The following is a 43,693-nucleotide window of genomic DNA, read 5'->3' as shown; positions in this document are numbered from 1 at the left end:
ATTGGGCATGGGGCATGGGGCATGGGGCATGGGGCATGGGGCATGGGGCATGGGGCAGGGAGCAGGGGGCAGGGAGCAGGGGGCAGGGGAGAGAAATTGTTGTCATGATTTATTTTTTGAAGTTCCCTAAGTATTTCCTTCTTATCTATTCCTGTCCTCTAATTTCTAGTCCCTAGCCCCTAGCTCCTAGCCTCTATTTGCAAGTGATTTAAGTTAATTTAGACACCTGATTAAATCAATAGCGATCGCAGAAATTTTAGGTCTACTGACAGTAAGTAATCCTGCTGAATTAAATTGCAACTTGAGGAATAATAATCGGCAATAAAACTGACTACTAAAGTTACATAATTTCATCAAGGTATAGAATAGGTAGCTAATTAATAAAATGATTTCCCAGTGTAAGTAAATCACTGTAAATAAAGCCAATTATTGTATGACACATAAACAGGACTTAAAGCCCTTACCAATAACAAATATAGGGGCGGGGTTATTTAAATCATCATTGTTCAGTGAGGATATTTGTGAACCCGCCCCTACAGACAAATGACTAATTACCAATGCCCAATGCCCAATGTCCAATGCCCAAGATAGTTGCAATTATTGGGCGCAAAGTATAAAAATTATTGATGTATGAAATACTTACTAGCCACAGCCAGAATAGTTTTTTTGCTGGCTGAATTGCGATTTAAGTTAGATAAATTACATGCACTTTATTTTTGCATAACTGATGACTTTGGTCATATATCAGTGGGGCATTACTAGTTACTTTAGTCATGCACCAATTTTGCAGATTTTGTAAGATAATTACTAGCATGAATTTATACAACAAAATTGTGGTTAAGTCATGTTTACCAATAATAAAAAAGAGTAGCTATGACAATTGATGCCTCAAACCCTGTAAATTCACCACCTTTGGTTACTGATGTTAAAAGAAGCAAAGGCAAGATTAAATGGCTACCTTGGCTAGTTACTCTGATGTTGTTGGGGGGAATTGGCTATGTAATTTATTACCAAGTAGCTGTGGCTCCAGCGCAGCAAGCGAGACGGCGAGTTTTGACCCAGCCTGTAGAAAGACAAACTTTAGCGATCGCAGTTTCTGCCAATGGTACGGTAAAACCTGAGCGGTCAATTAACCTCAGCCCCAAAAATTCCGGGATTCTCAAAAGACTCTTAGCCAAAGAAGGCGATATCGTCAAACAAGGGCAAATTGTCGCTTATATGGATGATTCCAATCTACGGGGACAACTTACCTCAGCCCAAGGACAATTAGCACAGGCTGAGGCAAATCTGCAAAAAGCCCAAGCTGGTAATCGTCCCCAAGATATTGCTCAAGCACAGGCGCAATTAGACGAAGCCCAAGCGAACCTGGAAAAAGTACAAGCGGGTAATCGTCCGCAAGAGATTGCCCAAGCACAAGCACGCTTAGAAAGTGCCCAAGCCACTCTTGCGAAAGCAGACGACGATTATCGCCGCAATTTGCAGCTTTACAATTCTGGTGGTATTTCTCTACAGACAGTTAATCAAAAACGTGCAGACCGGGACAGCGCCCAAGCGGCGGTAAATGAAGCCCAGCAAGGAGTAAATTTACAAAAATCCGGTTCGCGTCCAGAAGACATTGAGCAAGCTAGAGCGACAGTTAACCAAAGAAAACAAGCTTTAGCACTCCTCCAAGCCGGAACGCGCCAAGAAGATATCAGCGTCGCCCGCGCCCAGGTAACATCTGCGCGTGGTTCTTTGCAAAATATCCAAGCTCAAATTAACGACACCATTATTCGCGCCCCCTTTGACGGTGTAGTCACCAAGAAATACGCCGATCCGGGAGCCTTTGTAACGCCGACAACGGCAAGTAGTGATGTATCTTCTGCTACTTCTTCTTCTATTTTAGCTTTAGCTTCTACCAATGAAGTAGTCGCCAATTTAGCGGAAACTAATATTTCTAAAATCCGCATTGGTCAAAAAGTGACAGTTAGGGCAGATGCTTATCCTGGCAAAATTTTTGAAGGTAGAGTCAGACAAATTGCGGCTCAATCTGTCGTTTCCCAAAACGTAACTAGTTTTGAAGTTAGAGTTACCCTGACAGATCCGCAAAGATTACTGCGTTCGGGGATGAACGTAACTACAGATTTCCAAGTCGGTCAGTTAGAAAATGCACTGGTAGTTCCCACAGCCGCAGTGGTTCGTCGGGAAAATGCCACAGGTGTATATGTACCCGGAAAAGATAACCAACCTGTCTTTACTCCCATTGAAACTGGTGTCACCGTCAACAAATTTACGGAAGTTAAATCGGGATTGACAGGAACAGAAAAAGTATTGCTCAGTTTCCCTCCAGGTTCTAGACCCCAATCAACACCGCGAGGCGGAGTCCTCCCCGGCGTCGGCGGTGGTGGTGCTGGCGGTGGTGGCGGTCGTCGTTCTCAAGGTGGTTCGCTTTAATTGTCATTGCTCAGAGACTCACAGACGCGATGAATCGCGTCTGTACAAAATTGTCATTTTTCCCCCTGCCCCCTGCTCCCTGCCCCCTAGCCTTTAGTCCCTATGTTCAAATTCCTGGGTTTTTACAAAAAAAATAATACCCGTACTGTGCCGTTGTGGGAAATTTTATCAATGGCAGCAGAGACGTTATGGAGTAATAAATTACGCACAGGATTGACGATGCTGGGCGTAATTATTGGTATTTCTTCGGTGATTGCGATTACTTCTGTAGGTCAAGGGGTACAAAAGGGAGTTGAGCAGCAGATACAAGGGTTGGGTACGAATGTGCTGCAAATTTTAGCGGGTGCGGCGAGAAGCGGGAATATCAGCCAAGGGTTGGGTTCAAGTAGCACTTTAACCTGGGAAGATGCAAAAGCGATCGCAACTCAAGCACCATCAGCGCAAATTGTTTCTGCCTATTTGCAGCGAAACGCCCAAGTTGTTTATGAAGGACAAAACACATCAACCACAATTTACGGTACAGATTTAAACTACCCAGAAGCGAGAAATACTTACCCGCAACAAGGGAGATATTTTACTCAAGATGAACTAGATACCTCTGCACAGGTGGCTGTACTAGGGCCGACAGTGCTGCGGACTCTCTTTGGACAAGGTGCTAACCCTATAGATGAAACTATCCGCATTCGGGGAGAAGCTTATAGAGTCATTGGCGTGATGGAACCTAAAGGTTCTCAGGGGCCTTTCGATCGCGATGACCAAATTTTCATTCCCCTAACGAGTATGTCAGCGAGGCTAGTTGGTAATAATGCCCTAACAGGTATTTCCGTAAATGGGATTTTAGTCAAAGCTGCCAATCAAGAACAATTAGAAGCAGCGCAGTTTCAGGTGACAAATCTTTTACGCCTGCGTCACAATATCTATCCACCGCAAGTAGATGATTTTCGCGTTACCAATCAAGCTGATATCGTGAGTACTTTAACCAATGTAGTGGGTTTATTTACAATCATGGTAGTAGCGATCGCGGGAATTTCTCTGGTAGTTGGCGGTATTGGCATTGCCAATATTATGCTAGTTTCTGTAGTCGAGCGTACCAGAGAAATTGGTATCCGCAAAGCCGTAGGCGCGACGAATTCAGCCATATTAAATCAATTTTTAGCCGAAGCGATCGTGATTTCCATTGTCGGTGGAATCATTGGCATGGTGAGTGGTGTTGCGATCGCATTTGGTGCAGCCAGTATTTTTAAATTTCCCTTTGTAATTTCTTTAATCTCAGTAATTGTTGGTTTTGGACTTTCGTTAACCGTTGGCTTAATAGCTGGCGTCATTCCCGCGAGAAATGCCGCCAAATTAGATCCAATTACCGCCTTAAGGAGCGACTAATTAATTCAAAATTCAAAATTCAAAGTTCAAAATTCAAAGTTCAAAATTCAAAATTCAAAATTCAAAATCTAAAATTTAAAATCTAAAATCTAAAATTGATATGCCCACAATGATTTGGATGGAATCTATTACTAAAACATACCATTTAGGAGAAATTGATGTTCCCATACTTAAGGGAATTCAACTTTCAATAGAGGAAGGTGAATATGTGGCAATTATGGGTGCATCAGGTTCGGGTAAATCTACCTTGATGAATATTTTAGGTTGTTTGGATCGTCCAACGGCAGGACATTATATTTTTGAAGGCAGAAATTTAACTACTTTTAATGATGATGAATTAGCCTATATTCGCAATCAAAGAATTGGGTTTGTGTTTCAACAATTTAATCTTTTGGCAAGAGCAACGGCGTTAGATAATGTCATGCTACCGATGGTTTACGCCAATATTCCCAAGGCTAAACGCCAGCAAAGAGCATTAGAAGCATTAGAGAGAGTGGGACTTAAAGAACGTGTAGCTAACCGTCCTAGTCAACTTTCTGGGGGACAACAACAACGAGTTGCGATCGCGCGTGCTTTAGTCAACCGTCCTGCATTAGTTTTAGCTGACGAACCTACAGGTGCGTTAGACACAGAAACTTCTTACGAAGTCATGAATTTATTAACAGAATTAAATGAGCAAGGAATTACCATTGTCATCGTTACCCATGAGCCAGATATTGCTGCACAAACTCACAGAACTATCCGCGTACAAGATGGGTTAATTGTTGGTTGATTGTAAATTTGATTTATTTAACCGTCAAGATACCAATAATTCATAGACTGTGCGTAAGTTTTAATTACGAATTACGAATTACGAATTACGAATTATTTTTGTATTAACAATGAACTCGATATTATTCCGCGTGCATTTTACCTGGGTGGCTGTTTTAGTTTCTCTTTTAATTGCAACATTTACTAAAAGCGCAGATGCACAAACGCTGCAATCTCCAAATCAGACGAATAATTCAGCATCAGTTCTCTATAATCTCACACCAAATCCTAATCCTTTACAATTTCCGACTAAACCGGAAGAAGTTAGGATTCAGGGAACTGTACCTATTAGTTTAAATCAAGCTTTAGAATTAGCAAAACGCAATAATCGAGATTTACAAGCAGCACAATTTCAATTAGAACGCAGTCAAAGTGCGCTCAGGGAAGCTCAGGCGGCTTTACTTCCTAATGCTAGTATTAATGGAAATTTAACTAATAATGGTGATGGTTTTTTTGGTGGTTCATCGCCATCAACGACATCCTTTAGCGGTCAAGCACAAATCAATTATGACCTATATACATCTGGAAATCGCCAAGCTAGTATTCGATTTGCTGAGGAACAGGTACGGATTGATGAATTAAATTTTGAAAATCAATCTGCGGTAATTGGTTTAAATGTTTCTACCCAATATTACAATTTACAACAAGCAGATGAACAAGTGAGAATTAATCGCTCTGCGGTAGAAAATGCTCAGGCGAGTTTACGCGATACTCAAGCTCGACTAGAAGCGGGAGTAGGTACGCAATTTGATGTATTGCAAGCGCAAGTTAATTTAGCTGATGCTCAACAACAACTGACTAATGCAATATCTCAACAAAGAATAGCTCGGCGTCAGTTTGCTACTCTTTTAAGTTTGCCACAATCAATAGATATTACTGCCGTCGATCCGGTGAGAATAGCGGGTTTATGGCAGTTAACACTCGAACAAACCATTATCCAAGCTTATCAAAATCGCCCAGAATTACCGCAATTTTTAGCACAACGCAATCAAGCTGAACAACAACGCCGACAAGCACTGTCGCAATTAGGTCCGCAACTGGGTTTAAATGGGATTTACAGTTTGCAGGATAGGTATAACGATTCAATTAGCGTTGCTGATGGCTATTCTGTAGGATTACAAGCTAATTTAACTTTATTCGATGGTGGTGCAGCTAGAGCTAGAGCAGCGCAGTCACGTGCTAATATTGCGATCGCAGAAACTCAATTTGCTAACCAGCGCGATCTCATCCGCTTTGATGTGGAACAATATTATTTTCAGTTGCAGTCTAATTTAGATAACGTGCAAACTTCAACTTTAGCTTTAACCCAAGCTAGAGAAGCTTTGCAAATAGCTAGATTGCGTTTACAAGCTGGTGTGGGTACGCAAACTGAAGTGATTTCTGCGGAAAATGACTTAACTAGGGCTGAAGGTAATCGAGTGACAGCGATTTTAGATTATAATCGCGCTTTGGCTAATTTACAGCGTTCCGTCACTTCGAGAACTGCGCGTTAGTGCTTTAGCACAGGAATTATCAAAATCAAATCTTTTTGGAGTCTGAAATTTAGTCTGATTTTTTCAAATATGAAATGCTAACTATAGCTCAATTTATAGTCAGCATTTTAGTGCTATTTTTGTATTTACTGGTGTGCTATATAAATTAGTTTCCTTGATAGATACCATTCATCTAACTATATTATTCAACCTCAAGAATGGTTATTTTAAGATGCTGAATGGGTAAGATATTCACAATTATCTCTATGAGGATAGGCATCAGGTAATACCATTTTGAAAGAAGAATGCGACAGATGGGTAGGGGCACGGCATCCACAATCTTTCGGTATATCAAATTATCTTACTGGTGCCTTGCCCCTACAAAGAATTTATTTGTCGCCAACATTATGTGAATTAGTACAAGACCAAGTTAAATAATGTTGGCGAAACATCAATATATTCTAGGAGGGCATGGCATTGCCATGCCCCTACAGTCTGTCGCATTGTTTTTTATAATTGGTATAAGGCTTAAAATCTCTTCGTTTATATCGGCTAAATTTATGCTCTAGATGGGAATAAGGACTGAGTCTTTACTGCTGATTGTAACTCACCCATTCAGGTGAAGTTAAGCCAAACAGGTAATAGCTAAAATTAAAGGAAATTAAGCTATAACTGAGCAAGAGAATATTGAGTCCGTTAATAAATAACTAGGCTTTATTCTAAACTTGATTCTCTGAAAAACTGCCCTCATAGCCCATTAACTAACAGCTATTTCCGCAAAACAATCCTTATCGGCTGGTATCATGAATACGTATGTAGAAATCCCCGTGATTGGCAAAAAAATTAAGTATCCGATGCGCTGGCTGATAGGACTAGTAACAGCAGGTGCATTGGTTGTAGGTAGTACTACTACCTATAATTTAGTGAATCAGGGAAATAACAAACAAGATATTTCGGAATTAACGGTTCCTGTAGAAACCCAAACTGTTACTTTGCGGATTGCTGCTAGTGGGAAGGTAGTACCAGTTCAGAGTGTAAATATCAGTCCCAAAAATCCGGGGGTGTTGGGTGAATTATATGTTGAACAAGGCGATCGCGTTAAACAAGGACAAGTAATTGCCCGGATGGATGTGGGGGAAATTCAAGCGCAAATTCTCCAATATCAAGCCAATATTGCCCAAGCCCAAGCCCAACTCGATGAAGCCCGCGCCGGGAGTCGTCCCCAAGAAATCGCCCAAGCCAAAGCGCGTTTAGCCCAAGTAGAAGCGCAGTTAGCCTCAGCCCGTGCAGGTAATCGCACCCAAGAAATCGGCCAGGCGCAAGCGCAGGTAGAATCAGCTCAAGCCCAAGTTAACTTAACCCAAGCCAGAGTCGAGAGATATCGGGAATTAACCAGACAAGGCGCAACTTCTCAAGATCAGCTCGATCAATATATCAGTGAAAATAGCCGCGCCAAAGCTAGTTTACAAGAAACGCAAAAACGCCTCTCTCTGCTGCAAAGTGGAACTCGCAGCGAAGAAATCGACGTTAGAGAAGCCGCCGTTACTGAAGCCCGCGCCGCTTTAGTGCTGTTACAAAATGGTAGCCGTCCTGAGGAAATTGCCCAACGCCAAGCAGCTGTAAAAGCAGCCCAAGCACAGTTAAAAGCAGCCCAGGTAAGACTTGCAGACACAGTAATTCGCGCACCTTTTGACGGTATTGTTACCCAGAAGTACGCTAACGTTGGCTCATTTGTTACACCAACTACTTCCGCATCGAGTAGCGCCTCAGCAACATCTAGTTCCATTGTCGCTGTAGCGCGGGGTTTAGAAGTCTTAGCCCAAGTTCCCGAAGCAGACATTGGCAGAATTAAGCCAGGACAACAGGTAGAAATCGTTGCTGATGCTTACCCCGACCAAATATTTAAAGGTAACGTGCGCCTAATAGCACCAGAAGCAGTAGTAGAACAGGGCGTAACTTCCTTCCAAGTGCGGGTGGCATTAGATACAGGTTTAGATAAGCTGCGCTCAGGCTTGAATGTAGATTTAACCTTTATTGGCGATCGCGTCAACAATGCCTTAGTATTACCTACCGTCGCCATCGTCACCGAAAAAGGTCAAACAGGCGTACTCGTCCCCGACGAAAACAATAAACCCCAATTTCGCCAAGTCACTGTCGGTGCCCAAATCAAAGACCAAATCCAGGTTTTAGAAGGCGTCAAAAGTGGCGATCGCATTTTTGTAAATCCACCCAAGGATTACAAGATAGAGAGGGACTAGGGGAAAAGGCAGGGGGGCAGGGAGCAGGGGGCAGGGGAACAACAATTAATTTTCAATGCCCAATGCCCAATGCCCAATGCCCAATAATAATTGTACAGACGCGATTCATCGCGTCTCTTGATAAATGAACTTCTTAGAAAGCATCCAAATGGCGGGGAAAACCCTGCTGTCGAATAAGTTGCGCAGTGCGCTTACCATGCTGGGGATTGTCATTGGTAACGCTTCGGTGATTGCGATGATTGGGATTGGCGAAGGCGGACAAAGGTATGTTTCCCAGCAGCTTGAGTCTTTGGGGCCGAATACATTATTTGTGATTCCCGGTAACCAAGAAACCGAACGTATCACCAGAGATTTACCAAAAACTCTGGTTTTGGAAGATGCAGAAGCGATCGCATCTCAAGTACCCACTGTAGCTAATGTGACGGCAGAATTAAATAGCCGTCAAGTTGTGACTTACCGCAATCGCAATACCGATGTCAATATCATTGGTACAACTCCCAGTTTTTTGGTAGTTAGGGATTTTGAAACGGCGAAAGGGCGATTTATCACCGATATTGATATGAAACGCAGCAACCAAGTTGCTGTATTAGGTGCAGATTTAGCCGAAAGATTATTTGGTAGTAGTAATCCTGTTGGACAGCAGTTAAGAATTAAAAATACTAGCTTTCAAGTGATTGGCGTTCTCGCTGCTAAAGGTTCTAACTTAGGCGTGAATTATGACGACGCAGTATTAGTACCAATTATTACTACAGCTAATCGCCTAATTGGGCGGACTTCTCCCTATGGTTTAGAGTTAAGCTATATTGTTGCTTCTGCCAAAAACGCCGATAGTGTTGATGCAGCAGAATTTCAGATTACAAATTTACTCCGCCAACGACACAAAATTAACGGCGAAGATGACTTTACCATTCGTTCCCAAAAAGATGCTTTGCAAACAGTCGGGCAGATTACAGGTGCATTAACAATCATGCTAGCTGCGATCGCGGGTATCTCCTTATTCGTCGGCGGTATTGGCATTATGAATATTATGCTAGTATCCGTCACCGAACGCACCCAGGAAATCGGATTGCGCAAAGCCATCGGTGCAACCGAGCAAGATATTTTGTTACAGTTCATCATTGAAGCCGTAATTGTTTCCGCCATTGGTGGTGTTGTCGGTACTGCGGTTGGTGTTGGTGGAATTTTCTTAGTCGCCGCCTTAACACCTTTAGAAGCTGGCATTTCTTTTGTAGCAATTACAATGGCTGTTGGTATCTCCGGCGGAATCGGTTTATTCTTTGGCGTCGTACCTGCAAGACGCGCCGCCAAACTCGATCCAATTGTCGCCTTAAGAAGCGCGTGATAATTGGTCAATGGTCATTTGTCAGAGACGCGATGAATCGCGTCTGTACAATTGTCATTGGTCAATGCTCATTTGTCATTGGTCATTCGTAAAATCATACCGTAGGGGCATCGGCAATGCCGTGCCCTCCCCCAACCGATTCAACATCTCAACGATCAACTATTCGTCATTCGTAAAATCATACCGTAGGGGCATCGGCAATGCCGTGCCCTCCTCCAACCCATTTAACATCTCAACGATAAACTATTCCTCATCCATAAAATAATACCGTAGGGGCATCGGCAATGCCGTGCCCTCCTCCAACCCATTTAACATCTCAACGAATAACAATATTATTTTTCCCGGTGCAGATTAAATTTGCATCATGCCAATTTTTTGAGAGAAAATTACCAAAAAAATTCTCGGCATTGGTAAAAAATTCTCTGAGGGCGTAAGATTTTTATGCCCCGATGAAAGATATTTGTGCTAGCTTGAGTTTGCAAGCTGCTGAAAAGAAGATATTTAGGAAAATATTCGCCTTTTTTTCACCATCATTCACCCTTGGATCTCGGATGTTGCACTTCTGAACCGAAAATTCCGAGTTCAGAACACAAAGTTCCGAGTTCAGAACACAAAGTTCCGAGTTCCGAACATGAAGTTCCGAGTTCCGAACATGAAGTTCCGAGTTCCGAACACGAAGTTCCGAGTTCCGAACACGAAGTTCCGAGTTTTGACAGTGAAAGCTGGAGTTCTGAAGCTCCATGATGGAGATAATAACTACAAACTATCTTCAAAACACAGCATTGCTACGCCTTTACAAATTTTCATTGTCCCAAACATATTTGCGGCAGACTTCGCAAGCGGCTTTTGCTTCCTCGGTTGGCGGGTTGGTGAAGATGGGATGGTAACGCAACCTGTCGCAACAGACTTGTAACCATGCACGCCAACCACCCCGCCACAACCGCACTGTACCGTCTTCACCGCCAGAGACAATCGTCTGCCCATCAGCGCTAATGGCGACAGTATTGACCGCACCTTCATGACCACGCAACGGTTCACCTAAAGGAAAACCTTGGCAATTCCACAACCGCACTGTACCGTCATCACCGCCAGAGACAATCGTCTGCCCATCGGCGCTGATGGCGACAGAATTGACAGCACCTTTATGACCATGAAAAGGTTCACCCAAAGGATGACCTTGAAGATTCCACAACCACACTGTGACATCATCTCCACCATTAACAATTTTCTGCCCATCTGGGCTAATGGCGAGAGACACAACACCACCTTCATAGCCACGAAAGGGTTCAGCTAAGGGATAACCTTGAAAGTTCCACAATCGCACCGTACCATCACGACCACCACTGACAATCATTTGCCCATCAGCACTAATGGCGACAGAATAGACCCAATCCTTATGACCGCAGAAAGGCTTACCCAAGGGATGACCTTGAAGGTTCCACAAACGCACTGTACTGTCATTACTACCACTGACAATTGTCTGTCCATCCGCACTAATAGCGACAGATGTGACATGACCCCCATAGCGCACACTATGCTCATGGCCACAGAAGGGTGCAGCTAAGGGAAGACCTTGGAGGTTCCACAACCGCACCGTACCATCTTCACCACCACTGACAATCGTCTGACCATCAGCGCTGATGGCTACAGACATCACAACAACGCCCTTATGCCCCCTGAAGGGTTCAACCAGGGGATGACCTTGAATGTCCCACAACCTGACTGTGCCGTCACTACCGCCACTGACAATCGTCTGACCATCGCTGCTGATGGCTACAGACATGACAGAACCCTGATGCCTCTGGAAAAATTCAGCTAAGGGATGACCTTGAATGTCCCACAACCTGACTGTGCCGTCACTACCGCCACTGACAATCGTCTGACCATCGCCGCTGATGGCGACAGACCTGACAACATCCTCATCCCCAAGCAAGGGAATGGAGACTCTGGCTTTATTTGTCACTCGACTCAAGCTGTATTGAATCGGTGCAAGAATCTGCTGAGGTAGTTTATCGTGATTCTCACCCATAGCTTGAATCGCCAAAACTAGACTTTCTAGGGGTTGAACGGGCAATAAATTCTCTACCCTCACCGCCTTTTCTCGCAATTGAGACTCAGTAAGTGCCCTTTCTAGTTCAGCAATGCGGTCTTTTTCGTAAGCATCACTACGTTTGTAAAAATCTTTATCTTTCTGGGGTGATTGTAAATAAAGCTGCAACTGTTGCCAGCTATCCCTCACTTCCGCCAGCAATCCGCCTTGCATTAAATATGTATCATTCTCTCCTTTATTTTTCCACTCCCGTCGAGTATCTGCTAATCTATCTCTTAACCGCCGCAAGTCTCGGTCTTGTTGTCGCCACTGGGCAAACTGCTGCCAACCTTCTATTAAAGCTTCATGGGCTAAATCAATCCAAGCTTCTCCTGTTTCATCTTTCCCTGTAACTAACAAGCGTCCTTTAACTAATCCCGCTTCCCCATCTAGTAATTCCCTGAGTTGTTGCTGTTGATTGGGGTCATTACCTGCAATATTTAAGATTGTGGCTTTTGGTTGGCGCTGTCGGGTGTCTTTTTCTCCTTCTCCTGTCCGCAGTAAGCGCAAAAAAATCAGCCTAATCCATTCCTTCTCTTGCTGATTGCGTTCTTGAGTTGGCGATTCTTCCTCAAAATCTTGGTAGTGATAAACATTTTCTGCATGAAGATTTAACGCCCCAGTTAATTCTCCCAACTTTTCATATTCTTCTAGGGTGAGTTGATGTTTATTGCGATCGCGTTTATCCCAGAGTTTAGTTAAAGCAAACTCCAATAAGGGCAAAAATCCAGGTTCTTGTTTCACATCTTGGAGAATTTTTAATAGTAGCGCTTCTTCAACACTATGACCCTGAAGTTTGGCAGGTTCAGTGATGCTCGCCTTTAAATCAACTCCAGTTAAATCTCCTATATAAACAGCCTGTACTTGAATTATCTGGGTTAAGGATTCATATTGCAAACAGGGTTCGAGAAAATCTGCTCGCATGGTAATTACCACTGCTAACCGCCCATCGCTAATGTCTACTACCTGTGTCAGCAGTTGAATAAATCTTTGCTTTTCTTGTGGACTAGCACCACCAGTAAATACTTCTTCAAATTGATCGACTACAAGCAATAATTTTGCTGAACCTGGGATATTTTCGAGAATTGCAGATAAATTATTTTGCTTATCTTCAATCAATTCTTTAAGCTGCTTCTCATTTTTAGCACCAGGAAAGAATCTTTGAAAAGCGCTTCTCAACTTAATTAAAGGTTCAAATCCTGGTTTTATTGGTTCTAATACTTGCCATTCAGTTTCATTTAATTGGGGAATCAAACCCGCCAACACTACAGAAGATTTACCGCTACCCGATGCGCCAATGATGGGAATAAAGTTAGCTTGCGTGAGTTTCTGTTGAATTAAGTTAACTACTTTCTGCCTACCAAAAAAGAATTTGGCATGTTCTTTCTCAAAAGCTTGTAATCCCCGATAGGGACATTCATCACTTACCACCCCAGACTTGACGGGATTCTTTGGCCGATAAAACACCAGAGGAATGGATCTCCCACCACCCATGTAAATTGCTTCTTGTCCGCTTCCCTTGAGTTCCCGTGATACGAAGCTCATCAAGTCGTTGGCGTTGACTTCCCCTGTAGTATCATCAGCTTTATCTTGAGACAATCCTTTGAGGACTGCTTTGGTGAAAATCCCACCTTCTGCATCCTCCCTAGCTCTTTCAAATGCGCGGGAGGCGGTAATTAAGCAGTAGTCTTGTTTGCTATTGAAGATTGGGAAACTGGATCTGATGAAACTTCTTTCTAGCAAGGAGCCAGCATAACAGCAATCTAACAGTACCACCAGACTGCTGAGTTGAGATTTGGCGATTAAGGTATTAAAGTCATCAAAGGCGATCGCATTTTGCCCATCTTTATGACAATCTGAAGTAGCCAAAAACCCCTTCGTTATACCTGTGTTGCTGGTTGCTTCAAATCCATGTCCTGCAAAATAAATCAGCGCTTCGCTACCTTTGGCTTTCTCCAGTAAAAACAGCCTCACCGCTTGACCGAGTTCTTTACCCAGTAATTTTTTATCAGCAGTGACTTGCCAGAGATTTTCACTCTCGATTAATTTACCAGGTAACGGCTGAATATCAAACCGACCGTATTGTCTGAGGAGTTGTGCGATTTTTTCCGCATCATCAACGGCTTTTGGCAGGTTGTTGAAGTTGTCATACTTAGCAATGCCAATTACCAGGGCATATCGAGCCATATCTCTGTAGCAGTCATTTTTACGTAATATTACTAGAATAACAACTAAAAAACTAACTGAGGCAAGCAAATGTCAGAAGTACAAAGGCTGATTGTCAAAGATGAGGATTTAGAGTACGAAATCTACTTGGAATCAAAGGAAGCTGCGGAAGTTCCAGAAGATGATGAACCCGGATATCGCGATGCTTTACCTACAGTCAATATTCATGAGTTTCAGAACAAGATTCGTAATTATGCCAAGTTAGCTGTCGGGGCTTTTAAGAATATACCTGATGCAGAAGAGGTAACTGTTAAATTTGGCATCAAGTTGGGTGGGAAAACGGGGATTCCGTTTTTAACTGAAGGTTCGGCAGAAAGTAATTTTGAAATCGAGGTTAAGTATAATTTGGCGAATAAAAAGCCATAATTCGCCGCATTTTATATATTTATTCTCAGGGCATGGCATTGCCGTGCCCCTACGATGATATGCATCTCAATGTGGATTGATATTTATGGGATATTGCAGGATTTTTAATTAAAAAGGGATATTAAAAAGATAATCTTGAATATCAGAATTATGTCGCGGGTTTTCTGGATCATCTGCCCAACGCCGGGGATTATTGACAATATATTCTCGAATGTTATTTATAGATTTTTCTTCTCTACCAATGAGTTCGTAAAAATTGCGTTGCCAGATTGATTGGCTGTGAGTCTGCCAAATTATATTAATACGTTTGCTAACAACGCTTTTATAGCTACCAATAACCGTAGAAATAGAACCAGGTAAAGGTTTACCGAATTTTCCTATGTTGTATTCGATGTTTTGATTGAAGGGATAGCAATGCAAACCACCAACAGAGTTATCGATAATAATTAAGATGCCATGTACATGATTAGGCATGATTATAAATGTATCTAATGCAATGTGAGGAAAATGATCGGGTATTGTTTGCCAACAGTTAAAGGCAATATATCCTAAAGTATTTAATTGCATTTCACCCTGAACCACATTACCAAATAAACATTGCCGTCCTTTAGTGCAAATAGTGATGAAATATGCACCAGTTTGAGTGTAATTGTACCCTTTCAAGCGAATAGAACGACGATGGTGTTTTTGCGGATCGTAGGGCATTAATTTTTGAATTTGAATATTTGCAATTTTTGCCCATTGTAATCGACATTTTTGCCATCCATCAACATATACACCGTAGGGGCATGGCAATGCCATGCCCCCCAACCAATTTGGCAACTCAACGAATCACAATATTCTTGGGCACCGGATATTTTAAATATCAAATATGCTGATTGATTTGGGGATGATTATATCTAGATTGTTGGCTGTGATGCATATTTACTGGGGGGCGAGGCATTGCCTAGCCCCTACGAGTTTATGGATGGTGGCGATGGATTATGGGTATTGTATTTATTGCATATTTTGTCCTAATTTTGATTTAAACCCGTAGGGGCATGGCAATGCCATGCCCCCCAACCGATATGGCAACTCAACGAATCACAATATTGTTGGGCAGCGGATATTTTAAATATCAAATATGCTGATTTATCTGGGGATGATTATATCTAAATTGTTGGCTGTGATGCATATTTCCTGGGGGGCGAGGCGTTGCCTAGCCCCTACGTAATATATTTGTGGGGGTTTGATGTTTTGTGTTGATCGCGAGATGATTGGAAGGGCAATATTCGCTCTTTTTGCACCATCATTCGTCATCGGAACTCGACTGTTGCACTTCAAAGCACGAAGTTCCGAGTAAAAAGCCGGAGCGATCGCTCTTTTTACACTATCATTTATCATCGGAACTCGAAACGCCGAGTAATTTACTCGAAGTTCCGAGTTCTCAAGTGCAACTTTCGAGTGATTTTCTACGCGGTTGCTGTTTCTAGCTTGGCTTTGCGAGATTTCCGGCTGAATCTTTGCCCCATTTCCTCAACTACTGTCTCTAAACCACCGCCTTGTCCGCTAGCTTTGGCGTAGTTGTACACTTGTAAGGCGGCTGCATAGGCTTCGCTACCCACTGCTAGAGATGTATCATCGACTAATTCATGTAATTGGGAAAGTGACAGCAATACAGGATATAACGCCTCAAATAATTGTATGTCTTTGCGCATTTCTTCCAGGTCAAACGATCGCGGTAAGAACTCTGGATTCTGGCTAGCTACCTCTAATGCTTTACTAACAAAAGCGCGGCTTTTATCTCCCATCTTCGGTAATGCTTTACGCTCTTCGTTTGTTAAATCAATTAAAAATGGTAGCTTTTCTTTAATAGTGGCGATCGCTTGTAACACTTCATCTCTCTGTTTTTGTGCCAGTGTGGCGCTAATTGGGGCTGTGGACATGAAAATTATCCTCCTAAATTTTACTTAAATTTAGAGTGCCCACATATACCATGTAAATTACAATGAGATGATGGAAAAAGGCAGAATATTTTGTAGCTTTTGTCAGCAAGCTAAAGATAATAGTTTAAAACCAAAGACGATTAAACCTAATAAAACCTTTAACTGCCAACAATCGCATTAATATTTTAACCAATCATCCAGATAATACATCCCTTCTGCCCTCTGCCCTCTGCCTTCTGCCTTCCTTCATCACTTGAGAAAAATCACACATCGCGCTAGGCTTCATTAGCGTAACCGCACGCTGTATAATCAGGCGATGACAAATCCGCTCTCTTCCGTAATTCCCTCTTACACTTGGAATCGTCCCCTTGGTCTTGGTTGGGACAAGCCCTACACTGTCCGTTATGCTAGCAATATTGATGATGGCCCTTGGCATGGTATGCCTTTAGGTGGCTTTGGTGCTGGTTGTATCGGGCGTTCTTCTCGCGGAGACTTTAATTTATGGCATATTGACGGGGGAGAGCATACTTTTAAGAATATCGCCGCCTGTCAATTCAGCGTGTTTGAGTCTTCTGGCTCATCTTCTCAAGCTTACGCTTTATCTACCGCAGCACCGGAGGATGGTAGTCTCAGTGCTTGGCGATGGTATCCAGCTTCCGAAGCAGGGGAGCAGGGGAGCAGGGAGAAAGGGGGAAATGTTCACACGGGTACTTATCATGCTTTGTATCCCCGGAGTTGGTTTGTCTATGAAAATGTCTTACAAGCGCAGTTAACTTGCGAGCAGTTTTCCCCGATTTGGGCAAATAACTACAAAGAAACTAGTTATCCGGTAGCGGTGTTTCTCTGGAATGCCCATAATCGCACAAATGCACCGATTACTTTGAGTATTATGCTCACCTGGCAAAATATGGTGGGCTGGTTTACGAATGCGTTGAAGTCGCCCAAGGTGAAGATACGCGATGATGGAAGTCCAGTATATGAATATCAGCTGCGTTTGGGGGAGAGTCAAGGTAATTACAACCAATTAGTCGAAAATCAGGAATACATTGGTTGTTTTTTATCCCAAGTTACAGAGAATCAACCTGTGCAAGAGGGTGATGGTAGCTGGTGTATCGCTACCTTGAAGCATCCCCAGGTAGAAGTGTTTTATCATACGCGCTGGAATCCGGCGGGTAGGGGTGAGGAGTTGTGGCAAAGCTTTGCTCGTGATGGTTCTTTGCCCAATTATGTTGATGAAACCTCTGCAACAGATAATACACAAGTAGGAGCAGCGATCGCAATTCGTTTTACTCTGCAACCAGGGGAATCTTTAGAAATTCCCTTTGCCTTAGCTTGGGATTGCCCGGTAACAGAATTTGCAGCCGGAATTAACTATTACCGCAGATATACAGATTTCTTTAATCGTAGTGGTAAAAATGCTTGGGCGATCGCATCTACTGCTTTAACAGAATATCAAAATTGGCGATCGCAAATTCAAACTTGGCAGCAACCCATCCTGGAACGGGAAGATTTACCAGCTTGGTTGAAAATGGCTTTATTTAACGAGCTATATGACCTTACCAGTGGTGGTACACTTTGGAGTGCAGCCTCAGAACTCGATCCCATCGGTCAATTTGCCGTACTAGAATGCTTAGATTATCGCTGGTATGAAAGTTTAGATGTGCGCTTGTATGGTTCTTTCGCTTTGCTGATGTTATTCCCCGAACTGGAAAAGTCAGTTATTCGCGCTTTTGCAAGAGCGATTCCCCAAAGCGACGACAATCAACGCATCATTGGTTATTACTATACAATTGGCGCAGACACCACAACCGCACCGCGCAAAATTGCAGGCGCAACACCCCACGATTTAGGCGCACCGAATGAGCATGTCTGGGAGCAAACCAACTACACCTGCTACCAAGACTGCAATTTATGGAAAGATTTAGGCAGCGATTTTGTTTTGCAAGTATACCGAGATTTTCTGCTCACCGGCGCTGATGATGTGCAGTTCCTTGCAGATTGTTGGGATGCAATTGTGCAAACTCTCGACTACCTCAAGACTTTTGATAAAGATGGTGATGGGATTCCCGAAAATTCTGGCGCACCGGATCAAACCTTTGATGATTGGCGGTTACAAGGTGTCAGCGCATATTGCGGCGGTTTGTGGATAGCAGCCTTAGAAGCTGCGATCGCTATTAGTGATATTTTATTAATGAACCGCAGAGGCGCAGAGAACACAGAGGAGTTAGGAAGGCAAAAATCCACATATCAAACTTGGTTGCAACAATCTCGCCTCATCTACGAAGCAAAACTCTGGAATGGTAAATATTACCGCCTAGATAGCGAGAGTGGTTCTGATGTCGTCATGGCGGATCAACTATGCGGACAATTTTACGCCAGGTTACTGGGATTACCGGATATTGTAGAGAGCGATCGCGCTTTATCTGCCCTGCAAACAGTATATGATGCTTGCTTCCTCAAATTCCAAAATGGTCAATTCGGTGCAGCAAACGGCGTTCTTCCCGACGGTTCGCCAGAGAACCCCAAAGCCACACACCCCCTAGAAGTTTGGACAGGTATTAACTTTGGAATAGCAGCTTTTCTCGTCCAGATGGGAATGAAGGATGAAGCATTGCGCTTAACACAAGCCGTAGTCAAGCAAATTTACGACAACGGTTTACAGTTCCGCACACCCGAAGCCATCACCGCATCCGGTACCTTCCGCGCCAGCACTTATCTCAGAGCAATGGCTATCTGGGCAATTTATTTAGTTTATTAGGGTATTGGGCATTGGGCATTGGGCATTGGGCATTGGGCATTGAAAATTAATTTTTGCTTCTTTTTCCCCCTCTAGCCCCTAGCCCCTAGCCCCCCTTCTTCTCTACTTAAGTATTTTGAAATTTGCAACTAAAGATACATAAAAAAAAATATATAAGTTTTATGATTTGCGTTTTGCAGCCTACTTTACTTGTAGCTGAATCACTGTGTATTTATATCTGTAATGTGATTTTCCGGGTGTTTCAAAATTCAACAGAAAATATAAGTAATACCAGGCAAGATGTCAACTATTAAAGCTGGAAAAGCTATGCTGTCATCATCTTCCGGTATCGCTAGCTCTAATCCTTCAGGTTACTAAACTGCACAAATTTTATGTTCACTACTAACATTTTTTACTTTGATAAAGAAAATAGCTTGAGTGGTTATGGGTCAAAATCAATACTATAAGCGCAAAATATCGGAATAAAAAATTTCTAGTTATGAAATAAGATAAATTTTTAACAATTTATGTTAAACGGCTTTAAATGCAGGAAAACGTCATAAAATCAATATGAAATTCTTAAAGAGTCAGTAAAATTTTGATGAAGTTAAAAATTTCTACTGATGAATTTAATTAACCTTGAAAGAGAATGTATCAGTAATTCATGAAAAACTTACGCAAAAGATACATGGTACCTACTAGTAATTTTTTTTTCTAAACTTTTACTTACAAACAGCCACTGGAAAATGATAACTAAGCAATTGGTGATAAACGACACAAATAATTGCGTTTTGCTGAGGCTGTTGGAGTGAGCAACAATCAACAGTGAAAGAATGGGCGATTTTTTGTACTGATATTAGTTGCTGTATTAAACATACAATGCTTACCCATAACCCTAACCTTTAGGTATGCACTGTTCTGCATTATTCAAAATTCAGGGGAATGGAGAATATCTCAGCTATAGGTGCTGTTATCAGGTTAGCAGATGCGATCGCTCTAGCTGATTGATTCACCTTACATCCAGCTAAATTTCTGACTTCCAGGATTTTGGCTGCTTTCTCCCGATGTGTCATTGTGGAAAAAGCTCCGATTGTCAAAGCTGATAGCAACATCAGCACTTAATTAAAATTTCTACAACCTCAAATTTGCTATGTATCTCAATTAACAAAAAAGTTTGTAACCAAAATAACAGTAACTTAGCTTTTTGCAATTAACACTGAGAATACTAGAGATTAAAGCTGGGATTTTTGCCAATTAAGAATTTTATTTTGGTGCTAAATCAGCTACTTTTGCTATTTACAACTTTTGTAGAGGTGGCTGATTTGCCAGAGCATTGTTGGCTCCGGTGATGATGGTTTATCTATCATATCATAAACCCAGTATTTTGAAAAATTTTTTATCTTTAATTTAATAATGCTAATCGCATCATATTAGCGATCGCTGGATAATATCGCCTTAGCATTTAAAAGCTGTAAGTCTTGCTATATAAAAGCTTACAGCAATTAAATTGGTATATATTAGCCAGATTTCCTAAGAATTATTTTTAATAAGCTTGAGAGGCTTAAGATTTTTTTAATAATATCTATACTGCTGATTTTTTCTGCTGTTAAACAACAAAGTCAATGGTAAAATCTTTCAGTAGTATGAAGTAAATAAACGTTTTCATGCCGAGCAAATGAGGGGTAACACCCATCACTCTCTAGAAAATAAGTAACAAAATGTCTAGTTGCACAATACACAAGTAGAAATCACTATGAAATCACTAAATTTAACTGATAAATGTACTATTTTGGTAGATGACATTAACAGCAAAAATGTAGTATAAATAAAAATGTTGTTCTTTAACGTCAAGGTTACAGAATTTTTCTTGACTAACCTAATCCTTCAGGAGTTTTACTAATTATCTCCTAATTTCATAGTCACTAAATATACAATCTTTTTATCAGGGAACAGTAATTAGATTAGGAGTAAGAAAATTTCTAGAGGACGAAACTGCATCTACCAAGAGCTATCAGGACACTTTTTTCTACCAGTCATCTAAAATCGCCATTGGTAAATTTTTACCTGAGATTAACTGCAAAGCAAAAGCAGCTTGTTCCATCAGTGCTAGTACCACTTAGTCACAACTGTGGAACTTGGGAGACTATCTGAAGAGTTACGCTAAAGCATCACATTCAACTTGATTCACAATCTTCAAGTTTTTGAAAAGGTCAGCTCATGGAAAGAATCATCAGGTTAAATGCAGTCGAAACCTCCAACCAAGGAGAAAATTTGGGGATGAAGCGTTATGATTTCCATCCGCAGAAATATCTTACTCCGCAAAAAGTATCAACATTATCAATTGATTGCAGTGCTGTTGCTATAGCAACTCCCACTGTAACTGTATTAGAAAAATACTGGTATCAAGCAAGCAACTTTATTGAAGATAAATTTTAAAAGTTGCGCAAAACTTTTGTTTTTGTTTGCACCAGTCAAGATTTACTCATAGTGCATTACCAAAATATTGCTGCAAATAATTCAGCAAATGCAAGCAGTATCAAGCTGTTTGCTAATTTCAATTTAAATTACCCCAATTGCAGAACATTAATCGGATAAATTTATCCCCGACAAATAACACTATGAACCAAGAGATTCCTAGCATTAGCAAATTAAAAGACTCGATTCCTCCCGAACAATTTGACCAAGTAGTAGAAGCAATTTTAGCTGGAAAGTATTCCTGGGCTTGTGTTTTAATGCTACGGTTTGCGGGCTACAATCCTTTACATTACATTCCTTACCGTACCTACAATCGGTTACTTAAAGAAAACTCGCTGCTGAATCGCTCAAAGCAGCAGCAAAACCCCAACATAAATTTAAATCAACAATCTCCAGAGAAACGCTCTGAGAAGAATGTTTCTCCTGGCTGTTTAGCCAAAATTAAGGACTTAGCTTATCTAGAAGTTGTGAGCAAACAAAAAACAGAAATGCGTACTCCCAAAGAAAAGTGGTTAGCAAAGTAGATTCAATAACAGCAATCAAATCAAAATTCCAGCGAGAAATTTCTCTACTAGCACTTTGCGAAATGTGTAATTCTTAATTACCTTTTCGCTAGGGATGAGAATATTTCCATTGGATAGTTTATTGACGCCGTGCTGTAATAGATTCTGCTTTCAATCTCTGCAAGTTTTATTTACCCATTTCTGAATTCAATATCTGGAGATTTGCAGTTAATTAAATAGCTGCCTATTTGCCATGCAGATTGAGAATTTATAGCACGGCAGGTTTATAATTATGTTTGGCCTTATATCTAAGGCTTGTAGAAATCTAGCGGACAGATTTGCTTTGTGATACCAAAATTTACAATGTTGAACTTTAGCTTCCCCCTAAAGTAGGGGGACTGCTTTTTGCTCTCTAGAAATATTGATATTGAATTGAGGTGATATTGTGTTCCTGATTATAGCGTATTTAGCCTAATAGTTAAACTGTATATATTATTTTAATCATAGAAAACTCAACAGAAATTAAAAAAATAGTAAGCAAATATTACTCAAAGTTGTATCTAGGTAAAGTTTCTTAAAAAAAGACCATTTTTTATAATGAATTCTGCCAATTTGGCACTAATTAGGCGAGAAAATTTTATAAATTTATAAATGCCAACTGAAAAATAGCTAATTAACCAGCTAATTTCATGCATGGGAACAAAATCAATGATGAGTTCCGCTCGTGAAATATATTCCATGTCTTTGAGAGTAAATAAATCCAACATCAAGACTAAAACTTCGACTGTTGCTGATGGTGGTTCTTTTTCCCAGGAAGCTTGAGCTATAAAAAGTAAAAGTTGTGAATTCTCCCATTCTCAACTTTGAATTGCTCTCACCTAGTTTACAGATGGTGGGAGCGATGCTGATAAAACTTCCTTGACTGTGGTTAGTATGGTTTTATTTCCACAAATCATATTTAGCACTTTTAGCAGGAGTGGAAATTTGAAACAGTGACAGTTAAATTCTCGTCAATGTTGGTGAAGCTTATAGCTCTGAGACTACTATCAAGAAAGTTACCAAAAACCTGGGTCTAAAGCCCCGTCCTTTAAGGACGGCTTTTTGATAGAATTGTGCAAACAGGCAGGGCATTGTCTGTCGGGCGAGATAGTGTAAGACGGGCTATGCCTGCAACTGTTGTTTGAACCCAGAATCCCCACGCCTTTAGGCTGGGGAGTATGTCAAAGCTGTTTAAGAAATTAGCAATTTATATTATTAATACTGGAAGCTCATAATTTGTATGGCTTCCAGTTTTTTATTTGTCATTTGTTAGAGACGCGATTAATTGCGTCTGTACAATAGCCATTTGTTAGAGACGCGATGAATCGCGTCTGTACAAGAGTCATTTGTCAGGATTTTAGGCGATTTACTTTTTGTAAAATAGTTTGGGGCAATTACCAAATTATTTAATCTGTTGTTAATGTTTATTTAATAAAAGGTTAATATTTTACTTTTTACTACTAAAGATAGATGTATAGATAATTATTTGCCAACTTTCATAAGAAAAGGGTGCGCCTAGAGTATAAAAAGTATCAGTTGATCGCTTGTGAATAGAAATAGTAACGGTAATTTCTCAATAATTAGCCTAAAACATAAGTAAAAAGTATATGAAAATTACTTCTTATTATAGATTAAGTAGGTTTCAGAAAAGTTTTACATAAAGTGTAAAGTCAAATTTATTAATTCATATATATAAATAATTTGAGAAAAATTTCTTAGTTGTTAGTAAGTATCAAGTATTATGATAAACCTCTCTAAATCAATTGTTGACCCAGAGGAAATTGTTAACCTCCTCAAAAGCGAAATGAATTTTAAAGATGTTTGTCAAAAAGTTTGGTTTCAAAGATTAATAAATGATACAGCCCAAGAAAGAGGTATAAATGTTACACCAGCAGAGATTGAAGCGGAAGCCCATCGCCAGCGCCGGGAGAAGCATTTAGAAAAAGCTTCAGATACCTTAGCATGGTTAGCAGAGCAGTTGGTTTCTGCTGAGGATTGGGAAATAGGAATTCGCGATCGCTTATTATCAAAGAAGTTAGCCGAAGCATTATTTGCCCAAGATGTAGAGTTATTTTTTATTGAAAATCAGCTTGAATTTGAGCAAGTTAGCCTCTACCAAATCATGGTAGAATCAGAAAAACTCGCGCAAGAAATTTACTATCAAATTGCAGAAGCGGAAATTACTTTTTATGATGCGGCGCATATTTATGATATAGATATGCAACGCCGCAAGCATTGTGGTTATGAAGGTAATATTTATCGGTTTGCGCTGGAGCCAGATATTGCTGCGGCTTTATTTAGCTCTTCTACTGAAGAATTGATCGGCCCTTTAAAAAGCGAGCAAGGTTATCATCTTTTTTGGGTTGATGAGTTTATTCCGGCTACATTAACCCCAGAACGTTATCAAGAAATTCTCAATGATATGTTTAATAATTGGTTACATCAAGAGCTAGAATATATGTTGATTTCTTGAGAAAGATAGATAGAAAGATATAGCTGTTGACCGTTGACTGTTGACTGTTGACAGACTTGAAAAGCTTTTATTGGTATGATTTTATCTTAGCTTGATGTCCTAATTTAGCTGCTACGGCTATATTTATATTTTATATAAGAAAGGGTTTAGCAATGCTAAACCCCTACAGGATATATTTGCTTAGATTACGAATTGGGAATTGCTATTAAAGGCTTAATTTTTGGCTTGTGGTTGTGCAGGAGGAATAGTTACATCTATGGGTGTAACTTGTGCGGATAACTGAGTTAAAGGTGGTTGAATTTCTTTTTGATTTCCGACTACTAAAGTTACCAAACTTTCTGGTTTAAGATATTCCTTGGCTACCCGTTGCACATCGGCGGCTGTGGTGGCGGCTACGGCTTTTTGATAGCGAAAGATAAAATCAGATGGATAACCATAATATTCATATCGCATTAAGCGTGAGATGGTTTGGTTAGGGTTTTCAAAGTTGAAAACAAAGGAATTGAGGGTAGATTCTTTGGCGTAAGCTAGTTCTTGTGGCGTGACTCTTTGAGTTTGCAAACGCTTAATTTCTGCTTGTAAGGCTTTGACGAATTGGACTGTAGTTTGCGATCGCGTTTGTCCCCCAGCAATGAAAAGTCCGGGATAATCGTAACGGGGACTCCATTGACCGTATACTGAATAAGCTAGACCTTGGCGCGATCGCACTTCATTAAATAATCGTCCGCCAAATCCATTCAATACACCATTAACTACATCTAACGCTGCATAATCAGGATTGTCTAACCTTCCGCCTAAATGCCCAATGAAAATATTACTTTGGGTTAACTGCGGCTGATTGACAATAAACACGCCGCCAGTGTTAGCTTGAGTGACTTGTGGTAACTGGGGTTTAGCCAATTTGGGGTTAGGTTTCCAATCGCCTAACTTGGCTTGAATGAGCGATCGCATTTTTTTCGCGTCAAAATCGCCCACAATCCCTAAAATTATATTATTCGGGTAAAAATATTGCTGATAAAACTTCAGCAAATCCTCACGGGAAATCTTCTCTATGGAAGCATACTCTGTAGTCCGCCCATAGGGGCTATCTTTACCATAGATTAATTTGCGGAATTCCCGACTTGCTATAGCATGAGGATCGTCATTACGGCGAGAAATACTACCTTTTTCCTGATTTTTCGCCAAATCTAACTTTTCTTGGGCAAATACTGGCTCCCGCAACACCTCAGTAAATAAGCCAAACACTGTCTCTAAATCTTCTGTTAGTGCTTCAAAACTCACACTACCAGAAGCTTCACCAATTCCAGCTTCTACCGAAGCGGCGCGTTGTTCCAAGATTTGGTTGAGTTCGTCGGGGGAATGCTTCTTCGTTCCCCCAGTTCGCATTACCTCACCTGTAAAGTCAGCCAAGCCAACTTTATCTGCGGGTTCTAGGCGACTTCCCGTGCGTACCAACGCCGTACCGCCTATCAATGGTAACTCGCGATCCTCCATTAAATAAACTACCAAGCCATTGCGCAAGACAAAGCGCTCGTATTTAGGTAACTTAACCTGTGGTAACGGTGGTAACTGCAACTCCGTGTAATGCTTGGCTGCTGCTGTCGCCGCTAAAGAAAAGTTAAAAGTCAAAAGTACAAAGGCAAAAGCAATTACCAAAGCATAAATCAACTTCTTGCCATTTTGGATTCCGAATAACATCTGCCTTTTACTGTGGTACCTGTGGATATTTCTTTTCATCGGTTCTTTGCGGTTCCTCATCCCTGTTTTGACAACAACTTGCCAATTGTGCGATTTTCGGCGGTAAACGATGCTTTTGCTACTCGTTGCACATCAGCAGCCGTGACTGCGGCAATTTCATCCAATTGCTTAAACAAATTCCGCCAAGAGCCAGTTTTTACCTCATATTCCAATAACTGCTGCGCCATGCCCATATTAGAATCGAGGGTACGTAACAAATCGGCTCTAGCTTGGGTTTTTACGCGCTGCAATTCCGCATCAGTGACAGGTTCAGTTTTCAATTTGTCAATTTCTGTGCGTAAACCTGCTGCTAATTCATCAACTGTATGCCCTGGTGCTGTCAGCGCATAAAATAACATTAGGTTTGGGTATTTATCACCAGGAAAACCGCTAAAACCTTGAGCAGCCAAAGCTAATCGCTTTTGTTCTACTAAAGATTTATACAACCGCGATGTCCGTCCATTACTTAATAAACCAGCAATAATTTCATACACAGCATTATCGGGATGGGTAACTGCTGGACGGTGATAACCCTCTAAATACCAAGGTTGGGAAGGTAATTCTACAGTTACTTCTCTGGTTTGCGCCTGTGGTGGTTCTGTAGGGATTGGCTGAACAGCTTTTGTTTTGGCGGGGAAGCGTCCGAAGTAGATTTGCGCTAGTCTTTTGACTTCATTGGGGTTAACATCACCCACAATTGCGATCGCTAAATTACTCGGTACATAATAATTGTTAAAAAACTTTTGCACATCATCCGGCGTCAAATTGCGGATATCCTGGTCATAACCAATCACCGGTCGTCTGTAAGGATGAACTTTATAGGCTGCATCGATAAATTTTTCGATCATTAAGCCGATGGGGGAATTTTCTACCCGCAAACGCCGTTCTTCTAGAATTACCTCTTTCTCTTTATAAAAATCGCGGCTGAGTACAGGTTCCAGAAATCGCTCCGATTCTAAAGACATCCACAATTCCAACTTATTAGCGGGGAAGCTATAAAAATAACGAGTCGCCTCCGTAGAAGTATTGGCATTTAACCCCACACCTCCAGCTTGTTCGACAATTTGCCCCATTTCATTTTGCTTGCTGAGTTTGGTTGCTTGCAATTCCACCCGATCAAATTCGGCTTGTAGCTTCGCCAGTTCCTCTGTTTTACCTGCTGCTTTGGCGGCTCTAATTTGCGTGTCTAACTGTTCCAGTCGGTCTAATAAGGGTTTTTCGGCGTTGTAGTCTTTTGTACCAATGCGCTTTGTACCCTTAAAAGCCAAATGTTCTAGAAAGTGAGCTACACCAGTTTTTCCATCTGGCTCATCTACACCGCCAACATCAGCGTAAGTTAAAAAAGATACTACTGGTGCTTGATGACGTTCTAAAACAATGAACTTCAAACCGTTATCTAGGCGAAACTCCGTCAACTGCTTGATGACGCGATCTAGATAAGGTTGAATCGAAGTTGGAGTTTTGCTAGTTGGCGCTGGAGGTGCTGTAGTTTGGGCTAGCGCCACTTCTGGAAGTAAAGCACTCCACAAAAATGCCAGAGTTAGCAAAGTGACAAACATCCGGTAAAGCATCACGGATAATCTTTGGGAAAAATTGAAAATTGCTCTCCCGCAATTGGGCTGATTCATAAGCGAAAAATACAGTAAAGTTTCATATTAATTCGTAATTACTCATTCGTAATTCGTAATTCAATAGAGATTGATAGCTCATTTATATAAACGACTTGTTTTGTGTTTATGTTTCTTTTGTAGAAGCCAGATAAATAGAAAGCTTCAGATTGATTTATGGTTAAATCTTTGTCACAAAACATGATTACGAATTATGAATTACAACTACGAATTGTTTAATACCTTAGAGGCAGGCTAAGGGAAAGACAGAGCGTTAATCTTGTATTAAGCTTTCTGTGCTTTTTGGATTCGCTGTTAGACAATAATGCTACAAGTCTTGTTCCGGATATCTCCCCATAACTACTATGCGAGTTTTTAATTCTTCTCCTCCCTCAGAGGCACAGACACGTACCCGCATTTTACAAGCGGCACAAAAATTGTTTGCCTCCCAAGGTTTTGATGGTACCACTACCCGCGACTTAGCACAGGCCGCTGGTGTAGCCGAGGGTACTTTGTTTCGTCATTTTCCCAATAAAAAGGCAATTTTGGTAGAGGTGGCGACTAGTGGCTGGGTAGATATTCTCACAGATTTGCTGACAGAATTAAGCGAAATGGGCAGTTATAAAGCCGTAGCCCAAGTAATGCGCCGCCGGATGTGGAATTTGCACAAAAATGTCGATTTAATGAAAGTTTGCTTTATGGAGGTGCAGTTTCATCCAGATTTACGCGATCGCATTCAATCGGATGTGATTGAAAAAATGACAGATGTGGCTGAGGCTTTCTTTCAAACAGCGATGGATAAAGGCATTTATCGCCAAACTGATGCCAAATTAGTGGCTAAGGTATTCTTGGGAATGTTTGCGATCGCCGGCTTTTCCAACAATACCCTCATGGAACCAAACGCCTCTCCCCAAGAAATGCAGCAAATGGCTGAAGGACTCGCGGATATTTTTCTCAACGGCGTACTCGCCAAAGAATAAGAAACTAAATGAGGACAAGGAGGACAAATAATTCAAAATTCAAAATTCAAAATTCAAAATTAAGAATTATATTTTCCCAATGCCCAATGCCCAATGCCCAATGCCCTTTTAACTAATTTGTCTTGCTTGGTAACTCCACTGCTGTACTAACTTGATAGCAGGACACAAATCTCGGCGTTGCATTGTGGCTACTTGCAAGCGGAGAATTTGTTGGTGTAATCGGTGTGTGGGAACCTGCGCTAATTGGGCTACAGAACCAATACCCGCGTGTAACAATAAACCACAATATTGCGTCCCCACAGTGGGAATTCTCGCCAAATCAGCCAAAGCTACCCATTTATTTACATACTGCAGGTGAACTTGTAATTTATTCGCTAACGCCAACTTTGCTTCTGGGGTTTTCCCTTGCTTGACTAATAATCCTGTGGTGGTAATTCCCCAGCTTTGCAATTGAGATTGTTCTTCTAGACTCAATCCCGGTAATTGTTCAATTGGCCAGTCACACCCTTGAATAGTGTTATTACTAGCGGTTTGTTTAGCAGGCATTTCTTGTAATTAAATCAGGGCTGTTGTAACTATTGTGCCGCAGAAAGTTGATGAAGGCAGAAGGTTACAAAGCATGATAATGCAGTTTTATCAGCTATAATTTCTTAATTTTGATTGGCACATCAATATATTTTAGAGGGCATGGCACTGCCATGCCCCTACCATTTGTGCCATTGTTGTTTAAATTAGTAATAAGCGATCGCTCTGGGGAATTGTTCAGGCGATATAGCAGCAAACATAGCATATAACTGTAGGGGCACGGCATCCATAATCTTTTGGTACAGACAATAATATTACTGCTGCCGTGCCCCTAATACCAACAATTGGGTTATGCTAAATATTTGCTTGTTGGCGTTGATAAAGTGACCAGTATAAGCCTTTTTGCTGTAACAATTGCACATGAGTACCGCGTTCGGCAATTACTCCCTGTTCCATCACCAAAATTAAGTCCGCACGCTTGAGGGGGGCGAATCGATGGGCGATGAGAAACACGGTGCGGTTGGCGGAAATTGTTTGCAGGTTTTGCAGTACTTGTTGTTCGGTTTCGCTATCTAAGGCGCTGGTGGCTTCATCTAAGATTAAAATCGGTGCGCTGGAAAGAAACAACCGCGCTAGGGCTATCCGTTGTCTCTGTCCCCCCGATAAAGCTGTACCTCGTTCGCCGACGTTGGTTTCGTAACCGTAGGGTAATTGACTGATAAAATCATGGGCTACGGCTAGTCTCGCTGCTTCTACTACTTGTTCGGCGGTAATATCGGGGTTGCCGAGGGTGATATTTTCTAAGATGGAACCGTTGAATAAAAAGTCTTCTTGCAAAACTACACCAATTTGTTGCCGCAGTGAAGCTAAATCGGCACTTTTGATATCAAAACCATCAATTAAAATGCGTCCTGATTCAATTTGATAAAGGCGTTGCAATAATTTTGAAAGGGTACTTTTACCAGAACCACTACGCCCGACAATCCCGACAAATTGTCCTGGTTCAACGTTAAAAGAAATGCCCCTTAATACTGGTTCTGTACTGGATTGATAACGGAAAAATACTTGTTCAAAAGCAATTTGTCCGTTGAGATTTGGTAATACTAATCCGGTTCCGGCTTCGGCTTCGGGCGCAACGTTAAGAATATCACCGATTCTATCTACAGATAGAAGAACTTGTTGCAAATTCTGCCATAACTGTACTAAACGCAATAGCGGCCCGGTGACTCTTCCTGATAACATTTGAAAAGCGATTAATTGACCAATTGTCAGTTTTTGGTCAATGACTAATTTTGCCCCAAACCAGAGAATTAATAAGGTAGAAAAATTGGTGAGAAAGTCACCTAAATTGCTGCTGATGTTGGAGGTAGTTGAGGCTTTAAAACTGGTGCGAATAAAGCGAGCAAATAAACCTTCCCAGCGATCGCGTGCTGCTGGTTCGGCTGCGTGGGCTTTAACTGAATGTATGCCGGTAACTGTCTCTACTAAAAAGGATTGACTGTCGGCGCTGCGGTTAAAGGTTTCGTTCAGCCAACCCCGTAAAATTGGTGTCGCGACGATGGTTAATGTGGCAAATAATGGCAATACTGCTAAAGCTACAAAGGTGAGGGGGATATTGTAATAAAACATCAATGCTAAATACACCACAGCAAAGACGCTATCTAATATCACCGTTAAGGCTGTACCTGTAAGAAATTGGCGGATTTGTTCGAGTTCTTGGACTCTGGCTACTGTATCCCCGACGCGCCGCGATTCAAAATAAGCTAAGGGTAAGCGCATTAAGTGGCGAAATAACTGCGCTGATAAACTTAAATCTAAACGTCGGGCTGTATGGGTAAAGATAAATAACCGCAGTATGCCGAGTACAGCTTCAAATATCGCTACTAATAAAAGTGCGATCGCCATGACATCGAGAGTTGGTAAACTCTCTTGCACCATGACTTTATCAATCACAACTTGGGTAATTAGCGGTGTAGCTAACCCCAAAAATTGCAATGTTAAAGAAGCTAGCAAAACTTCGCCTAATAATCCCCGATATTTCCAAACGGCGGGTGTAAACCAACTCAGGTTAAATTTTTCTTGCTGAGAAATGAGTTCTACCGTCCAAATTTTCCCATCCCAAGCGGCTTCGACTACAGATTGAGGGAGACTTTCACAAATGCGATCGCTATTTAAAGGATTAGCGATAATTAAGCGATCGCCTTTAATCCCATAGACTACCACCCAAGTAGGACTTTCTTGCCCCGCAGCATACCACTGCATTAAAGCCGGAAATGACAACGAGCGCAAATCACCCCAATCAATTTGCAAACGCTGCAACAATAAGCCTAACTTTTCTCCTGCTTCCACAACATTTTTCGGGCGCTGTCCCCGCAGTTGGCGTTGTACCCATTCCAACTTCACCGCATTATCCAAATGCTGCGCCACCATCGTTAAACAAGCTGCGGCTGTATTCCCACTCGCCACAAACGGATAGTTATAACTAGGGGCATGGGGCTGGGGATTAGGGGCTAGGGGTTGGGAGTTAGGGGCTAGGGGCTGGGGGCTAGGGGCTAGGGAATTATCTATTCCTCCTTGTCTCCCTTGTCCCCCTTGTCCCCCTTGTCCTCCTTGTCCCCCTTGTCCTCCTTGTCCTCCCTGTCCCCCTTCCCCTTGTCCTTCAAAAAACCCCGCCATTTCTGGCGTTAAAACTTCCGCCCAAAGTGTAGTTTCCCAACAAACCACAATGACTTCTTTACTAGCAGCAACAGCTTTGCATTCTACAGATAATTTTTGTAAGTCACCAAACCAGTCTCCTGGTTGTAAAGCTGCTAATGGCTTGCCAATTTCTTCTTCGCGCAAGCGAACTTTACCAGTGACAATAAAAAACTGGTAACCTCCAATGGCGTTTGACCAAATTTTTTCTCCCAGGCGATACCGACGAATTTCTGATTGATTTTGTAATCGGGATTGTTGTTCAGAAGTTAGCCAGCATAGCGGCGGTTGATTCCACGGTACAGAAGCTAGCACGTTAATTTTTAGAGAGTGATTATCCAGAATTTTTATTTCACTTGTAACTTGACTGTCAGCTTTTGAATTTTTTCTGCTAGCCATTTTTCAAACAACTCATTTTGTAGTGTTTGCTTTAGTTGAGTATCTTCTAAAGAGGCTGGCAAAAATTGTTCTACTCGAAACAAACCATAACGTCCTTCAATTTCTATTGGGCCAATCAATTCTCCGGGATTTGCTGCGTCAATAGCGGCTCTGACGATATCTGGTAATGTGCCGCGACTAATGGCTCCCATCATGCCGTTAACAATGCGATCCTCTGTTAATGAATATTCTTTAGCTAGTTGTTCAAAGCTGCCTCCTTCTTCAATTTGTGTATGTAATTCCTCGCTCAGTTCGCGATTATCCACAAATATTCTCGAAATTACTACCCTATCTAAATATATTTTACGTTCAATGAAATATTCTGGTAGTTTAGGCTCAGTAACTAACGCTCTCAATTTTTCTAGTTTAAAATTAAAAGCAATTGATGAATGAAATGTTTGGTAATCCGTGCCATTTTTCTTGAGCCATTCTTGAAAAGTTTGCGGATCTGTGAGTTGATTTTTTAGGCGAAAATCAATAATTGCTTGTTCTGTTAAAGCCGAACTGATATCAATATCATCTCTGATGTTGATTTCTTGGTCAATGATGTACTGACGAATAATTTCCCCAATAAACTGAGTCAACTTTCCCGATGCTTGGAGATATTTTACTGCTTGTTCTAGAGAAATTGGTTGTTCGTTTACAGTTAAAAATGATAAAGGTTCCATAAATTTATTACGAATAAAAATAATCAGTGTTTTATCGAATTTCAACTGTAATAATATAGAGATTATCTAATTTTATTGGTTATATTGCATACCAAAATCTCTATAAAACAAATTAGTAAATTAGTTTGCGTTGGCATAAATACCTAAATCAGTCTTTAGCTAGAGAAAAATAGTGAAGTTATTTGTATAGCTGTTGACAGTTGACAGTTGACAGACTTAAAAACCTTTTAGTATCAGGGTTTTATCTTAGGTTGATGTCCTAATCTATCTGGCTACAGCTATATCTCTAGAACTCAACTAGATATTTGACATTTACATAGAAATGCCAAATTATCTGTAACCATCAAAAATGGCTAAAGACTGACGATAAATAACACCCGTAAAAATTGATTTAAATTGTGCGCCCCAATTAATTTAAAGCGGCGGGAAACTCTATCCCCTTGTGGCATTGAGCATTGGTAATTTCTTCACCATGCCCCATGACGGCAGTTGCTTCAAGCCGGGGAACCCGTCCAACGCACTGCCTCCCCCATGCCCCTTGCCCAACAACTCCATCCCCTTGTGGGTGGAGTTTTTCATTAAGCAATAAATAAGCCCCAGATGTAGGCAATTAACATAGCTGCGATCGCACCGATGAATGTATTGAGAACATTCACTAATTCATTAGTGAGCCAGGTGTATCGAGATTGCAGGGTAGCACCAATGACACTTTCTAAGCTAGTGGCAATCAAAGCCGCGATCGCACACCAAACTACACCTAACAAAGATATCAAACCGACTCCCCAACCGAGAATTGCGATCGCAATTGAAGCCACTACCCCGGCTAAAGTCCCCTCTAAACTGACAGCGCCTTCTGTTCCGCGAGGTACAGGTTGCATAGTGGTAATCAAAAAAGTTCGTTTACCGTAAGCTTTACCCACCTCACTAGCACAAGTGTCAGAAAGTTTGGTACTAAAACTCGCCACATAGCCCAACACCAGTAGAGACTCGAGACTAGCGACTACAGACTGAGGAACAGCAGCAAATAATCCAGCATTTAAAGCACCAATTCCCAAAGCACAAAGCGCCGCAACCAACGCCGAACCCCAGACATTTTCCGGGCCTCTTGCGCCAGAACGCTTTTCAGCAATTCCTTCGGCTTCTTTTTGCGCTATACCTATCCGCGTCACACCAGAACCCACTAAAAAATAGAATCCGACTACCAGATACCCTTGCCAACCCAATGTTCCCCAAATAATCGCACCCAAAACCCAAGCATGGAAGATTCCCGCAGGAGTGAGCAGCTTTTTAGGAGCAATCCAAACTAAACCCAAAAGTATTGCGTTTAATCCGACTCCCACCAACCAAGGATTTGCAGAATCAAAGAAAGAGAGCATCAGTAATACATCTCATTTAGTGTGGACTGATGATCAACAGAATAGCGAAATTCGCGCTTTACTGCTTGATCCTCTCCACCCCATAATCCAACAATTACAGATATTCTCTTGTCTTTCCGGATAAAGTTCATATTGGGCATGGGGCATGGGGCATGGGGCATTGGGCATTGGGCATTGGGCATGGGGCATTGGGTGAATAGTGAGCAAAGGGAGAAGAGACGCAGAGGGGCAGAGGGAGAGCATCTATATAATTTTCCTCCTCTGCTTCCTCTGCTTCCTTGTCCCCCTTGTCTCCCTTGTCTCCCTTGTCCCCTTCCCTAACCCCTAGCCCCTAGCTCCTAGCTCCTTTAAGATAGATAGCAATAATCAGTACTAGTGTTCTAGGCGAAAACTATGAGCGCAACTTTATTTCATCTTGCTTTCCCAGTCAGCAACATTGCTCAAACCAAAGCATATTATGTAGATGGTTTGGGCTGTATTCCCGGAAGAGAAAATCCCCATGCTTTAATACTTAATTTATACGGTCATCAGTTAGTAGCTCATACCACTAAGGAACCTTTGACACCCCAACGCGGTATTTATCCCCGACATTTTGGGCTAGTGTTTACTGCCGAACAAGATTGGCAAGAGTTACTAGAAAGGGCACAACAGCACCAACTACCTTTTCGAGAAGAACCGAAAAACCGCTTTGTAGGTATGCCTTTAGAGCATCGCACTTTCTTTTTAGAAGATCCGTTTTATAACTTAATGGAATTTAAATATTACCGTCACCCAGAGGCGATTTTTGGCGGTGCTGAGTATTCGCAAATTGGGGATAGGACTTAAGGGAACTCCAAAAAATAAATTATCCCAATTTCTGGACTCAACACGACTGTTCCTCCCCCCTGCTCCCTGCTCCCTGCTCCCCTGCCCTCAATGCGATCGGATATTTTTTAGTTGCAAGTCCCTAATCGGCTGGCTTAATGTCTCTGCTACTACTGCCAAACACCGGGAATCTGACAGCATCCAAGGGTGTAAAGCTACTGGCAATATTACCTCGTTACCTACGGGTAATTGGGAACTCTTAGCGGGGACAATCATCAAATCATAAGGAGTCCAGATTGATGTAAAGTTTATCTCCTGCAACATCGCCACATCAGAATTTAAATCTTGCAGAAAAGCACTTTTAGGACGCATTTGCACGCAACCAGGCCGCATTGAGCCATAAGCTATCACAGTACCTTGATGGGGCGAAGAAAGGGTGATAAACCTCTGTACGCGCTTAATTCCCTCTAGGCGCTGGATATAGTAACGACTGACAATTCCGCCCATACTGAAACCAACTACATCTAGTGGTTGTTCTGGGGAAAATTCTCTGTCTACATAATCCCTTACCTGCTTTGCTAACTCATCTAAACCTTTAGCACCGTTATTGGGGACTAAATCTAAAGCATATACAGACCAACCTTGTTCTTTTAAATACTTGCCCATCCGGTAGAAAACTGCTCCCGTATCATCAATACCATGTACTAACAACACAGGATTTCGTTGCTGATTTTGATTGTTCGTTACCATATTTGTGCTTGATTTCTCCTGTACAAAATTTAACCGAGCCTGATTGCTGCTGAAAAATTATCTATGACAGTCTCTTTACTGGTTAAAAGACAACAACTGTACTTAGTGGAAATTCATAATTACACAAATAAATAATTGTTAATTTTTGTTAAGCCACCTATCAGAATCTTGCTCTCAGTTACCGTAAAATTTAATAATTAATTCTTAGTGTATGCATTGTATTCAGGTTATGAGCGCGATCGCAAATCAGGCGAAAACGCTTGCGCTGTATTATTACTACAATGTTGATTAAGTAAAAACCTTATATAGGTTGTCATCGATCGCTCAGATGACGCAAAGTAAAAAAATGTAAAATAATGTCGTAATTTTTAATAATTACGGTAGAAATTCTCAATTATAAAGGCAGGAGCAATTGTAATGGATTTTATCAAAAAGTTGATTTCGGGCATTGTCAGTTTCCTGACTGGACTCTTACCAGGAAAAAATAAGAAAAGCAACGGCTACTACTTGGAACTAGATGAAGCTAAAGACACAGCCAAGAAAGCAGCAGCAACAGTAGTAGACAATACTAAGAAGGTAGCAGAAACAGTTACAGCAGCAGCACCAGCAGCACCAAAAGCAGAATCCTTAAACGGTACAAAAGCTGCTGCGAAGAAAAAATCAGCTAAGGAAGCAAAACCAGCTGATGTACAACTAGTTCAAACTGCGCAAGGTTTGAAGATTGAACCAGGTAAGAATGAAAAAGCTGCTGCTGCTAAAGTAGTTAAAGAAGAACCAAAAGAAACCACTTTTGCACCCAAGTATGTTGCTGCTACTTCTGGTAGCACTAACGGTCGCCGCCGTCCTGGAGCTAATATGAGTTCTTACTTGGATCTTGCACTTCAAGTTAAAACTTCTAAATAAATTGACTTGCTTGGCTCGCTAATTATCCTCATCTCGATTGTGAGTAAGGTGAGAAAATACGAGTCCACTATATAAATGAAATGCTGGGTCCCAGTTAGTCTTATCCCTACGGAACAGGTGAATGTGAGACTGGATGTTACCCAGCATTTCTGTATGGTCTAAGATAGTTTCCGCAAAAGGTGTAAAATCTGACCAAACTTTGATTTGTGGTAGTTGTTGGTCAAGCCATTCTAGTAAGAAATTCCAGTTAATTCTGATAGTATTTTGGCTAGCTTGAGGTGCAATCTCTAAGCCTTTTTGAAATTCATAGCTTTTATCAGCCAGTCGTAAAATACAACTCCTACCAGGTAGATGTAAATCACAAAACTGTGCATAATCTTGGGTTTTAGTTTTGCGTTCTATTTGGTAACGGGCATCAACATCCACAACTTGCTCAAAAATAGGTAATAGTCCGACTACCCGTGCTTTAACTTCTGACCATTTAAAAGTTAAAGAACCAACTTGATTTGCGGGGTTGCGACAAATAACAGTAGTATTAGCACCAGCCTCAAAAAAATAATTCGCCTGAAATACACGAATTTGCCCAATCGCCGCAATTTTTGCCCAGAAGCAGGGAATACCCGATTGTTGTAATTGCGTACCGTAAAACTTCAATTCTCCAATTTGTCCAGTGCGATATAACTTCCAGCCGCGACTGGGTAAAGTTAGCCTTGCAGTATAATTATCAATTTGGAATATCTGAGCAAATTTAGGCGCTAATTGGGTTTTTAATTGATTATTTAGAGGTTCTAATACCAGTACACCTAATTCTATATTGCTAGGGTCTGTTGTCGCCTCAATAATAGCTCTTTGTCTAGCTTCTTGCTCAATTTCTTGCAATCGCTGCAAACCCTGACGCGCTAGTGTCAAAATTTTGGTATTTGTAGTACTTCGCAGCAAGTTTCGGTAAACTTTTTCTGCATTCTTATACTTTTTTGATACTTCATGCAGCCTTGCTAGATAAAATTGCACCCAAGGATTATCAGGTGATTCATCTAACAAGGTTTTGAGTAATTTAGCAGCAGTGTGATAATCTTTACGCTCAAAAGCTGCAGCAACTTGTTCAATCATCACTTTATTTACACCCACACTGGAAGAATGTCTCGTCGCGGCTTGGCGTGAGATATACATCCTTTATACTTCACAGGCTGCGGAAACTAGTGATAAAGCCACTATTGGCGCTGTGACAGCTCGCAAAATCCGCCGCCCTAGAGATACTGCTTGAAATCCAGATGCGATCGCATTATCAACTTCTAGCTGCGTCCATCCACCTTCCGGGCCTGTGGCGATAATAATTTCTTTGTCAATTGGTTGCGGTAAGCAATCCTTGAGGTGCGGAAAATTACCACGGGCTTCACAGATATATTTTTGGCTACTTGTCAATTTTAAACTACTACTAAAAGCCACAGGTTCTAAAATTGTCGGCACAAACGCTCGCTCTGACTGTTCTGCAGCTTCCGCCGCAATCCGCCGCCAGCGTTCGAGTTTTTGTGGACTAGGTTGCAATAAAGTGCGATCGCTCAAAACAGGGGCAATAGTTGTAACTCCTAACTCCGTACAACACCGGACTACTTCATCAAACCCATTACCTTTAGGTAAAGCTATCAGTAGGGTAACGGCTACAGGTAACTCAGTTTCGACTACCAAAGGTTCTAAAACCTGTCCTTGTTCCCCTGCTAGCTGGGTTAACCACCATTTACCCTTACCATCCATTGCAATAAAGCGATCGCCTTCACGCAAGCGCAATACTCGTGTTAAATAGTGTTGTTGCTCTTTGGTGAGTGCAATTTGTCCTTGTTGGAGTTGAGAAGGTGCGATCGCTATTCGTTGCAGTTGAGACATAATAATTCGTAATTTTTATTGTTTACGAACCCCCGTAGGGGCGGGGTTTCCCCGCCCTTGTGAAGGTTTCAATGTTACGTTTTAGATTGCAGTTTGGTATGAGAGAGAATTTTTCCAGAAATAAAAATAAACGCCGATATTTTATATAATCGACGTTTATCAGTAGTTAATTTGTTTAGACCAATTCGCTATGATGCACTTAATATTTATTGAATGAACCGCCAAGAACGCCTTCGCGTTAGCGTCTCGTTCGCGCAGCGTCTCCCCTTGGGAGAAGAGAAGAACGCCAAGAGAAAAGAAGCAATTATTAAGTGCAAGTGTATAGAGAATTGGTATTAGTAGTTGCTGGGAAAATTTCTCTTCCCTAGCCCCTAGCCCCTATTTCTCCAGATTCTGGAAATAAGCTTCTAACGCCTCATGTACCAATTCGGTCATCGGTCTACCTTGACTGCTGGCGGCGTCTTTGAGCTTATTGTATACCTCATGTTGCAAGCTGACACGGCGGCGAGTCTTATAAGTAGCAATGGTAGTGTTTTCAATCGCTACTTCTTGTCCTTCACTGTCTGCGGTTCGTGAATCGGCTATTGCTTCCACTAAACCGTCGCTATCGTCTGTAATATCTGAATTTGCCACGGATTGTACTGTGTAATTAGCTGCAAACTCGCGGATAGCATCAAAACCGACGCGATCGCAAAAATCACCAAAGCTTTCTTCTGCGTTTTTCGCCTGCTTAAAGTAAACGAAAATTGGCTCTAGTTGGGTTTCTAAATCGTTGTGGTGTAGCCTTTCCATGTAAGGCTGGGCTAACCGCGTCTGATGGGGCGAACCGCCTAACCATACTTGGTAACTTTCTGGGGCGCTTCCCACAAAAGCTAATTCCGCCATGTAAGGACGAGCGCAGCCATTAGGACAGCCTGTCATCCTTACCACAAATTGCTCATTTTGTAAACCAACTTTATCGAGAATCGTGCTAATCCGGTCTAAAATACCGGGAATTGCTCTTTCTGATTCGGTGATGGCTAAACCGCAGGTAGGTAAAGCTGGACAAGCCATTGCTAACCTTTCTAAGCGGTCTATTTTACTAGGGTCGGAGATAACGCCACAACGGTCAAGAATTGCTTGAATTGCGGCTTTATCTGCTGGTGCAATTTCGTAGAAAATCAGGTTTTGGTGGGCTGTGAGGCGGATAGGTAAGTTAAATTGCTCCACAATTTCCCTTAAGGCAGTTTTCAGTTGAAAAGCACCTTCATCTTTTACCCGACCGTTATCAATGGAAATGCCTAAGAATAGCTTGCCATCGCCTTGTTCGTTCCAGCCCAAAAAGTCATGATATTTAAATTCTGGCAGTTCTTTAGAAGGAGCGATCGCTTTGCCAAAATATTCTTCGACTTTGGCGCGGAACTTCTCTACACCCCAATCGTGCAGTAAATATTTTAATCGAGCGTGGCGGCGGTCAGAGCGATCGCCATAATCTCGCTGGGTAGCAACAATGGCTTTGACGATGTCGTAAACATCTGCTTTGGCGACATAGCCAATCGGATCGGCTAGTCTAGCAAATGTTTCTTCTTTGTTATGTGTCCGCCCTAAACCACCACCAGCAAATACGTTAAAACCTTCTAATTCGCCTTTTTTATTGGTAATAACAACCAAAGTTAGGTCTTGGGAATATAAATCAATAGAATTATCCCCTGGCACTGTCACACAAGCTTTAAACTTGCGGGGCATATAGTAAGTGCCATAAAGAGGTTCTTCGGAATTGTTGATTAATGTCCCGTTAGTATCGCTTTGTCTGGCTGCTTTTACCTCTGGGCTTTCTTCCGCGCTAATTGCTTTTTCGCCATCTAGCCAAATTTCGTAATAAGCACCGGTTTGGGGCGATAACAAGTCAGCAATATTTTGGGCATATTCCCAAGCATACTGATATTCTGGGCGATTTTTAAAAGGTACGGGGGGAGCCATGACGTTGCGGTTAACATCGCCACAAGCACCCAAAGTAGAACCGAGATTGTTGACGATAGAAGCGATCGCAGTTTTGAGATTTTTCTTTAAAATCCCATGTAACTGAAACCCTTGACGGGTAGTAGCTCGTAAAGTATGGTTACCATATTCATCAGACAGCTTATCCAAAGCTAGATATAGCTGCGGCGGTACTAAACCACCCGGATTTTTCGTCCGCAGCATAAACTGGTAATCTTTCTCCTGCCCCTTGACGCGATTATCACGGTTATCTTGTTGATAAGACCCGTGAAACTTCAGCAACTGCACTGCATTTTCGCTAAAGTGAGTTGTATCCTGAAGTACTTCAGTGGCTACAGGTTCACGCAAAAAATTACTGTTTTCCTTGATTCCTTCTACTTTGGAAGGCTTGCGGCTAGCGATCGGGGAAGGAGGAGATTTAACCATTAGAGTTGTAGACTGTTCTTAATAAGGCATCAGTAGACGCCGAAGCTGCAAATTTGAAAGCACCTTTTCGGCCAGGTGATCCCCGGATATCCGGTCGGAATTATGAGGAATATTTTATTCTAACATGACAAAAAGCTGGCCTTGTTAGTGACGCAACACTTAACAAAACCAGCATACCAGTATATCTGGTTGTGCCAAACTTTCAGATCGGGAACTTTAGAACAAACAACTCCCTCAACTAGCTAATCTGACACCTTTTTGCAAACCTATAAAATACTTCAATCCCTGGGTAAATCTTTCCAGACTGAAGCATGAAAAAAATTATCCCATGCCCCATGCCCTATGACGCCACTTGCTTCAAGCCGGGAAACCCGTCCAACGCAGTGGCTCCCCCATGCCCCATGCTCTATCTAAACCGATAACCTACACCACCTTGAATGCTGACAGCTGAAGCTGGGCTATTTTGGTAAGTCTTCATACCTAGTGTGGTGTTACCGTAGAGCATGAAGTTTTTAGCAACTTCAGATTCTACACCAGCAGTCAGAGCTACACCATCGCGATCGCCTAGAGGAGTTTGTTTACCATCAGTTTCCACAAAAGAATAACCACCAGCTAAGTAAACGTTAGTTCCTTTAGCAATTGGTGCGTCTATAGAAACTTGAGGAATAATTGCAGTCGTCTCATCAGTAAATAAGATTTGAGTACGTGCAGAAAAGGGAGTAGGTCCTAATTTTAAACGGCCTGTAACGTTACCACCAAATTGAGCATCTTGACCAGCTTGTCCGCCATTAGTTACACCACCTGCAACACCAGCACCAATATAGCTAGCATCAGTACCTTTTTGTGTTTGTGCAGAAGCTTGACCTGCATTCATCAAAAGAGGAGCAATTACTACAGAAGACAACGCAGAAATTGTCAAAGCAGACTTAAGTAAACCTTTCATAATTCGCACCAAATATTGTTTTTTTGCTGTTAAATTAAAAGTCGCATTCTAATAAAAAAGGTTCCAAGATTTTTTCATTTTCTACTAAATTTCTGTCTCTATTGATGCTGGTACGTTTCCAGCCCTGTATTAATCTGAACTGATAATAGTGGCGCTATAATTACAAGCTTTTTGAGAATTATCCGGGAGTTTTTCTAAAAGGTAGACGCTTTGATAACTGGCACAATAAATATCAATAGTGATGAGATTTCAAAGCCAGGATAAAAAATGATTTAACCCTTAATTAGGATATTTCCATATAAGCTGAAATATGAGGTTGTAACAGCTATTGCAACAAGCTCTAGAGGGAATCTATAAAGTTAAGTTTTAGAGACTTCTATGGAGATTGAATAATGCTAGCCGCTACAAAAACGTTATCTGGATTGATGGGTTTATGTGTCGGTGATGCGTTGGGTGTGCCGGTGGAGTTTACCAGCCGCGCTGAACGAGTTCAATCTCCAGTCACAAAGATGTTGGGTTATGGCACGTGGAATCAGCCACCAGGAACTTGGTCAGATGACAGTTCTTTGACGTTTTGCTTGGCAGAAAGTCTTTGTAGAGGGTATTCCTTAGATGCTATAGCTAATTCCTTCTGGCGCTGGTATAAAGCCGCTTATTGGACTCCTAGAGGTCAGCTATTTGATATTGGCAATACCACCCATGCCGCAATTATGCGTCTGAAACAGGGTATTTTGCCCCGGGAAGCCGGGGGAAAAATCGAAAACACCAATGGTAATGGTTCGTTGATGAGAATCCTGCCAATGGCTTATTGCCACAAAATCTTGACCTATAACGAATTAATTTCGCGGGTACATGATGTTTCAGCCATTACCCATGCTCATGCGCGATCGCTCATGGCTTGTGGTATTTATATTACAATCGCCGTTGCCCTGTTAGAAGGAGCTGACCCGCAAACAGCTTATTTACAAAGTTTAGAGAAAATTCAAGCTATTTATTCTGTACGAGACTATTTGCTAGAAAAACCCCATTTTAGCCGCATCTATACTGGTGAAATCCATAAACTGCCCGTAGAAGAGATTAATTCTGGCGGCTATGTCATCGATACCCTAGAAGCAGCATTATGGTGTTTTTTAAATAGTTCATCTTATTCTGATGCAGTATTAACAGCAGTTAACTTAGGCGGCGATACAGATACGACTGCGGCGGTAACTGGCGGTTTAGCCGGAATTTACTACGGAATAGAGAGTATTCCCCAAGCATGGATTAACCAAATTGCCCGCAAACAAGACATTATTAACCTAGCAAATCGGTTTGCGGCAGCTGTCTATAGTCAATAGTCAACCGTCAACGGGAGCATCCCAAATGTGCAAAAACGCCCTCACCCTATAAGGGTGGGGCTAGAAATACGAAGCCTGCCTTCGCAGGCTATCAAACTTTTAGCCTGCGAAGGCAGGCT

32 protein-coding genes and 1 pseudogene are annotated in these 43,693 nt (G+C 41.6%); 16 read left to right on the top strand and 17 right to left on the bottom strand.

Annotation, left to right across the window (positions count from 1 at the left end; genetic code table 11):
* The first annotated feature begins 873 nt into the window (after window positions 1–873).
* The 7 genes from H6G08_RS31700 to H6G08_RS31670 all read left to right on the top strand — a co-directional run bounded on the left by H6G08_RS31700 (window position 874) and on the right by H6G08_RS31670 (window position 10,439).
* The gene (locus H6G08_RS31700; protein WP_190550433.1) at window positions 874–2,433 is read left to right on the top strand and encodes an efflux RND transporter periplasmic adaptor subunit; all 1,560 of its coding nucleotides are present in this window, start codon (window positions 874–876) and stop codon (window positions 2,431–2,433) included.
* A gap of 102 nt (window positions 2,434–2,535) precedes the next feature.
* Window positions 2,536–3,813 (top strand): ABC transporter permease, encoded by a 1,278-nt coding sequence (locus tag H6G08_RS31695; RefSeq protein WP_190550431.1) that lies wholly within the window; start codon window positions 2,536–2,538, stop codon window positions 3,811–3,813.
* A 100-nt stretch (window positions 3,814–3,913) separates the two neighbouring features.
* On the top strand, window positions 3,914–4,585 hold the full coding sequence (locus H6G08_RS31690) for an ABC transporter ATP-binding protein (RefSeq protein ID WP_277877866.1): 672 nt from the start codon (window positions 3,914–3,916) through the stop codon (window positions 4,583–4,585).
* Window positions 4,586–4,694: 109 nt separating this feature from the next.
* Complete coding sequence (locus H6G08_RS31685) at window positions 4,695–6,116, top strand: TolC family protein (protein WP_190550429.1); 1,422 nt, start codon at window positions 4,695–4,697, stop codon at window positions 6,114–6,116.
* A gap of 782 nt (window positions 6,117–6,898) precedes the next feature.
* Window positions 6,899–8,353 (top strand): efflux RND transporter periplasmic adaptor subunit, encoded by a 1,455-nt coding sequence (locus tag H6G08_RS31680; RefSeq protein ID WP_190550427.1) that lies wholly within the window; start codon window positions 6,899–6,901, stop codon window positions 8,351–8,353.
* Window positions 8,354–8,477: 124 nt separating this feature from the next.
* Window positions 8,478–9,695 carry an ABC transporter permease gene (locus H6G08_RS31675; protein WP_190550425.1) on the top strand — a complete coding sequence of 406 codons (1,218 nt, stop codon included), beginning with the start codon at window positions 8,478–8,480 and terminating at the stop codon, window positions 9,693–9,695.
* 540 nt (window positions 9,696–10,235) lie between these two features.
* Window positions 10,236–10,439 carry a hypothetical protein gene (locus H6G08_RS31670; RefSeq protein WP_190550440.1) on the top strand — a complete coding sequence of 68 codons (204 nt, stop codon included), beginning with the start codon at window positions 10,236–10,238 and terminating at the stop codon, window positions 10,437–10,439.
* Window positions 10,440–10,488: 49 nt separating this feature from the next.
* On the opposite strand, the gene H6G08_RS31665 is transcribed toward H6G08_RS31670, so the two are convergent.
* Entirely contained in the window at window positions 10,489–13,971 is a 3,483-nt protein-coding gene (locus H6G08_RS31665) for an nSTAND1 domain-containing NTPase (RefSeq protein WP_190550423.1), read from the bottom strand.
* Window positions 13,972–14,040: 69 nt separating this feature from the next.
* Here H6G08_RS31665 and H6G08_RS31660 point away from each other — a divergent pair, with 69 nt between their 5' ends.
* On the top strand, window positions 14,041–14,376 hold the full coding sequence (locus tag H6G08_RS31660; RefSeq protein ID WP_190550421.1) for a CU044_2847 family protein: 336 nt from the start codon (window positions 14,041–14,043) through the stop codon (window positions 14,374–14,376).
* 108 nt (window positions 14,377–14,484) lie between these two features.
* Here the strand turns inward: H6G08_RS31660 and H6G08_RS31655 are convergent, their stop codons facing one another.
* The 3 genes from H6G08_RS31655 to H6G08_RS31645 all read right to left on the bottom strand — a co-directional run bounded on the left by H6G08_RS31655 (window position 14,485) and on the right by H6G08_RS31645 (window position 16,301).
* Window positions 14,485–15,177 (bottom strand): transposase, encoded by a 693-nt coding sequence (locus H6G08_RS31655; RefSeq protein WP_242046353.1) that lies wholly within the window; start codon window positions 15,175–15,177, stop codon window positions 14,485–14,487.
* Between the two features lie 330 nt (window positions 15,178–15,507).
* Window positions 15,508–15,759, bottom strand: a complete 252-nt coding sequence (locus tag H6G08_RS31650) for a hypothetical protein (protein ID WP_190550419.1) — start codon at window positions 15,757–15,759, stop codon at window positions 15,508–15,510.
* A gap of 68 nt (window positions 15,760–15,827) precedes the next feature.
* Complete coding sequence (locus H6G08_RS31645; RefSeq protein WP_190550417.1) at window positions 15,828–16,301, bottom strand: hypothetical protein; 474 nt, start codon at window positions 16,299–16,301, stop codon at window positions 15,828–15,830.
* A 316-nt stretch (window positions 16,302–16,617) separates the two neighbouring features.
* On the opposite strand from H6G08_RS31645, the gene H6G08_RS31640 reads away from it, so the two are divergent.
* Window positions 16,618–19,059: a GH116 family glycosyl hydrolase gene (locus tag H6G08_RS31640; protein WP_190550415.1), complete on the top strand. Its 2,442-nt coding sequence runs from the start codon at window positions 16,618–16,620 to the stop codon at window positions 19,057–19,059.
* A 902-nt stretch (window positions 19,060–19,961) separates the two neighbouring features.
* On the opposite strand, the gene H6G08_RS31635 is transcribed toward H6G08_RS31640, so the two are convergent.
* Entirely contained in the window at window positions 19,962–20,111 is a 150-nt protein-coding gene (locus H6G08_RS31635; RefSeq protein WP_190550414.1) for a hypothetical protein, read from the bottom strand.
* A 1,144-nt stretch (window positions 20,112–21,255) separates the two neighbouring features.
* Here H6G08_RS31635 and H6G08_RS31630 point away from each other — a divergent pair.
* From H6G08_RS31630 to H6G08_RS31620, 3 genes and pseudogenes are all read left to right on the top strand, one after another.
* A complete protein-coding gene (locus H6G08_RS31630; RefSeq protein ID WP_096645363.1) occupies window positions 21,256–21,474 on the top strand; it encodes a hypothetical protein in 219 nt (72 codons plus the stop codon).
* A gap of 182 nt (window positions 21,475–21,656) precedes the next feature.
* A pseudogene (locus H6G08_RS31625) lies at window positions 21,657–22,028 on the top strand (HetP family heterocyst commitment protein); the annotation flags it as partial.
* Between the two features lie 1,768 nt (window positions 22,029–23,796).
* Complete coding sequence (locus tag H6G08_RS31620; protein ID WP_190550410.1) at window positions 23,797–24,528, top strand: peptidylprolyl isomerase; 732 nt, start codon at window positions 23,797–23,799, stop codon at window positions 24,526–24,528.
* Window positions 24,529–24,741: 213 nt separating this feature from the next.
* On the opposite strand, the gene H6G08_RS31615 is transcribed toward H6G08_RS31620, so the two are convergent.
* Both H6G08_RS31615 and H6G08_RS31610 read right to left on the bottom strand, forming a co-directional pair.
* Window positions 24,742–26,226 (bottom strand): M16 family metallopeptidase, encoded by a 1,485-nt coding sequence (locus H6G08_RS31615; RefSeq protein WP_190550409.1) that lies wholly within the window; start codon window positions 26,224–26,226, stop codon window positions 24,742–24,744.
* A gap of 56 nt (window positions 26,227–26,282) precedes the next feature.
* Entirely contained in the window at window positions 26,283–27,836 is a 1,554-nt protein-coding gene (locus H6G08_RS31610; RefSeq protein ID WP_242046354.1) for a M16 family metallopeptidase, read from the bottom strand.
* Between the two features lie 401 nt (window positions 27,837–28,237).
* On the opposite strand from H6G08_RS31610, the gene H6G08_RS31605 reads away from it, so the two are divergent.
* On the top strand, window positions 28,238–28,852 hold the full coding sequence (locus H6G08_RS31605) for a TetR/AcrR family transcriptional regulator (RefSeq protein WP_096645359.1): 615 nt from the start codon (window positions 28,238–28,240) through the stop codon (window positions 28,850–28,852).
* A gap of 108 nt (window positions 28,853–28,960) precedes the next feature.
* Here H6G08_RS31605 and H6G08_RS31600 read toward each other — a convergent pair whose 3' ends face one another.
* The 5 genes from H6G08_RS31600 to H6G08_RS31580 form a co-directional block, all read right to left on the bottom strand.
* Window positions 28,961–29,398 (bottom strand): DUF4332 domain-containing protein, encoded by a 438-nt coding sequence (locus tag H6G08_RS31600; protein ID WP_190550404.1) that lies wholly within the window; start codon window positions 29,396–29,398, stop codon window positions 28,961–28,963.
* Window positions 29,399–29,731: 333 nt separating this feature from the next.
* Window positions 29,732–32,470, bottom strand: coding sequence for a type I secretion system permease/ATPase (locus H6G08_RS31595; protein ID WP_190550402.1), 2,739 nt, complete (start codon window positions 32,468–32,470; stop codon window positions 29,732–29,734).
* Complete coding sequence (locus H6G08_RS31590; protein ID WP_190550400.1) at window positions 32,419–33,177, bottom strand: peptidylprolyl isomerase; 759 nt, start codon at window positions 33,175–33,177, stop codon at window positions 32,419–32,421. Before H6G08_RS31590 ends, H6G08_RS31595 begins: the two co-directional genes overlap by 52 nt.
* Before the next feature lie 578 nt (window positions 33,178–33,755).
* Entirely contained in the window at window positions 33,756–34,553 is a 798-nt protein-coding gene (locus H6G08_RS31585; RefSeq protein ID WP_190550398.1) for a TIGR00297 family protein, read from the bottom strand.
* Window positions 34,553–34,714, bottom strand: a complete 162-nt coding sequence (locus H6G08_RS31580; protein WP_190550396.1) for a hypothetical protein — start codon at window positions 34,712–34,714, stop codon at window positions 34,553–34,555. The genes H6G08_RS31585 and H6G08_RS31580 overlap by 1 nt, the downstream gene beginning before the upstream one ends.
* Window positions 34,715–34,946: 232 nt before the next feature.
* Here H6G08_RS31580 and H6G08_RS31575 point away from each other — a divergent pair, with 232 nt between their 5' ends.
* Entirely contained in the window at window positions 34,947–35,378 is a 432-nt protein-coding gene (locus H6G08_RS31575) for a VOC family protein (RefSeq protein WP_190550394.1), read from the top strand.
* A gap of 87 nt (window positions 35,379–35,465) precedes the next feature.
* Here H6G08_RS31575 and H6G08_RS31570 read toward each other — a convergent pair whose 3' ends face one another.
* On the bottom strand, window positions 35,466–36,107 hold the full coding sequence (locus H6G08_RS31570; RefSeq protein WP_190550392.1) for an esterase/lipase family protein: 642 nt from the start codon (window positions 36,105–36,107) through the stop codon (window positions 35,466–35,468).
* 417 nt (window positions 36,108–36,524) lie between these two features.
* On the opposite strand from H6G08_RS31570, the gene H6G08_RS31565 reads away from it, so the two are divergent.
* Complete coding sequence (locus H6G08_RS31565; protein WP_190550390.1) at window positions 36,525–37,010, top strand: hypothetical protein; 486 nt, start codon at window positions 36,525–36,527, stop codon at window positions 37,008–37,010.
* Between the two features lie 18 nt (window positions 37,011–37,028).
* On the opposite strand, the gene H6G08_RS31560 is transcribed toward H6G08_RS31565, so the two are convergent.
* From H6G08_RS31560 to H6G08_RS31545, 4 genes are all read right to left on the bottom strand, one after another.
* The gene (locus H6G08_RS31560) at window positions 37,029–38,120 is read right to left on the bottom strand and encodes a tetratricopeptide repeat protein (RefSeq protein ID WP_190550434.1); all 1,092 of its coding nucleotides are present in this window, start codon (window positions 38,118–38,120) and stop codon (window positions 37,029–37,031) included.
* 63 nt (window positions 38,121–38,183) lie between these two features.
* The gene (locus H6G08_RS31555) at window positions 38,184–38,891 is read right to left on the bottom strand and encodes a 16S rRNA (uracil(1498)-N(3))-methyltransferase (protein WP_190550388.1); all 708 of its coding nucleotides are present in this window, start codon (window positions 38,889–38,891) and stop codon (window positions 38,184–38,186) included.
* Between the two features lie 378 nt (window positions 38,892–39,269).
* The gene (sir, locus tag H6G08_RS31550; protein ID WP_190550387.1) at window positions 39,270–41,294 is read right to left on the bottom strand and encodes a sulfite reductase, ferredoxin dependent; all 2,025 of its coding nucleotides are present in this window, start codon (window positions 41,292–41,294) and stop codon (window positions 39,270–39,272) included.
* Window positions 41,295–41,700: 406 nt separating this feature from the next.
* Entirely contained in the window at window positions 41,701–42,237 is a 537-nt protein-coding gene (locus H6G08_RS31545; RefSeq protein ID WP_190550384.1) for an outer membrane beta-barrel protein, read from the bottom strand.
* A gap of 392 nt (window positions 42,238–42,629) precedes the next feature.
* On the opposite strand from H6G08_RS31545, the gene H6G08_RS31540 reads away from it, so the two are divergent.
* Complete coding sequence (locus tag H6G08_RS31540; protein ID WP_190550382.1) at window positions 42,630–43,574, top strand: ADP-ribosylglycohydrolase family protein; 945 nt, start codon at window positions 42,630–42,632, stop codon at window positions 43,572–43,574.
* Window positions 43,575–43,693 lie beyond the last annotated feature (119 nt).

The sequence above is a fragment of the Calothrix anomala FACHB-343 genome, from assembly GCF_014696435.1.
In the GTDB taxonomy this organism is placed as follows: Bacteria; Cyanobacteriota; Cyanobacteriia; order Cyanobacteriales; family Nostocaceae; genus Aulosira; species Aulosira anomala_A.
This window is presented reverse-complemented; position numbering and strand designations above follow the sequence as displayed.

Coding starts and splice junctions, on each gene's coding strand:
- H6G08_RS31700 (WP_190550433.1), top strand. CDS start 874: ATGACAATTGATGCCTCAAACCCTGTAAATTCACCACCTTTGGTTACT.
- H6G08_RS31695 (WP_190550431.1), top strand. CDS start 2,536: ATGTTCAAATTCCTGGGTTTTTACAAAAAAAATAATACCCGTACTGTG.
- H6G08_RS31690 (WP_277877866.1), top strand. CDS start 3,914: ATGCCCACAATGATTTGGATGGAATCTATTACTAAAACATACCATTTA.
- H6G08_RS31685 (WP_190550429.1), top strand. CDS start 4,695: ATGAACTCGATATTATTCCGCGTGCATTTTACCTGGGTGGCTGTTTTA.
- H6G08_RS31680 (WP_190550427.1), top strand. CDS start 6,899: ATGAATACGTATGTAGAAATCCCCGTGATTGGCAAAAAAATTAAGTAT.
- H6G08_RS31675 (WP_190550425.1), top strand. CDS start 8,478: ATGAACTTCTTAGAAAGCATCCAAATGGCGGGGAAAACCCTGCTGTCG.
- H6G08_RS31665 (WP_190550423.1), bottom strand. CDS start 13,971: ATGGCTCGATATGCCCTGGTAATTGGCATTGCTAAGTATGACAACTTC.
- H6G08_RS31660 (WP_190550421.1), top strand. CDS start 14,041: ATGTCAGAAGTACAAAGGCTGATTGTCAAAGATGAGGATTTAGAGTAC.
- H6G08_RS31655 (WP_242046353.1), bottom strand. CDS start 15,177: ATGGCATTGCCATGCCCCTACGGTGTATATGTTGATGGATGGCAAAAA.
- H6G08_RS31650 (WP_190550419.1), bottom strand. CDS start 15,759: ATGATAAATGATAGTGTAAAAAGAGCGATCGCTCCGGCTTTTTACTCG.
- H6G08_RS31645 (WP_190550417.1), bottom strand. CDS start 16,301: ATGTCCACAGCCCCAATTAGCGCCACACTGGCACAAAAACAGAGAGAT.
- H6G08_RS31640 (WP_190550415.1), top strand. CDS start 16,618: ATGACAAATCCGCTCTCTTCCGTAATTCCCTCTTACACTTGGAATCGT.
- H6G08_RS31635 (WP_190550414.1), bottom strand. CDS start 20,111: ATGACACATCGGGAGAAAGCAGCCAAAATCCTGGAAGTCAGAAATTTA.
- H6G08_RS31630 (WP_096645363.1), top strand. CDS start 21,256: ATGGAAAGAATCATCAGGTTAAATGCAGTCGAAACCTCCAACCAAGGA.
- H6G08_RS31620 (WP_190550410.1), top strand. CDS start 23,797: ATGATAAACCTCTCTAAATCAATTGTTGACCCAGAGGAAATTGTTAAC.
- H6G08_RS31615 (WP_190550409.1), bottom strand. CDS start 26,226: ATGTTATTCGGAATCCAAAATGGCAAGAAGTTGATTTATGCTTTGGTA.
- H6G08_RS31610 (WP_242046354.1), bottom strand. CDS start 27,836: ATGCTTTACCGGATGTTTGTCACTTTGCTAACTCTGGCATTTTTGTGG.
- H6G08_RS31605 (WP_096645359.1), top strand. CDS start 28,238: ATGCGAGTTTTTAATTCTTCTCCTCCCTCAGAGGCACAGACACGTACC.
- H6G08_RS31600 (WP_190550404.1), bottom strand. CDS start 29,398: ATGCCTGCTAAACAAACCGCTAGTAATAACACTATTCAAGGGTGTGAC.
- H6G08_RS31595 (WP_190550402.1), bottom strand. CDS start 32,470: ATGGCTAGCAGAAAAAATTCAAAAGCTGACAGTCAAGTTACAAGTGAA.
- H6G08_RS31590 (WP_190550400.1), bottom strand. CDS start 33,177: ATGGAACCTTTATCATTTTTAACTGTAAACGAACAACCAATTTCTCTA.
- H6G08_RS31585 (WP_190550398.1), bottom strand. CDS start 34,553: ATGCTCTCTTTCTTTGATTCTGCAAATCCTTGGTTGGTGGGAGTCGGA.
- H6G08_RS31580 (WP_190550396.1), bottom strand. CDS start 34,714: ATGCCCCATGCCCCATGCCCCATGCCCAATATGAACTTTATCCGGAAA.
- H6G08_RS31575 (WP_190550394.1), top strand. CDS start 34,947: ATGAGCGCAACTTTATTTCATCTTGCTTTCCCAGTCAGCAACATTGCT.
- H6G08_RS31570 (WP_190550392.1), bottom strand. CDS start 36,107: ATGGTAACGAACAATCAAAATCAGCAACGAAATCCTGTGTTGTTAGTA.
- H6G08_RS31565 (WP_190550390.1), top strand. CDS start 36,525: ATGGATTTTATCAAAAAGTTGATTTCGGGCATTGTCAGTTTCCTGACT.
- H6G08_RS31560 (WP_190550434.1), bottom strand. CDS start 38,120: ATGATTGAACAAGTTGCTGCAGCTTTTGAGCGTAAAGATTATCACACT.
- H6G08_RS31555 (WP_190550388.1), bottom strand. CDS start 38,891: ATGTCTCAACTGCAACGAATAGCGATCGCACCTTCTCAACTCCAACAA.
- sir (WP_190550387.1), bottom strand. CDS start 41,294: ATGGTTAAATCTCCTCCTTCCCCGATCGCTAGCCGCAAGCCTTCCAAA.
- H6G08_RS31545 (WP_190550384.1), bottom strand. CDS start 42,237: ATGAAAGGTTTACTTAAGTCTGCTTTGACAATTTCTGCGTTGTCTTCT.
- H6G08_RS31540 (WP_190550382.1), top strand. CDS start 42,630: ATGCTAGCCGCTACAAAAACGTTATCTGGATTGATGGGTTTATGTGTC.